This window comes from Umezawaea sp. NPDC059074, from assembly GCF_042738955.1.
Taxonomy (GTDB): Bacteria; Actinomycetota; Actinomycetes; order Mycobacteriales; family Pseudonocardiaceae; genus Umezawaea.
The window spans coordinates 1-54,789 of sequence record NZ_JBHYHC010000057.1 but is presented as its reverse complement, the minus strand read 5'-3'; the positions used below and the strand labels follow the sequence as shown (position 1 = coordinate 54,789).

The following is a 54,789-nucleotide window of genomic DNA, read 5'->3' as shown; positions in this document are numbered from 1 at the left end:
GTGGGCGGCCCCTTGTGGTCTCGGCACGCCGAGGCTAGGCGGTGCGGGTACGCCGTCCGCGCAGCTCCTCGAGGCGCTCGTCGAGCAGCTCCTCGAGCTCGGGGATGGTCCGACGCTCCAGGAGCATGTCCCAGTGCGTGCGCGGGGGCTTGATCTTCTTGGCTTCCGGCTCGACGCCGTCGATGATCTTCGACTCGGTGCCGTGGAGGCGGCATTCCCAGGTCGGAGGCAGTTCGGCGTCGTCGGAGAACGGAACCTCGAAGTCATGCCCCTTGGGGCAGGCGAACCGCGCGACACGGCGCGGGGCTAGGTCGTGGTTGCGGTCCGTCTCGTAGCTGACTGCTCCGAGCCGGCTGCCACGTAGAACGCGGTCGGCCATGGCGCTGTCCTTTCGCTCGGCTCAGGGCCGGGGCCCAGGCTTCTTGCTCACCGAGTGCAACGTACGGATTGGTCCGTTCGTTCCCCGGTATACGGTCATGGTCGCCCACAGTGACGTCTTTCACCCGTCAACGAAGGCTTCCTTCTAAGGGATGCAATCGCGCCAGGATCGTGACGCGTTATCAAGCTACCGTGCGAGTTCGTCACACGAATGGAGCAGTACCCCTCGTCAGCGTGCGCCTACGCCAGCCTAAGCTGACCACTTTGGGCTACGTCCGGCCCTAGGTCGCCTAGTCGGAAGTGACGTCGGCACAGCACCTGATAGCGGACAGTAGTTTCAGTGTGTTCCGGCACACTGCCACGCTCCGTGTCAGGTCGCATCTGCTCCGTGTCCGCCACCAGGACCGTGTCGCCCGCGCGAATCACTCGTCCGGCCCGCACCCGAGCGTTGAACCGGCCGGGCAACCCGCACCAGCACAGGACTTCCACCTGGATGGCGTGCAGGTCGTCCGCCAGTTCGAACAGCCGCCGCGAGCCGGGGAACATCTCGCCGCGGAAGTCCGTGGCGAGTCCGAAGCAGTACACGTCGACCTGGACGTCGTCGGCCAACTCCGCCAACTGTTCCACCTGAACGGGTGACAGGAACTGCGCCTCGTCCACGATGAGGTAATCCACCCTCTGCCCCAGCGCCCACTGCGCCCGCACCAGCAGCCTCAGGTCGTCGTCGGAGACCTCGACGGCCTCGTGGGCGATCCCGATGCGGCTGGAGATCTGCGGTTTGCCCGACCGGTCGTGCCGCACGAGCAGCAGCCCGCGGCGGCCCTGCCGGGAGTTGTTGTGGTCGATCTGCAGCGCCAGTGTCGACTTCCCGCAGTCCATCGGCCCGAAGTAGAACTTCAGGTGCCCGACCACGGGCGCGGACCGGCGTGAACCGGCTACCGGTACCGCGGACAGGGCATCGGTGGGGTCTTGGGATGACGGGGGCGCTTCCACGGCGGGTCACCCTAGTGGTTCGGGTCCTCATGCTCCGTTCGGCGGGGGAGTCGAAGCCTCGACCTGGGTGCTCTCCGCCGTGGTGGTGGGTACGTCCGTGGTGGTGGTAGGCGCCACCGTCGTGGTGGTCGGCTCGGGCGCCTCGGTGGTGGTCACCGGGGGCTCGCTCGGCGCTTCGGCGCTGGTCTGACCGCTGGGCTGGCCGCTGAAGGCCTCGGGTGCTCGTGCAGGTGCTTGTGCAGGTGCCTGTGCTCCCGGCGCGGCAGCGGGCTTCGCAGAGGGCTGCACGGCCACGGCTTCGGGGTTCGCCGCCGGTGCTTCGGACGACTCGGCCGCCGGGGTGGACGGCCGGGTCGGAGCGGGGGTGTGGCCGCCGAACCAGAACAGGCCCGCCGCGATGCCCGCCGTGAGGCCGAGCATGACCAGCGGGGTGCGGTGCAGCAGCGGAGGGCGGGGGAGCCGGATGGCCGTGGTGGCGTGGCGCTGCGCGGGGATGCGGACGGACGCGACCGGGTCGGGGAACTCGGTGCTCAGATCCCCTTTGGGTGGTTCGGGCCCGTCGTCGGCCGGGGGCGGGGTGAAGCCGGTGGCGGTGCCGACCGCTCGGTGCCGGGGCAGCGACAGTTCGGCACTCCGAAGCGGCGGAACGGGGGAGAGGTGCTTCGGGAGCGGCCGGGAGATCGTGATCGAGGCCGTGCCGTCGGCGACGCGGCGGAGCATCCGGTCCAGTTCGGCCACGTCGGGGCGGTCGGCGGGGTCGGGCGACAGGAGACCGTCGATCACCGGGCGGAGGCCCGCGGCGTGCGCCGGGGGTTCCGGGCGTTCGGTGACGATGGCGGTCACCGTGGCCAGCGGGTCGCCGCGGTCCAGCGGGGGATGGCCCTCGACGGCGGCGTAGAGCGTCGCGCCCAGGGACCAGAGGTCGCTCGCCGGGCCCATCGGGAGGCCGCGGGCGCGTTCCGGGGCGATGTAGGACGGGGCACCGAAGAGGGTGCCGACCATGCGGCTGCCGGTGTCGGCGGCGATACCGAAGTCGGTGAGGTGGGCGTCGTCGCGCTCGTCGAGGAGGACGTTGCCCGGTTTGACGTCGCAGTGGACGACACCCTGGGCGTGGACGGCCATCAAGCCTGCGAGAACCTGCCTGCCCATCGCCGCCGCCTGACTCGGCCGCAGCGGACCGTCGTCGGCCAGCACCGCGGCGAGGGAACGGGACGGCACCAGGCGCATGACCAGCCACGGCTTGCCGTCCTCGTAGACGAGGTCGTAGACGGTGACGACGTTCGGGTGGCTGACCTTCGCCCCGACCTGCGCCTCGTGCCGCATGCGGCCCTCGTGGTCGGGGTGCACCTCCTTGATGGCCACCTGTCTGCGGAGCAGGCAGTCGTCCGCCGACCACACGACACCCATGCCGCCCGACCCGATGCGGTCGAGGAGCTTGTACCTGCCTGCCAGCAGATCCGCCTGATCAAGGATCACCGGTCAGAAGTCCCCTGTGGGGGCGAATCGTAAACCTGTTGGGGTCTGTGGCTTCAGTGTTGGTTGAAGTGACGCCTCGTGGAATCAGTCGGGTGGGGAAGGGAGGACCACGCTTTGGAGAAGGGGGTGATGGCCTGTGACGTGGGCTGATCTTGGGCGTTCGCTCGGCCGTCGGTGCTCGCTCTCGGCGGATCGGCTCGGGGCGGGAAGTGGCTGGTTCGTCAAATCTATAGCTTCAGTGTTGACTAAAGCTAGCCTTCGAGCGTGAAGGAAGACGAAGACAGCCACGGGCGAACCGGGCGCGGTTCGGGCAGCGAATGTGGTGGGGGGTGGTTGTAACGCTGACGGTGTTCCGGTCGAATCCGAGTCGATCGAGTCTTTTCGCTGGTGGTCGCTGGTGTGCTGATCTTGCAGGGAGCCGCGCGTGCAGTCGATGTCCGTGAGTGTCGAAGCGGCGTCGGTCGTCAGCTACGCGATGGCGCACAACGGGGTCTCGGTGATCGGTCGGGTGACCGTGTCCGGGGTCGCGCGGGATGTCGTGGGGGCTGTCGTCCGGTTCGGTGTGTGGGACGCGCACGGGGCGTTGTCGGAGACGCACAGCCGGACCGTCGACCTCGTGGGTGGGCGGGACACGGTGCTGACCGATCTTCGGTTGGTGTTGGAGCCCGCGGCGATGGTGCTGGTGGAGGAGCAGCGGCCTGGGGTCGTGCGGGTGTGGGTCGAGGCAGGCGGGGTTCGGCTGGCCGAGGACTCCGTGCGGGTTAGGGTGCTGGCGGCCCAGCAGTGGGTGGCCCGGCCGTTGGCCCTGGGGCTGGAGATGGTGGCGGCGTACGTGATGCCGAACCACCCCGCCGTCGTCGACCTGATGGGGCACGTCGCCGACCGGTTGCTGGCGAGCACCGGCAGTCCGTCGTTGCAGGGCTACCAGGGCGGGGCCGAGCGGGTCGACGAGATCGTCGGCGCCGTCTACGACGTGTTCCGCGCTCGGGGGATCCGGTACAGCGAGCCGCCCGCGAGTTGGGCCGACGACGGGCAGAAGGTGCGGACGCCCGCCGAGGTGCTGCTGGACCGGGTCGCCACCTGCCTCGACCTGGTGGTGGTCATGGCCGCGGTGCTGGAGCAGGCGGGGGTCAACTCGCTGCTGTGGCTGGTCGAGGGGCACGCGTTCCTGGGGTACTGGCGGGAAGAGGCGTCGTTGGACGGGGCCGCGCAGACCGATGTCGTCGAGGTGGTGAACCAGGTCGACCTGGGGCGGATCCGGTTGGTCGAGACGACGTCGGTGGTGGCCGGGCGGCCGTTCTCGGAGAGCCACCGGGCCGCGTACGACGCCCATCTCGCTGGTGGGCTGGAGCGGGTGCTCGGGGTGGTGGACGTCCGGCAGGCGCGGCGGGACCGGATCGTGCCGTTGCCCGCGCGGACCCGTGACATCGGCGGGAACGTCGTGGTGAGCCTGTACACGCCCACGGTGCGGTTCTGGCCGGAGGTGGCGGTCGTCGCGCGGCCCGAGGTCGGTCCGCGGCACGCGGTGGCGGTGCCCGCGCGGGTGACGCGGTGGAAGAACTCGCTGCTGGACCTGAGCCTGCGCAACCGGCTGGTGAACTTCCCGGCGCGGTCGGGGTTGTCGTTGGCGGTGCCGGGGGACCGGCTCGGGGTGTTGGAGGACGTGCTGCACCGGGGTGGTGTGGTGGCGTTGCGGGCGTCGGACGAGCTGGCGGCGGTCGAGCGGGAACGCGGTGTGCGTTCGGGGCGGGACCTGCCGTCGTCGCAGCTGGAAGAGCTGCTGGTCACGCGGCGGACGGTGTTCGCGGACGTGACGGAGGCGGCGTACACGACGCGGTTGCGCGGGTTGGCGCACAAGGCGCGGACGATCCAGGAGGAGACGGGCGCGAACAACCTGTACCTGGCGCTGGGGTCGCTGGTGTGGGAGTTGGACGGGCGGCCGCTGCGGTCGCCGCTGGTGCTGGTGCCGGTGGTAGTGAAGCCGTCCGGGCGAGGGGGGCGGTACCGGCTGTCGCTGGACGACGCGGGGTCGTCCACGCCGAACTACTGCCTGGTGGAGAAGCTGCGGCAGGTGCACGGGCTGAACGTCCCCGGCCTGGCCGAGCCGGTGGAGGACGGCGCGGGGATCGACTTGGACGCGGCGTTCGAGGCGACGCGGGCGGCCATCGCGGAGCGGGGACTGCCGTACCGGGTGGAGCCGACGGCGGACCTGGCGGTGCTCCAGTTCGCGAAGTTCCGGCTGTGGAAGGACCTGGACGAGAACTGGGCGACGTTCGCGGAGAACCCGCTGGTGGCGCACCTGGTGCACCGGCCCGCCGAGGCGTTCGTCGACCCGGTGGCCACGACCGCCGTGCACGACCTGGAGGAGCTGGCCGAGCGGTGTCCGGTGCCCGCGGACGCCTCGCAGCTCAAGGCGGTCGCGGAGGCGGTGGCGGGGCGGACGTTCGTGCTGGAGGGGCCACCGGGCACGGGCAAGTCGCAGACGATCACGAACCTGCTGGTCCGGGCGGTGGCCGAGGGGAAGCGGGTGCTGTTCGTCGCGGAGAAGCGGGCGGCGCTGGACGTCGTGCGGCGGCGGCTCGACGAGGTCGGCATGGGGCCGTTGACGCTGGACCTGCACGACAAGGGCAGCGGTCCGGTGGCCGTGCGGGCGCAGATCAAGCGGGCGCTGGAGCACGAGGTGGCGACCGACGCGCAGGGGTTGGCGGCGCGGCTGGACGAGCTGCGGTCGGCGCGGCGGGTGCTGACCCGGTACGCCTACCAGCTGCACGACCGCAACCCGGTGGGGCTGTCGCTCTACTCGGCGCGGGACGCGGCGCTGGCGATCGGTGACGGCGTGGTGGCGATGCCGGTGTCGGCGGCGTTCCTCGGCACGGCCTCGGCGGACACGGCGACCCGGTTGCGGAAGCTGTTCGGGGAGCTGCCGGACGTGGCCTACCCGGCGCGGCCCCGGCCGGGGCACGCGTGGGCGTTCGTCGACGACCGGGCGGTGTCCGTGCCGGAGGTGCTGCACGCGGCGCGGCGGTTGGACGTGGCGCTGCGGGCGTTGCCGAGGCACGAGGTGCTGGCGGCGGTGCGGCTGCCGGAGGACCTGCGGGTGGTGGCGGCGCTGCTCGCGGAGCGCACGCCGTTGAGCGTGCTGGACGAGACGCGGACCGAGCGGTGGGCGTTGGCGGTGGACGGGGTGCGGCGGCAGGTCGCGGAGTTCGCGGTGCTGGACCACCCCGGTCTGGACCTGGTGACGCCCGCCGCGCTGGACCTGCCGCTCGCGGACCTGCACGCGGCGGCTCGGACGGCCGCGGAGTCCGGGTTCTGGGGGCGGCGGGGGCGGTTGACGGCCGTGCGGGACCGGCTGGCGGGGGTGCTGCGGCCGGGGGCGCGGGTCAAGCCGAAGCAGGTGGTCGAGCTGACCGGTGAGCTGGTGGCGCTGCGCGAGGAGGTCGGCAGGCTGGCGTCGGTCGTGCGGCAGGTGCCGGGGCTGGTGCTGCCGTCGGGGTGGAGCCCGTTCGCGCCGGAGGGGCGCGAGTTCCTGGTGCGGCGGGTGGAGTGGCTGCGCTGGGCCGGGTCCGTCGTCGATCCGGCCGAACCCGCGCGAGCCCGGTTCGCGGGACCGCTGCGGGCGTTCCTGGCGGCGCCGGTGCCGTTGGACGGGGTGCCGGTGGGGGTCGCGGCCACGGTGCTGGAGGACTTCGCGAAGGCGTGCCGCACGGGGGTCGCGGCGGTGTCGGAGTGGGCGGGGGAGCAGGGGTTGATGGCCGCCTGGGCGGCGAGCGCGGGGGAGCGGCAGCTCGGGGACGACCAGTTGGGGTCGTTGCGGCGGTGGGTGGCGCTGGTGGCGCACGTGGAGCTGCTGCGCGACGAGCACCTGGACGACGCGCGGGCGTTGTTGCTGCGCGGGGAGTTGGACCCGGACGACGCGCTGCGGGCGTTCGAGCTGGGGCTGGCGGAGGCGTCGGTGGGGGAGCGCGGGCGGGCGACGGGGCTGTCGTCGTTCGACGCGGCGGCGCAGGACCGGGCGATCGGCCGGTTCGTGTCGGTGTCGGGGATGGTGCGGGAGCACCTGCGCACGGCGGTGCCGTCGCAGGTGGTGCGGGCGCGGTCGTTCGACCCGGCGGCGACCGGCGGCCAGGTGGGGCTGCTGCAACGGCAGGTGGGCAGGCAGCGCGGCGGGCTCGCCGTGCGGGAGCTGATGACCCAGTTCGGCGACCTGGTCACGGCGGCGCTGCCGTGCGTGCTGGTCAGCCCGGACTCGGTGGCGCGGTTCTTCCCGCCCACGGCCGGGCTGTTCGACGTCGTGGTGTTCGACGAGGCCTCGCAGGTGCGGGTCGCCGACGCCGTCGGCGCGATGGGGCGTGCCCGGTCGGTGGTCGTGGTGGGGGACAGCAAGCAGATGCCGCCGACGTCGTTCGCCGAGAGCGCGTTCGACCCGGACGAACTCGGCGACGCCGTGGAGGACGAGGAGTCCATCCTCGGCGAGTGCGTGCAGGCCCGCGTGGAGCGGCAACGGCTGACGTGGCACTACCGCAGCCAGGACGAGTCGCTGATCGCGTTCAGCAACCACCACTACTACGACGGCACGCTGTCCTCGTTCCCGGCGCCCGCCCGCTCGGGGCCGGACCGAGGGGTGTCGCTCGTGCGGGTGGACGGCACGTTCCACCGCTCCGGCGACGCCGGTGTGCTGCGCACCAACCCGATCGAGGCACAGGCGGTGGTCGACGAGATCCGGCGCAGGTTCGACGCCTCCCCCGACGTGCTGCCGTCGATCGGCGTGGTGACGTTCAACCAGCAGCAACGGGCGTGCGTGGAAGGGCTGCTGCGGGACTCCGGCGACCCGCGGATCGTGGAGGCGCTCGACGACGCGGCCGAGGGGCTGTTCGTGAAGAACCTGGAGAACGTCCAGGGCGACGAACGCGACGTGATCCTGTTCTCCACGGCGTTCAGCGTGACCAAGCGCGGCGTGCTCCCGCTGAACTTCGGGCCGCTCAACCGCACCGGCGGCGAGCGACGGCTCAACGTGGCGGTGACCCGCGCACGGCGTCAGGTGGTGGTGTTCTCCAGCTTCGACCCGGCCCAGCTGCGCGCGGAGGAGACGTCGTCGGTCGGTGTGCGGCACCTGCGGACCTACCTGGACATGGCCGCGGGCGGCGCGCTGCCCGCGGGGTCGCGGTGGCGTGCGGTGGTCGACCGGCACCGCGACGAGGTCGCCACCGCCCTGCGCGCGGCCGGGGTGGCCGTGGCGACGGACGTCGGGATGTCGGAGTTCAAGGTCGACCTCGTGCTCGCGGACCCGGCGGCTCCGGACGTGCCGGTCGTCGCGGTGCTGCTGGACGGGCCGGGGTGGGCGTCGCGGCTGACCGTGCGCGACCGCGACGGCCTGCCGGTGGAGGTCCTGGAGGGCTTGCTGGGGTGGCCCGCCGTGCGCCGGGTGTGGCTGCCGGACTGGTTGGCCGACCCGGAGGGCGTGGTGGAGCGGTTGGCGGCCGTCGTGCGGGCGGGCGGCAACGTGCCCGCGCCACGGCCGGTGGAGCCGCCGGTCCCGGCGACTGTGCCGGTGTCCGTGGGGGTCGCGGTGCCCCTGCTCGCCGACGTGGCGGCGTTCGTGCCGTGGACACCGCGCACCGCGGGGACGGTCGAGGTCCTGACCGGCCTGCCCCGCACGGGTGGCCAGGTCGCCGCGGTGGTGGCGGAGGTGGTCGCCGCGGAGGGACCGGTGCACGTGGACCGGCTGGTCAGGCTGGTGGCGGGCGCATTCGGGCTGACCAGGGTGGTGGAGGCCCGGCGGGCGTCGATCCTGGCGCAGGTGGGCGGCCCGATGGTGGTGGAGGACGACGTCGTGTGGCCGGTGGGGATGCGGCCGGGGGAGTGGAGCGGCTACCGGCGGACGCCGGAGGGCGTGGAACGGCCGTTCGAGCACGTGCCGCTGCGGGAGGTCGCGAACGCGATGGTGTCGGTGGCCAGGGGAGCGGCGGGCATGGACGTGAGCGAGTTGCGGCGCGAGGTGCTGGGGGTGTTCGGCGGGCGTCGGGTCACGGCGAGCGCGGCGGAGCGGTTGGCGGCGGCGTTGGAGCTGGGCGTGCGCGCGGGTCGGTTGCGGGTGGACGCCCAGGGCGGCGTGACGGCTGCATAGTTGTCTCTATTGCTTCAGTGTTGACCGAAACCAGTGATTCGGCACTGGTTTCGGTCCCAGCGGTCAAGGGAAGGACAAACGGCCTTCGGACTGCCCCTGGCTCCGGTCGAGGAGGGGGAGCAGTCGGTCCCAGTGGTGGCGTGCCGCGGTGGGGCTGAAGGCCGAGGTGTCGGCCATGGTGAAGCCGTGAACGGTGTCGGGGTAGATCTCCGACGTGTAGTCGACGCCCGCGGTGTCGAGGGCCTGGTTCAGTTCGGCGAGGGCCTCGGGCGTGATGTCGGTCGCGGCGTGGCCGAAGTGGGCCCTGGCGGTGAGCGTCGCGAGGGCGTCGAGGCCGACAGCGCCCACGGGGCTGTGGAACCCGGCGACGGCGGCCACCCGGTCGGGGCGGGCCAGGGCGGTGCGCACGGCCAGGAGGCCGCCGATGCAGTAGCCGGTCACGGCGACCGGGCCATCGCCGACCTGGGGCTGGGTGGCGAGGAAGTCGAGGTAGGCGTCGGCGTCGCTCAGGACGCGGTCGGTGGTGTGGGCGTGGATCAGGGGCATGACCTGGGCGACGAGCGCGTCTCGGGCCTCGTCGTCGATGTGCTCCGGGATATCCAGCAGCGGCGCGGGGCCGTGGCGGTAGAAGAAGTTGGGCACGAGCACGTAGTAGCCGTGCCCCGCCAGTTCGAGGGCCATGTCCCGCAGTACGGGCCGGATGCCGAAGGCGTCCCCGTACATCAGCACCGCGGGGTGCTCGCCCTGATCGGGGTAGGCGGCGAACGCGTCGGCCTGACCGTCGGCGGTGGGGATCCGGAGGGTTGTGCTGGGCATGGGCCCCATCCTGTCGTAGGGCTTACTTGGGGCGCTGCTTGGTTCCGGCGGCGAGCAGGGTGACGACTTCGGCGATGCGGGCGGCGCGGAGGTCGGGTTTGCGGGTGGTCGCGTCGATCCAGCGCAGGTAGGCCTTGCGGTAGAACTGGGCCAGCGTGTCGAAGAACGCGGCCGCGTCGGGGTTCGCCGCGAGGGCGGTGGCGATGTCGTCGGCGAGGTCGGCGCGTTGGGGGCCTTCGGGGGCGAGTTCGACGGTGACGTGGTCGCCGGGGGAGACCCCGGTGTCGCGCAGCCACAACGGGGTGAGGGTGAGCGCCCAGCCGTCGCCGGTGGGGTAGAGCCTGCCGCGGACGCGCTTGCCGTTGACCGTGCCGCCGACGGGGTGGTCGGTCTTGGCTCCCCAGAGCCGGTCGGGGCTGAACGGGACGTCGATGGTCGCGCGCCCGCACGGGACGGTGATGACGGCGCGGAAGCGCTGCGGTGCCATGCGTCGATTGTGGACCCGCCGGCATCGGGTAGTCGATTCTATTACTTCAGTGTCGACCAAAGTCGATGCTCGACTTCACCGTCACCGCTCAGCGCTCAAGGGAAAGACAAACGGCCTTCGGACTGACCAATGCGAAGCGAGATCTGGTGACCGGGTGGTCACGGCAGGATCGTCAGGGTGGTGTTGTCGGCGTCGAGTTCGGCGTGGACGCCGAGGGGGATGGTGAGTTGGCCGCCGGTGTGGCCGAAGCCGAGGTCGGCTACCAGGGGGATGCCGAGTGGGGTGAGGCGGTCGTGGACGAGGTCGGCGGTGGGGCCGCAGGCGGTCCAGGAGCCGAGGGCGATGGCGGCTGTGGTGTCGAACCAGCCGGTGCGCAGGAGGCGGGTGAGGAGTCGGTCGAGGGCGTAGGTGTCCTCGGCGATGTCCTCGAGGAGGGCGATGGCGCCGGGTGGGGGGGGGGTGTCGAGGAGGGTGAGGCAGCCGCCGGTGGTGGTGCCTTGGGCTTTGCCGCCGACGAGGGTGGTGGCGCGGGGTGAGGTGTGGGTGTCGTGGGGGTGGAAGAGGGCGCGGCGGAGGTGTTCCTGGGCTTGGGGGTCGTGGACGAAGGCGCTGGTGCCGATCATGGGGGCGAAGAGGGTGGGGATGCCGCGTCGGGTGAATTCGGTGTGGAGTGCGGTGGTGTCGCTGGAGCCGGTGAAGTGCTTGGTGGGGGCGGTGGCGAGGGTGTGCCAGTCGAGGTGGTCGAGGAGGCGTTGGCTGCCGTAGCCGCCGCGTGCGGTGATGACGGCCTTCACGTCCGGGTCGTGCCACGCCTTGGCCAGGTCGGCGGCGCGGTCCACGTCGTGCCCGGCGAGGTAGGGCAGGGTCGGGTGGACGTCGTGGGCGTGGTCGGCGGTGTGGACGTCGAGGCCCCAGGTGCGCAGGATCGCGATGCCGGCGGTGAGGAGTCCGGGGTGGACGGGTCCGGCGGGGGCGATGACGGTGACCCGGTCGCCCTGACGTAGGGGTGCCGGGCGGTGGGTCACGTGCGGAGTTCCAGGTGGGGGACGTCGGGGGGTGTGAAGCCGAAGACCTGGCCGTAGAAGGAGAGTTCGGCCTCGATGGCGGCGGTGATGGTCTCGGCTTTGCGGAAGCCGTGCTGTTCGCCTTCGAAGGTGAGGTAGGCGTGGGGGATGCCGGTGCCGTCGAGGGCGGCGACGAAGCGGTCGGCCTGGTCGGGTGGGCAGATCTCGTCCTCGAGTCCTTGGAGGAGGAGGACGGGTCCGGCGAGGTGGTCGACGCGGTGGCTGGGTGAGCGGTCGGTGTAGCGCTGGGCGGCGTCGGGGAGTGCGCCGACGAGGCCTTCGACGTAGCGGGATTCGAAGTCGTGGGTCTCGCCGCCGTCGCCGGTCCAGCCGCCGAGGTCGAGGATGGGGAAGGCGATCATGGCGCACCGGTAGGTCTTGACGGTGGTCATGGAGGCGGCGGCGGTCCAGCCTCCGGCGCTGCCGCCGCGGATGGCGAGGCGGGTGGGGTCGGCGGTGCCTTCGTCGGCGAGTGCTTGGGCGACGGTGGCGCAGTCGTTGACGTCGACGACGCCCCATTGTTCGCGGAGGCGTTCGCGGAAGGCGCGGCCGTAGCCGGTGGAGCCGCCGTAGTTGACGGAGACGACGCCGATGCCGCGGCTGGTGAAGTAGGCGAAGTCGGTGTCGAGGACGGGGACGGCTCGGCTGGTGGGGCCGCCGTGGACGTGGACGAGGTAGGGGGGCTTCTCCCCTTCGGGCACGGCGTACTCGGGGTTGCGGGGGGCGTAGACGTAGGCGGGGATGTCCTGGCCGTCGGGTCCGGTGAAGACGCGTTCCTCGGGGATGGGGAGGTAGGCCTCGTGGGGTGGGGTGTCGCCGCCGGTGAGGTGGGTGAGTTCGCCGTTGGAGAGGTCGAGGGTGACGAGGGCGGTCTCGTCGTGTGGTCCGGCTGCTCCGTCGACGACGACGCCGTCGTGGACGGTGAGCTGGGAGGACCAGACGGGGAGGTCGGTGTCGACGTCGGTGACGGTGCCGGTGCGTTCGTCGAGGACGGCGAGGTGGGTGCCGCGGAGGACGGCGTAGCGGCCGGGGTTGATGGTGGCGAAGTAGCGGTGGCCGAGGCGCCACATGGGGCCGCCGAGTTCTTCGGTGACGGGGGCGAGGTTCTTGCGGCTGCCGTCGATGCCGATGCGGTGGAGGTTCCACCAGCCGTCGGGGTCGGTGAGGGCGAGCAGGGAGTTGTCGGTGTCCCACTCGAACTGGCAGATGGCTTCGTCGGGTCCGCCCGCGAGGACGACGTGGTCGCTGGTGCCGATGGGTGCGAGGCAGAGTTCGGTGCCGTCCCAGGGCATGGCGGGGTGGTTCCAGCCGACCCAGGCGACGTGGCGGCCGTCGGGGCTCAGGCGGGGGCCGGTCATGAAGTGGTGGCTGGCGGCTATGACCCGGACGGGTGATCCGTCGAGGGGGATGGCGACGAGGTCGCGGTGGACGTCGGTGCGGGCGTCGCCGGTGACGGTCTCGCGGACGCACCAGACCTCGGTGTCGTGGGGTCCGGCGGTGAGGTCGGAGTAGCGGAGGCCGTGGTGGCGTTCGGGTTCGGGGGTGAGCGGGGTGGGCTCGGGGTTGTCGGGGTCGAAGAGGTAGACGCGCTGGTCGGCCCAGTGGGTGAAGGCGACGCGGTCGCCGTCGGGGGTGGTGAGGACGACGAAGGGGCGGCCGCCGTACTCGTGGACGCGGTTGCGGACGTTCCACGGGGCGGGCAGGAGGTCGACGCCGTCGCGGAGCAGCCCGACGCGGCCGCCTTCGTCGGGGCGGCTGGTGGCCCACCAGACCTGGTCGCGGTGGGTGTCGACCCATTGCAGGCCGCCCCCGGCCTCGGCGACGTCGGCCGACCCGATGGGGGATGTCCAGGTTCCGCACGCTGCGATCTTCACCACGGCTGGGACCCTATACGCGCAGGGCCGTTCGCAGCGATAACGACATCGGCGGGGCAGCCGCGCCCGAGGTGGCGGTGTGGCTTAGGGTTGGGAAGTCATGGCACGCGTCATTCACGTATTCCGTCAGCCCGACCGGTTCGTCGCCGGCACAGTCGGGCAACCAGGCGACCGCATGTTCTACCTGCAGGCTTCCGAGGACGCCCGCATGGTCAGCGTCGCGCTGGAGAAGCAACAGGTCTCGGTCCTCGCCGAGCGCATCTCGTCGTTGCTGGAGGAGGTGCACCGCCGGTTCGGCGCGGAGGTCCCCGAGGACACTCCCCCGGATCTTCGGGACACCGAACCGCTGACGGCGCCGGTGGAGGAGGAGTTCAAGGTCGGCACGATGGGGCTGGGCTGGGACTCGGAGTCCAGCGCGGTGGTCATCGAGCTGCTCGCGATCACCGAGGACGAGGTCGACGAGGCGGTGGTGCTCGACGACACGGAGGAGGGTCCGGACGCGGTCCGGGTGTTCCTGTCGCCGTCGGAGGCCCGCGCGTTCGCCGAGCGCGCCGATCGGGTGGTGAACGCGGGTCGCAAGCCGTGTCCGCTGTGTTCGGAGCCGTTGGACCCGGATGGTCACGTGTGTCCGCGGCAGAACGGCTACCGGCGTACCGAGGAGAGCTGAGCGCGGTCGTGCTGCCTGGTGACGACGGTGTGCTCGACCTGTTGGCCCGTGGTCGGATCGAGGTCGAGGGTCGGTTGGTGGACGCGTCGAACGCGACGTTGTTCTGCGCGATCTCGTTGGACGGCGTGTCGGCTCAGTGCGTGTACAAGCCGGTGCGGGGTGAGCGGCCGTTGTGGGACTTCCCGAACGGGACGCTCGCGGGTCGTGAGGTGTCGACGTACTTGATCTCGCAGGCGTCGGGGTTGGGTGTGGTGCCGCCGACGGTGTTGCGGGCGGGTCCGTTCGGCAGCGGGATGGTGCAGCTGTGGGTGGACACGGTGGAGCAGGACCTGGTGGGCATCGTCGCCGAGGCGGAGGTGCCGTCGGGGTGGCGTGCGGTGTTGCACGCGCACGACCGCTACGGGGATCCGGCGGTGCTGGTGCACGCCGATCACGAGCGGATGCGGGTGATGGCGGCGTTGGACGTGGTGGTGAACAACGCCGACCGCAAGGGCGGGCACGTGCTGCACGCGGTGGACGGGTCGGTGTACGGGGTGGACCACGGGATCTGCCTGCACACGGAGGACAAGTTGCGGACGGTGTTGTGGGGGTGGCTCGGTGAGGAGCTGCCGCCGGAGGCCGTGGAGGGGTTGGGGCGGTTGCGGTCGGCGTTGGACGGGCCGTTGAACGAGGAGCTGCACGAGCACCTGACGCGCGGTGAGGTGCGGGCTCTGGTGGAGCGGGTGGAGAAGTTGTCGGTGGCGGGGGTGTTCCCGGCGCCGTCGTCGGAATGGCCGTCGATTCCGTGGCCCGCGTTCTGAGTGGTTCCGGTCCGGTGCGGCCGGTGGTGGGGTGGATCTTCGGGGGCTCGGGCAAGGTCCACTTCCGGGTGATGTGCGACCTGGGGTGTTGTGCGGTCGCGGGGCGGGGACCTGCGGTGACGGCGCGTAGGACGATCGGTGCGCGGAACGGGGCTTACGTGGCGTTTACGCGGAAGTGTCGCTTCTCTGGTGGCTTTGACGGCCCTTTTCGCGGTCTACTTGCGCCGTGAACGACGTCGTCGAGCTGCGCGGGGTGACCGAGTCGGATGTCCTCGCGTTCTTCGAGCACCAACGTGATCCCGAGTCGACCTGGATGGCCGCGTTCACGGCCGAGGACCCCACTGATCGGGTGGCGTTCCTGCTGAAGTGGACGAAGATCCTGACCGACGACACGAGCGTGACGCGGACCGTGCTGTTCAACGGGTACGTGGTGGGGCACGTGTTGGCGTTCGTGGAGTTCGGGGCGCCGGAGGTGTCGTACTGGATCGACCCGCGCTACTGGGGCATGGGGTTGGCGAGCGCGGCGCTGCGGTTGTTCCTGGACGAGGTGGTGACGCGGCCGTTGTACGCGCGTGCGGCGAAGGACAACTACGGGTCGTTGCGGGTGTTGGAGAAGTGCGGGTTCCTGGTGGTGGGCGAGGACCAGGGGTTCGCCGAAGGTCGTGGCGAAGAGGTGGAGGAGTACATCCTCCGGTTGGAGTGATCCGGTGTCATCCTGGGCGGCATGAGGATCGCGATCCTGGGGACGGGCGCCGTGGGGCGCGCGGTGGCCGGGCGGCTGGTGGAGCTGGGGCACGACGTGACCGTGGGGACGCGGGACGTGGACGACACGCGGGCGCGGCCGGAGTGGGGCGCGGGGTCGGTGGCGGGGTTGGCGACGTTCGCGGTCGCGGCGGCGCGCTCGGAGCTGGTGGTGCACGCCTCGGGTGGGTCGGCGGCGTTGGACGTGCTGGTCGCGGCGGGTGAGCACAACCTGGCGGGGAAGGTGCTGCTGGACGTGGCGAACCCGTTGGACTTCTCCGGTGGGTTCCCGCCGTCGTTGTTCGTGAAGGACACCGACTCGTTGGCGGAGCGGATCCAGCGGACGTTCCCGTTCGCGCGGGTGGTGAAGTCGCTCAACACGGTGACGGCGGAGCTGATGGTGGATCCGGGGGCGGTGGGCGGGGAGCACACGATGTTCGTCGCGGGGGACGACGCGGAGGCGAAGGCGGTGGTGTCGGGGCTGCTGGCGGAGTTCGGGTGGCGCGACGTGATCGACCTGGGGGACCTGACGGGGGCGCGGGGCATGGAGATGCTGATGCCGTTGTGGTTGCGGCTGTTCGGGACGTTGGGGACGGCGGCGTTCGGCGTGAAGGTGGTCCGCTGAGCACCGAGCGCCTGGTCTCGCGGTTCGGCCCCGGCGTGGGGTCGTGGGTCGACGGGCTCCCGGAGCGGGTGGAGCGGTTGGCGCGGCGGTGGGACCTGAGCGTGGTGCGGCCGTTGTCGGGGGGCACGTCGCACACGGTGTGGTGCTTGCGCGACGGGGTGCCGGTGGTGTTGAAGGTGACGCCCGATCCGGTGCTGGCGGCGGGGGAGCTGGCGGCGTTGAGGGCGTGGGCCCCGTCGCGGGCGGTGGTGGCGGTGCTGGAGGCCGACACCGGTGAGGGGGCGTTGCTGCTGGAGGGGTTGGAGCCGGCGGAGCCCGCGCACGCGGTGTCGGCGGAGCGGGTGGTGGCGTTGCTGGGCGAGTTGCACCGGCCCGCGCCGGAGGGGTTCCCGCCGCTGGTGGATCGGGTGGACGGGTTGTTCGCGCTGCTGCGCCGCCGTCGTCCCGGCTACTACGACCGGGCGCACGCCGCGGCGTTGGCGTTGGCGGAGGACCCGGTGGAGCCGGTGCTGCTGCACGGCGACCTGCACCCGGACAACGTCCTGGACGTCGGGTCGCGGGGGCTGGTGGTGATCGACCCGCGGCCGTGCGTCGGGGATCCGGCGTTCGACGCGGTGGACTTCGCGTTCGCGGGCGACGACCTGGAAGCGCGGGTGGAGGGGTTGGCGGGGGCGGTGGACCCGGAGCGGCTGCTGGCGTGGTGCCGGGCGTTGTCGGTGTTCTCCCCGGCGTGGCAGCGTGTCATCCATCCGGGTGGCGGCTAGCGTCGCTGGCCGTGCGATCCGAGGACTACGGCCGTGACGTGCTGGACGGCCGCAAGCGCAAGACCGTTCCCGAGCTGACCGCCGACCCCGGTCTGGTGGTGGAGGACCCCGTGACGGGGTTCTGCGGCGCGGTGGTGCGGTTCGAGTACGGCAACGTGGTGCTGGAGGACCGGCACGGGCGGGAGAAGCTGTTCGCGCTGCGCCCGGCGGGGTTCCTGGTGGACGGCAAACCCGTGACCCTCACCAAACCTCTCCCGGCGTTGGGCGGGAAGGCCCCGGTGCGGTCGGCGTCGGGGTCGGTGAAGGTGGCGGGGCTGCGGGCCCGGACCGCCCGCGACAGCCGCATCTGGGTCGAGGGCATCCACGACGCGGAGCTCGTGGAGCGGGTGTGGGGTCACGACCTGCGCGTCGAGGGCGTCGTGGTGGAGCCGCTGGACGGGGTGGACGTGCTGGCGGAGCGGGTCGCGGAGTTCGGCACCGCCCCCCACCGCAGGCTCGGGGTGCTGGTGGACCACCTGGTGCCCGGCAGCAAGGAGACCCGGCTGGTGTCGGCGGTGCGCGACGAGCACGTCCTGGTCACCGGTCACCCCTACGTGGACGTGTGGCAGGCGGTGAAACCCGCGTCGGTGGGGATCGCGGCGTGGCCGGTGGTGCCGCGCGGGGTGCCGTGGAAGGAGGGGGTGTGCGCGGCGCTGGGGTGGGGCGAGTCCTACGAGGGGTGGGCGCGGGTGCTGGCCGGGGTCCGCGGGTTCCGGGACCTGGAGACGCCGTTGCTGGGGGCGGTGGAGAGGTTGATCGACTTCGTGACCACCCCGGAGGAGTGAATCGGGCACGAGCGCCACGGGGTGAATCCGGCACGGGTTCCGCAGGGGTGCTCCGGGGGCGAATCGGCCACGGGGTCCGGTGGATCCGGCCTGGTGTCGAAGGACCGGATCGGGCCGGGGCGGCGGGGAGTGAGCGGTCTCGCTGGTGCGGGATGGTGAATCCGCCGCGACATCACCGTCGCCATTCCCCCTTTGGTGTAAGTATGGGGCCATGGCCGCCCTCATCTGGCTGATCATCGGTGTTCTGCTGGTCGGCGCGGAAATCATCTCCGGTGACTTCGTGCTGCTCATGCTGGGTCTCGCGGCCCTCGGCGGCGCCGGGGCCGCGGCGTTGGGCGCCGGTGCGGTGATCAGCGTCGTGGTGTTCACTGTCGCCTCGATCGGTTTGATCGTCGGCGCCCGGCCGATGCTCAAACGGCGGCTGGAGATCGGGCAAGGGCTCAAGAGCAACGTGGACGCGCTCATCGGCAACCGAGCGGTCGTGGTGTCCCGAGTGGACGGCCACGACGGGCGGGTGAAGCTCCACGGGGAGATCTGGTCCGCGCGGTCGCTGGACCACCGCGTGCTGGAACCGGGCACGGAAGTCACAGTTTTCGAGATCTCGGGCGCGACCGCAGTGGTACTCGCCGAGTCCTGAGTGGAGGCTGGAGAGTTGACCACGCTAATCGTCATCGCCGTCGTCGTCCTGTTCGTGCTGATCGTCGCCGCCAAGTCCGTCCTGGTGATTCCCCAGGCGACCGCGGCGGTCATCGAACGGCTCGGCCGCTACCGCAACACCGCCGCGCCCGGCCTGAACATCCTGGTGCCGTTCATCGACCGGGTGCGGGCGCGGATCGACCTGCGCGAGCAGGTCGTGTCGTTCCCGCCGCAGCCGGTGATCACCCAGGACAACCTGACGGTGTCGATCGACACTGTCGTGTACTTCCAGGTGACCGAGCCGCGCGCCGCGGTGTACGAGATCTCGAACTACATCGTCGGTGTGGAGCAGTTGGCGACGACGACGCTGCGCAACGTGGTGGGTGGGATGAGCCTGGAGGAGACGCTGACCTCCCGTGACTCGATCAACAACCAGTTGCGCGGGGTGCTGGACGAGGCGACCGGCCGGTGGGGGATCCGGGTGGCGCGGGTGGAGTTGAAGGCGATCGACCCGCCGCCCTCGATCCAGGACTCGATGGAGAAGCAGATGCGCGCGGACCGCGAGAAGCGCGCGATGATCCTGACCGCGGAGGGCCAGCGGGAGGCGGCGATCAAGTCCGCCGAGGGTCAGAAGCAGGCGGCGATCCTGTCGGCGGAGGGTGGCAAGCAGGCGGCGATCCTCAACGCCGAGGCCGAGCGGCAGTCCGCGATCCTGCGGGCGCAGGGTGAACGCGCCGCGCGGTACTTGCAGGCGCAGGGTCAGGCGAAGGCGATCGAGAAGGTGTTCGCGGCGATCAAGGCCGGGAAGCCGACGCCGGAGGTGCTGGCCTACCAGTACCTGCAGACGTTGCCGCAGATGGCGCAGGGTGACGCGAACAAGGTGTGGATGATCCCGTCGGACTTCGGCAAGGCCCTCGAGGGGTTCGCGCGGTCGTTGGGCAAGCAGGGCGACGACGGCGTGTTCCGCTACGAGCCCCCGGCCGACGAGCCCGCGGCGGCGAAGCCGGAGGAGAACGACGAGTCGATCGCCGCGTGGTTCGACACCGCGCCGGACCCGCACGTGCTGGAGGCGGTGCGGGCGGCGGAGGCCGTGGCGCGGCAGGAGGTGCCCGGTCCGTTGAGCACGAGCCGCGCGGCGTCGGAGGTGGCGGCGCCCGCGACGCGCCCGGAGCTGGGCGGTACGGCTCCGACGACACCGCGGTCGTTGCAGCAGCCGGAGGAGTAGCGGGCCCGGTAGTGCCCCGCGACACGGGCCCCGTGTGGTCGACCACACGGGGCCTTCGCGCGTCCGGGTGCGGGAGGATGATCGGATGGACACCCTCCCGGCCGCGGTCGTCGCCGCGTTGCGCACCCCCGACCGGCGGGACGACCTGGTCGTCGCGCTGACCGCGTTCGACACCGAGGTCCGGACGGTGCCACGGCCCGAGGACGTGGCGGTGTGCGCGCGGCTGGTGGAGGTGTTGTCCGTCCCGGCGCACGCCGATCTGGCGGATCGGGCGTTGGGGACGCACGCCGCGGTGTGCACCGCGACCGCCGCGGACCCGGACGAGGTCGTGGCGTGGCTGTTACGCCTGCAACTGGAGTTCCCCGAAGCGCCGGAGGTGCGGCTGGCGGACTACGCCGCCGCCCTGGGCGAGGACGGCCTGGCGCTGTACCGGGTGGTGGCGGTGGAGCGGTTCTCGGCGCTGCCGGTGATCGGGTTCGGCGAGACGGGCCGCTACGACCGGGTGCGGTGGGCGTTGCTGCGGATCATGGAGGAGCTGGCCGAGTACACCGACGACGTGGACCTGCAGGTGTTGGTGCTGGCGAAGGACCTGTCGTCGGGCTGGCACTACCTGCAGGTCGCGACCGTGCTGCAGGAAGCGGGCCGGTCGTGGGAGGCCGTCGAGTGGGTGCACCGCGGTCTGGCGGCCACCGGGGGTCGGGGCGCGGCGGGCAGGCTCGTCGACCTCGGCGTCACGGAGTACACGCGGCTGGGCAGGCTGGACGAGGCCGCCGCGCTGCGAAGACCCGCCCCTCGCGGCACGGGAGGGGACTCCTCCCGTGCCGACCGGACTACTGGGTGACGCCGACCGGGCCGACCGACAGCAGGCTCTGGCCCTTGTCGTCGCTGCACGCCGTGGTCGCGCCCTCGAGGAACAGGGCGTTGGTCTCGCCCGGCGGGTAGACGCGCTGGCCGCGGACGTCGACCGGCTTGCAGTCGGCGGCGTCGAACGCGGCGGTGTTGGTGGCCAGCAGCAGCGTGACCGCCCCCGCGCCGGGCGCGAGGGTGACGACGTGGGGTTGCATCGCGTTGCGGCGCGCGGGCGTGCCGACCTGGGTGCCGTTGTCGCCGGTCACGAACGACACGCCGGGGAACCCGTCGAGCGTGCACGACCGGCTGCCCTTGTTGGTCAGGGTGAAGCTCGAGTCGGCCTTCTGCATGCCGCTCTGCCCCTGGTCCGGGCCTCGCGACACGGCGAGTTCCGCGGACGTGCACTGGGTCGCGGCGGGTTCGGCCCCGGCGACCTGGTTGGGTGAGCTGGACGCCGCGGGCGTGCTCGGCGCGGGCGCGGGGCTGCTCGCGCGCGACGACGGGGTGATGGCGGCGTTGGACGGGGCGGAGCCCGCCGACGAGTCCGGCGTGGAGCCGCACGCGGCGAGCAGCGCGACCCCCGCGCAGGCCGTGGCGGCGGTGGTGATCAGTGTGCGCATCCTGGACCCTCCCTCGGTTCTTCCCTCCTACTACCCAGGACGCGTCGCGCGATCACCCGTTGCCCGTTAACGACACCCGGACGTGATGTGGTCGATGGTCACCTGCTCGATCACGTGCCGCGAACTGGCGGCGAGCGCGGGGTTGGTGTCGCGGTAGTAGGGCAGGGCGATGAGGGCCACGGTCAACGCCCACCCCCGCCCGCGGGCCCACTGGGCGTCGTCGACGTCCAGCGCGTCCCGCAGCCGCGCGCGGCCGTCGGCGGTGAGGAGGTTCCAGGCGACCAGCAGGTCGCAGGCGGGGTCGCCGACGCCCGTCGCGCCGAAGTCGATCACCCCGGACAGGGCGCCGTCGGTGGTGAGCAGGTTGCCGGGGGTGAGGTCGCCGTGCACCCACACCGGCGGCCCGGTCCACGCGAGGGCGGTCAGGGCGTGCTCCCAGGCGGCGGTGACGACCGGGGTGTGGACCTGCCCGGCCAGGGACGCGATGGCGGCGCGGGTGGCGGTGTCGCGGCCGGCCAGCGGCCTGCCGCGTCCGGCGGGTGGCGCGTCGGTGGTGTCGACGGCGCGCAGGGCGGTGACGAACTCCGCGAGCGCGGGCACGAGCCCGTCGGCGGCCCCCGCGGTCGGGTGCTCGCCGGGCAGCCACCGGTAGACCGACCACGCCCACGGGTAGCCGAGGTCGGGTTCGCCCAGGCCGACGGGCTCGGGGATCGCGACCGGCAGGTGCGGGGCCAGCACGGGCAGCCACCGCTGGTCGAGCGCCATGTTCTTGTGCGCGCCGCGGATGCGCGGGAGGCGTGCCACCAGGTGGTCGCCGAGGCGGAACACGGCGTTGTCGGTGCCGGTGGAGGCCACCGGTCGCACGTCGAGGCCTGCCCAGCGGGGGAAGCGGCGGGCGATCAGGTCGCGGACGAGGTCGGGGCCGACGTCGACCTCGTCGACGTGCATCCGGGTGGTCATCGGGCCAGGGTCGTGCACCGCGCCGCACCCCGGCAACCGGGTTTCAGCCGAAGGCGGGTGGCCGCCGGTCGGCCCACGGGCGGGCGCGTTCGAGTTGGCCCGCGACCGACAGGACGGTGCACTCGTCGTGCGGGGCCCCGACCAGCTGCACCGCCAGCGGCAGGCCGGTGCGGGTGTGGCCCGCGGGGACGGAGGCGGCGGGGTTGCCCGCGATGTTCCACAGCGGCAGGAACGTCGTCATCCGGGCGGCCGCGAGCAGTGCCCGGACCGTGGACCAGCGCGACCACTCGCCGATCCGCAGCGGCGGGCGGGTCAGCACGGGGGTGAGGAGCAGGTCGCAGCCGGTGAAGATCCGGTTGGCGTGGGTGGTGAGCCGGTCGCCCTGCTCGATCACCTTGCGCACCAGCCCGGCCGGGAGCCGTCGGCCGAGTGCGGCGACCTGCCGGGTGCGGTGGTCCAGCCTGCTCGGGTGTTCCAGGTCGGCCTGGCCGGTGGCGGCGCAGTGCAGGTAGCGGGCGGCGAACGCGGTCGACCCGGCGACGTCCAGGAACTCCGGGTCCAGCCGCACGACGTCGTGGCCGAGATCGCCGAGCAGGCTCGCGGTGTCCAGGACGACGTCGCGGACCTCCTGCGAGATGCCGATACCGGGTCCCCAGGGGCGCAGGGACACCGCGATCCGCAGGCGGCCCGGATCGGCCGCCGCGGCGGCGGTGAAACTGGTGCGCGGGGGCCGGGCGGGCCCGTTGGCGTCGAGGATCTGGTCGGCGATCAGCGCCCAGTCGCGGACGTGGCGGGTCAGGGGCCCGGCGGCCACCAGTCCGGTCCACACCTGTTCGTCGGGGGCCAGCGACACCCGGCCGCGCTGCGGTTTGAGGCCGAACAGGCCGGTGCTCGCCGAGGGGATGCGGATGGACCCGGCGCCGTCGGTGCCGATCGCGCCGCCGACGAACCCGGCCGCGACCGCCGCGGCCGACCCGCCGCTGGACCCGCCGGGCGAGTGGTCGCGCGACCACGGGTTGCGCGTCACCCCCGCCCACGAGCTCTCGGTGTAGGGCCACAGCCCGAGTTCGGGCATCCGGGTGCGGCCCACGATCACCGCGCCCGCGGCGCGCAGCCGGGCCACGACCTCGGAGTCGGCGGTCGCGGGGGTGCTGACGGCGTCGGTGCCGCGGGTGGTGGGCAGACCGGCGATCGCGAGGTCCTCCTTGACCGCGATCGGCACGCCCAGCAGCGGCGCGTCCCCACCGGCCGCGCGGGTCGCGTCCGCGGCGTCGGCCTCGGCGAGGGCGGCGGTGTCGAACACGACCCGGAACGCGTTGAGGTCGCGGTCGTGGGCGTGGATGCGGCGCAGGCACTCGGTGACGAGCGCGCGGGAGGTCAGCTCGCCCGAACGCAGCAGTTCGGCTTGGCGCGCTGCTCCGGCGAAGCACACCTCGGTCAGGTCCATCCCCGCACCCTAGGTGCCGGTGCGCCATCTCCGGTGTCGGCTCGCTGCGGACACCCGCAGGGCGATGAACGTCAGCGGGATCACCGGCCAGAAGAACGGGGCGGGAGAGAGGATCCACAGCACGATCAGCAGCGCCACGGCGGCGGGCACGAACGCCCGCACCGGCGGCCCGCGACGCACCGGAACAGCGGGTGGGGGTGGGGCGGGGAGGTCGGCGGTCAGGACGGCCAGCTCGTGGCGGAACCGGGCGGCGTAGGCGGCGGTCTGCCGCTCCTCCACCTCGGCCAGCGTGAGGGTCCCGGCGCCGACCGCGGCGGTGAGGACGGCGACCACCCGCTCGCGGTCGTCGTCCGACGCGCGCACCGGGCTCGGTTCGACGCTCATGGCTTCCTCCCAAGGGGATTCAGGGGCTCGCGACCCATCCTCCGCCGCTGCGGCCGGTCGCCGCGTCGTCCGGGAAGCGGGCATCCCGTGTACGCCTGTCGACGTACACCCACCCCTCGGTCTGCTGCGGTCGCGGCACCCGTTTCGCGGACCGGGCCGGAAGGATCACCTGGTCGAAGCCCCGCATACCGGACATCCTCGGGTGGCTTTCCCCGCGGGCGCGGGAATCGTGGATGATGCGAGGCATGTCCTCGACCTGGCTCACGGCGCTGTTCTTCGGCGTGGTGGCGCTCGTGATCGCCGTCCGCCACTACCGCCAGGGCAAGGCCGACACCCTGCTCGACGACCACGCCCGCAGGCGCACCAGCGGCGAGGCCGACCGGCACCTCTCGGCGTGGCGCGAAGCCCACCGCAAGCTGCGGGACGGGGACGTGGAGGGGCTGCGGACCCTGGAGCGGATCGGGCAGGAGAAGTCGCGGCTGCGGCAGGACATCGTGACCTCCATCTGCGCGGGCCTGCGCGGCGGCGTGGACCTGGGCGTGGACGAGGAGTGGCGGCACACCCTGCAGGACGCGCTCGTGCGGCACCTGCGGCCCGGACCGGAGTTCTGGGCCGGGATGAGCCTGGTGTTCGAGTCCGCCACCCTCATCGACCTCGACCTGCGCGGCTGCCGCGTCCGGGCGGCGAAGTTCGCCCACGCGGAACTGCTCGGCACGACCCGGTTCGACGCCGTCACGGTCACCGGTGACGCGGAGTTCGACGGGGCCCGCTTCGGCCGCCTGGTCCGCTTCGACGACGCGCTGTTCGCGCGCTCGGCGTCCTTCCGCGGCACCCGCTTCACCGGCAACGCCGTCTTCGACGGGATGCGCGTCACCGCCGAGGCGACGTTCAGCCACTCCCGGTTCTCCGGGCGCGCGGTGTTCTCGCGCGCGGAGTTCACCGACACCGCGCACTTCCGCCGCGTCCGCTTCGGCGGTCGCGCGTACTTCACCGGCACGGTGTTCGGGAAGGACGCGCACTTCGACCACACGTGGTTCCGGGGTCGCACCGACGTCAACGACGCCCTGTTCGGCGACGACGCCAGCTTCGAGGGGACCCTGTTCGGCCGCCGCGTGCCTCCGGTGACGGTCGAACCCACCTGAGGGGGTGTGGACAGTCCGTCCAGACTGGACGTAAAGTCCGACCATGGTGAGTGAGCAGGACCCGCGCGTGCGTCGGTGGGGGGCGGTGTGCGAGGCGGTGGCGCTGCTGCTGGGCCCGTACGCGGAGGTCGTGCTGCACGACCCGGACACCGACCGGGTGCTGGCGATCTGGAACCCGTTGACCGCCCGCGCCCCCGGCGACCCGTCCGCGCTGGGCGACCTCGACCGGCTCGACCCGTCCGGGCGTGACGTGTACGGCCCGTACGAGAAGCTGCTCGCCGACGGCCGACGCCTGTCGTCGGTGAGCGCGGTGCTGCGGGAGGACGACGAGCGGCCGTCGGCGGTGCTGTGCGTGAACCTCGACCGCACCCCTCTGGAACGCGCTGCGGCGGTGCTGTCGGCGTTCGGCGCCCCCACCACACCCCGGCCCGAGCCGCTGTTCGAACAGGACTGGTCGCAGCGGATCGCCCACGCGATCGGCGCGCACGTCCGCGCCAGCGGCCGTCCGGTCGAGCGCTTCACCCGCGCCGACCGGCTCACGGTGCTGCGGGAGCTGGAGCAGGCGCGGGTGTTCACCGTCCGCCGCGCCGCCCCCGTGGTCGCCGAGGCACTGCGGGTGTCGCGCTCGACGGTGTACGGGCTGCTCACGGAGCTGCGCCGGTGATCGTGGTCGACCGGGACGCGATCGCCCGCGCCGCGACCCCGGCGCTGGTGTTCGCCACCGTCCGGGCGACGCTGACCGCCCACGCGCACGGCCGCACCAGCGTCCCGCCGCCGCTGCACCTGGAGTTCCCCGACGCGGGCGGCGACTGCCACGTCAAAGCCGGGTGGGTCACCGGGGCCGACGACTTCGCCGTGAAGATCGCCACCGGCTTCTACGGCAACCCCGGCCGCGGCCTGCCCACCAACCACGGCCTGGTGGCGGTGGTGAGCGCCCGCACCGGGGCCGTGCGGGCGGTGCTCGACGACGGGGGCCTGCTCACCGCGTGGCGCACGGCGGCCGCGGGCGCGCTCGTCACCCACGCCCTGGCCCGCCCCGACGCCACCACGTTGGGGGTGTTCGGCACGGGGGAGCAGGCCCGCCTCCAAGTCGAGTGGCTGACCCGACTGCGCCCGTTGCGCGAGGTCTTGGTCCACGGCCGCGATCCCCGGAAAGCCGAAGCCCTGTGCGCCGTTCTCGGCCCGGTGGCCCGTCCCGCGTCCGCCGCCGAGACCACGGCCGCCGACCTGGTCGTCACCACCACCCCGTCGACCACCCCCGTGCTCGACGCGACCCTGATCCGCCCCGGCACGCACGTGACCGGCATCGGCGCGGACATGCCCCACAAGAACGAACTGCCCGCCGTCCTGTTCGCCCGCGCCGAGACGATCGCCACCGACGACCACGCCCAGTGCCTGCACCACGGCGACTTCGGCCACGCCGTGCGCGCCGGCACCGTCCCCGACCACGCCGACACCCCCATCGGCCTGCTCCTGGACGGCACCCTCACCCGCTCGGAGTCCGCGATCACCGTCGCCGACCTCACTGGCGTCGGAGCCCTCGACGCCGCCCTCGCCTCCGCCGTGCTCGACGCCGTCCTGACCGGAGGACACCCATGACCGCCCACGACCTGCTGCGCGCCCTCGCCGAGCGCGCCACCCACCTGCCCGCCCCTCCCGGCGAGGGCGTCTGCCACCACGTGCACACCCGCGGCCGGTACAAGCACACGGCCTTCCACGTCGACGGCCGCAAGCTCGGGTCGAGCGTGCAGGAACGGGAACGCCGTCAGTGGATCGCCCCGGACGGGTCGGGCAGGCTGCTGGTCACCCGCGGCGACGAGGAGTTCCCGCCCACCGGCGACTACCCGCCGGGCGGCCTGTCCGCGGAGTTCCTCACCGCCACCGACCCCGCCGTGCTGGCCGCCGCGATCCGGGACCGCAACCCGAACGGCACCACCGCCGGGGCGATCAGGGCGTTCGTCCGCACCTGGAACAACCAGGTCGTCACGGCCGCGGTGCAGCGCGCGCTGCTGCTGGACCTCGCCGGGCACCCCGACCTGACCTTCGACGGCCCCGTCACCGACCACGCGGGCCGTCCCGGTGTCGCCGTGAGCCACGCCGAGGGCGGCCGTCTGGTGTTCGACGAGGACACCGGCGCGCTGCTCGGCGCGCACCGGGGGAGCAGCGTCACCGTGTGGCTGTCCTCCGGGTACGCCGCTAGCCCAACGGCGTGACCAGCAGCGGGATCCGGCGCAGGTCGTCGAGCGTGCACGCGAGACCGGCCAGGGCGCAGGCGGCGCGCATCGCGATCGCGTAGTCCGGGTCGCCCGGCTCCAGGTAGTCGAACTCCACGACCCCGGCCGCGGTGAACGCCGCCCGCAGTTCCGCGGGCATGCCGGGCAGGTCCTCGGCGAGGTCCAGGTCGTCGACGTTGATCCACGCGAGCTGCTTGCCGTCGACGGCGTAGGTGAGGCTCGCGTCGGCGTTGATGGAGAACATGCTCGTGGCCGCCGCGCGCCCGTCGGCCGACAGCGCCTCGGTGCTGTCGTGGTCGGTGGCGCCGAAGTCGTCGTAGACGAACGTCCACTCACCCACGCGGCCCGCGAGCAGCGTGGCCGAGGAGCCCGGTTCGGCGCCGAGCGCCGCGCCGGGCAGGGACGTCCACTCGTCGGGGCGGGCGTCGGGCAGCTCACAGGCCTGGAACCACTGCGGTTTCGCGCCCAGCACCTCCAGCGCGGCGGCCGGGTCGAGGCCGCGCACGACGTGCAGGGTGTGGTTCGGGTCCTCGGCGGCCAGCTCGTCGAGCCAGATCGGCGACCCCTCGTCGTCGAGGGTGTGCGGCGGGAAACCCGGCGTCGGCATCGGTGGGCTCATTTCGGCCAAAGGGAAGCGAGAGCGGCTCACGATAGCGAGTGGGTCAGCTCGCGCGGCGGTCGCGGTGCTCGGCGACGTGCACGCGGTTGGAGCAGCGCGTGGAGCAGAAGCGGCGGCGCCCGTTGCGGGAGGTGTCGACGTAGACCACGCCGCAGCCCTCCCGGTCGCAGCGGCCGATCCGGTCGGGGTCCTGGCAGAACGCGTGCGCGAGCCCGGAGGCGGTGTAGGCCTTGAGCCGCTCCACCATGGGGCCGTCCTCGCGGGCGTAGTGCAGGTGCGGCGCGCGCCCGTGGTGGGTGGAGATGTAGGGCTGCGACGCCGATTCCGCCAGCAGCGCGTTGAGCGCGGCCGCCCGGTCCACCGTGCCCGCGAACACCTCCTCCAAGCGGCGCGCCCACGCCGTCAGCTCGGCCGCCTCCTCGGGCGTGCAGGTTCCTTCGGGGCGGTAGTCGTGGGCGCGCAGCAGCGCGAGCAGCGCGTCGGGGGCCAGGTCGTGGGGCGCGTTGACGAGTTCCACGGCCAACTCGGCCGCCACCCCGCCGTAAGGGTTGAAATGCACTGAACCATGACACCACGCTGGGGGAGTGACCACCAGATGCCCGTCCTGCGGCTGGCCCGCCGACGACCCCGCCACCCCCGCCTCCGTCCACCGCAGCGGCACGGGCGAGGTCCGCTACCAGCGGTGCGTGTGCGGCGGCTGGCTCGTGCTGCGCGACGGGCGACTCCTCGCTGCGGCGGGCGCGTCCCGCTCCACCCCGACACTGCGCTCACCCGAAGGAACCAGTATCGTCCGAAATTGTGACGCTCCGTCGTGAACTGCTGTGCGATACGGCCATCTCGGTGTTGGCCACCGAAGGCGGCCGAGGGCTCACCCACCGCGCGATCGACCGGCAGGCCCGCGTGCCGCTGGGCACCACCAAGAACTACTTCCCCACCAGGGAGGCGCTCCTGCAGGCCGCGGCGGACCGGATGACGCAGCTGCACGTCGCCGCCGTGCGCAGGCTCCGCGACACCACCCCCGCGAACGTCACGCCCACGGACGTGGCCGAGCTGTACCCGGCGTTGCTGCGGCGCGCGGTCGCCGACGACCCCACCCAGATCCTCGCCATGGTCGAGCTGTACCTGGAGGCCGTGCGCAGGCCCGGTGTGCGGGCCGCGCTGAGCCGGATGGCCGTCGCCAACGCCCAAGCCGGCGCGGAGTTGCACCGGGCGGCGGGGTTGCCCGGCACCACCGGGGACGCGGGCCTGCTCGACGCCTACTTCCTGGGCGTCGCGATCTCCCTGCTGGCCCTGCCGGAGGACACCCTGCGCACCGTCGGCCTCGCCGACCCCTACGCGCTGGGGCTCGGCCTGTTCTCCGCCGCCGTGCCCCGCCCCGCACCGGCCCCGGACGTTCAGGCCACCGGCACCAGCTGATCCACGCTCGTCACGACCAGCGCCGTCGGGATCGCGGGCTCCTTGCCGCAACTGGTCGGCCGCGCGGGCGGCAACCGCCGCTCGGCCACCACCACCCGCCACCGCCGCCCGTCGTCGTGGCACACCCCCACCGTCCACGTCGACTCGTCGCGCCGCACCTCCGGCTCCACCGCCAGCACGTCCCCGCGCTCGCCGAGCCGGGCCCGCACCGCCACCTCCGCGGCCTGCCCCGCCTTCGACCAGAACGACCGGCCCCGACACCGCCGCACGACCACGTCGCGCGCCGCCAACAGCTCGTCGCCGAAACCGGCGTCCAACCGGCCGTAGAGGTAGCCCGACGGCAGCAGCACACCGGTGGGGGAGAAGCGGTGCCCCCCGGTGTGGGTGCACTCCCACACCGCGTCCCCGTGCCGCTCGGCGAGCTCCGCCGCGATCGGGCGGCCGTAGAGCGCGCAGCACACGTCCCGGCGGCCGTTGGTGCACACCAGCAGCAACGGCCCCGTCTCCGGTTCGCCGAACCCGGTCGACTCGCCCCGCCCGAGCGCGGCGAAGTCCAGCTCCAGCAGCTCCTCCGGGGACGCCAGATCGGCCCGTTCCAGCCAGGACGCCCCCGGCGCGCAGCTCGCCAGGTAGACGCGGCGGCGCTGCGGGACGTGCCGGTCGGCGTGCATCCCCGGACGGCGGATCAACAGGATCCGCACCCCCGTCCCGGTCGAGCGCCGGATCAGCTCCGCGCCCAGCTCGGCGTCCAGGTGGCTCTCCAGCAGCGCGTCGCCACCCCACGGCCCCGGTTGCTCCAGGCACACCCACGCCCTCGCGGTGGCGGCGGTCCCGGACTGGGGCTCGGCGAGAACCGCGGAGAACGCGGAGCAGCGCGGCACGATCACGCCCATAGAGTGCACGAATAGGGCTGAACGGGTGAAGCCGGGGCTAGCTCTCGGGTCGGGTGGCGCACCCCAGCCGAGTACCCAGCTCCGCCAACCCCACGCGCATCCCGGCCCGCAGCTTCTCGTGGTAGCCGAGGAACAACCTGTTCGCCAGCGGCACGCCCCACCGCCACCACTGGGCCACGTTGTAGACGCGGTGCACGTACCGGGTGCCCTCGGGGTGGGGGAGCGCCAGGTGCTCGCCCCGGTACCACCAGCCGCCCTGGACGGTCGGCGGCAGCAGCGGCGCCACCGCCTCCGGGGGCGCCGCGACGATCCCGGACACCTCGTACAGCAGCTTCGGCGGCTTCTCAGCCATCGACGTCCTCCTCCTTCGTGGTGCGCACGTTCCCGGCGCGGTCGCCGGTGTGCAGGTCCCGCCAGAACTCCTGGCCGCCCAGCTCGCCGCGGCGGGCGGTGTCGGCGAACCACCGCACCCAGTCCCGCTCGGCGCGCGTCATCGCGACCCGGTACTCCAGCTCGATCCACGCCAGCTGCGGCAACCCCTGCCCGGCCAGCGCGGTCCGCACCTGCGCCAGTGCCAGCAGTTGCCCGTCGAGCGCCACCGCGCGGCGCTCGCACAGCTCGATCGCCTCCTCCGGCGGCAGCAGCCCGATCAGCGCCACCCCGGCCTCGAACCGCGGGTACTCCTTCGCGGGCTCGGCGATCAGCTCCCGCAGCCAGTCGTGCAGCTCCGCACGCCCGGCGTCGGTGAGGCCGTACACGGTGCGCGCGGGCCGGTTGCCGTCGCGCACCGTGCCCACCGCCCGCACCAGACCGTGCTTGAGCAGCGCCTCCACCACGGTGTACAGCGACCCGTAGTTGAGCTTGACGCTGCTCTCCTGATGGCGTTCCCGCAGCGTGGACGCCATCTCGTAGGGGTGGGAGTCGCCCTCCCGCAGCAGCCCCAGCACGGCCAGTCCCAGGGTGTTGCTCCGCCGGTACATCGCATCACTCGCTTCCGAATACTCGGACACGAGTATTGCACTAGGATCGGATCATGAGCCCAGTAACCGTGGTCACCGGAGGCAGCCGCGGCATCGGCGCCGCCACCGTCCGAGCCCTGGCCGCGCTCGGCCACCACGTGGCCATCGGCTACCGCCAGTCCCTCGACACGGCCGACGCCCTCGCCCGCGACATCCGCGCCGGCGGCGGCCAGGCCGTCGCCGTGCGCTGCGACACCACCTCACCGCAGGACGTCGACACCCTGTTCGACACCGCCGCCGACGTCCTGGGCCCGATCACCGGCCTGGTCAACAACGCCGGGGTCACCAGCCCCGCCGGACCACTGGCCGACCTGCGCGTGGAGGACCTGCGCACCGTCGTCGACATCAACCTCGTCGGCGCGCTGCTGTGCGCCCGCCGCGCCGCCCGCGACCTCACCGACGGCGGCGCGATCGTCAACGTCTCCTCCGCCGCGGCGACCCTCGGCAGCCCCGGCGAGTACGTCCACTACGCCGCCGCCAAAGCCGGGGTCGACGCCCTCACCATCGGCCTGGCCAAGGAACTCGGCCCCCGCGGCATCCGGGTCAACTGCGTCGCGCCCGGCACCGTCCGCACCGACATCCACGCCGTCTCCGGCATCCCCGACCGACCCGACCGCATGGCCTCGGTGATCCCGCTGCGCCGCGCGGGGGAGCCCGACGACATCGCCGCCGCCATCGTCTGGCTCCTCGGCCCCGCCGCCGCGTTCACCACCGGAGCCGTGCTGCGGGTCGCCGGCGGCCTGTGACCCCTCAGGCGGCGGGCATCGGGTAGTCCGGCAGTTCGATCGCCTCGGCGGGCGGGGTCGTCCACCCCTGAGCCACCCCCGCCACCCGGTTCACCAGCGGGGCGCTCGCCACCCGCACCGCGGTCCGGAACAGCCCCTGCTGCACGCGGCCACGGGGGTGGGCGATCCGCGGCGCGCCCGGCGGCAGCTTCTGCGCCTTCGTCACCAGGGGGCGCAGCACCCGCTCGTAGGCGGCGAACGCCGCGCGCGGATCGTCGGCACGGGTCAGTTCCCCGGCCAGGACGTAGGCACCCGCCACGGCCAGCGTCGTGCCCATGCCGCTGACAGGGGAGGCGCAGTAGGCCGCGTCGCCCAGCAGCGCGACCCGACCGCGGCTCCACGACGGCAGCTTCGCCTGCCCGATCGCCTCGAAGTACAGCGAATCCGTGTCCAGGGCATCGAGCACGCGCGGGGCGACCCAGCCGACGTCGGCGAACGTCGCCCGCAACACCGCCACCACGTCGTCGTGCCCCAGCCGGTCCAACCCCCGCACGTCGGAGACGAAGCTCAACCCCGCCTGCGTCGTGCCCACGTTGTCCGGGCGCAGGTACAGCGCCCGCCCCCGCCCACAGGTCAACACCCGCCACCGCTCACCGTCACCCTCGACACGGGGGATGGCCAGATACGCCGTGTAGAGCCCCAACTCCTCCACCCGCGCGTCCGGGAACACCAGCGACCGGGTCCGCGACCGCAACCCCTCGGCCAGCACCACCACGTCGAACCGACGCGCGGGACCGTGCCGGAACTCCACGTCCACCCCCGCCCCGTCATCGCGCAGCGCGGCGACCTGATCCCCGAACACGTACTCCACCGACTCGCGGGAGTGCTCGTGCAGGATCGCCGCCAACTGGCCCCGCAGGATCTCCACCTCCGCCGTCCCCCCGGACGTGTCGTCCGCACCGCCCTCGAACGCCGCGATCACCCGCCCCCGCCCGTCCACGAAGTCCGTGCCCCGCTCGCCGGTGTGCGCCGCCAGCACCGCCTCCTCCAACCCCATCCGGCGCAACACCTGCCGCCCCACCCCGCGCACGTCGACGTTCTGGCCCTCCGTGCGCAGGTGGTCCACCCGCTCCACGACGGTCACGTCCCACCCCGACGCCGCCAACCACGACGCCAACGTCGGACCGGCGACGCTCGCGCCGGAGATCAGGATGCTGCTCACAGTGGGGTCCCCGCTCTCGAAGTCACCCCATGATCGACGACCCCGCCCGCCCCGGCATGACGGCGGGGGAGTCACCACCACCGAAACCGGCGGGAAAATCCCGGTACTACCATCACGACATGGTCCGCCAGCCGCTCACCCCGCCCGAGAACGACCGGGGCCGACGCCTCGGCGCGGCACCGCGCCCGGCCCCGCGCGCCCCGGTCCGACCCGACCGACACGCCACCGCCTAGGTGGACCACACCGCGTTCGTCCTCCACCACACCCGCCCCCACCCCGTCCCCCTCGTCCCCGAGGTCGTGCTGCGGGGAGCCGACGACGTCATCGCCCTCTGGGAAGCCACCGACGAACTCGCCCCGCCCTTCTGGGCCTTCCCCTGGGCCGGGGGACAAGCACTCGCCCGCCACGTCCTCGACCACCCCGACACCGTCACCGGCCGCCGCGTCCTCGACCTCGCCGCCGGATCCGGACTCGTCGCCATCGCCGCCCGCCTCGCCGGAGCCGCCCACGTGACCGCCAACGACATCGACACCCGCTCCGCCGCCGCCATCACCCTCAACGCCGCCCTCAACGACGTCACCCTCACCGTCACCACCGGAGACCTCCTCGGCAGCGCCCCCGACGACTACGACGTCGTCCTCGCCGGAGACGTCTTCTACGACCGCGACATGGCCGCCCGCGTCCTGCCGTTCCTGCGCGCGGCCGCCACCGGGGGAGCGACCGTCCTGGTCGGCGACCCCCAACGAGCCCACCTGCCCCACGCCGAGTTCACCGTCCTCGCCGCCTACGACGTGCCCGTGCACGACGCACTGGAGAGCGCGGAGGTCAAACGCACCACCGTCCTGAGCCCAAAGTGAGGCTGGTGTCGATCTTCCTCACCCGTTCGTGCCACACTTTCACCCAGGAGTGAAGGGAAGACGGTGCCGATCGGATCCATGCGGGCCACCGCCATCGTGGCCGCCGCTGTCGCGCTGCTGCTCGCCGTCATCAGCAACGCGCTGTGGCAGCCAGACGACCAGACAGCCGCCGCGGAAACCACCCCGCCCACGGCCACCACACCCAGCCAAGCCCAACGCGAGCAGAAGGCCAAAGACCCCCAGGCCGTCAAAGCCGAACTCCTGCGCGCCTGCGGCAACGCCGAACTCGACCCCGCCAACTTCACCCTCGGCGCCCTCATCGACGACGGCCAAGGCCACAAGCTCGTCGTCGCCAGCACCCCCCGCACCATCGCCATGTGCGGCGTCCACCCCCTCGGCAGCGGCTCCGGCGTCGGCCCCATGACCGAGGCCACCCTCCGCAACGCCAACAAGGTCCTCGCCAAAGCGGGCGGCATCGACGCCGACACCGGCTTCCTCGGCTACGGCCGCACCCTCCCGCAGGTCACCAAGGTCCAGATCTTCCTCCCCGGCGGCAAGGAGATCCTCGCCAACGCCGACTCCGAGACCTTCGCCTACTTCGTCCCGCTCCCACGCGACAAGATCACCGGCCTCACCGCCAAAGCCACCGACGCCGCCGGAACCGTCCTCTACAACGGGCCCCTCTAGCTCACCGACGCCCGAACCGGACGTCCTGCGACCCACCCGCCTGGAACACCTGACTCCCACCCGACGCGTGAGCCGTCTGCACCACCTGGTGACCCACCACCGGATCCACCCGCGGAGCCACGAACGCCCGCAACTCCGCACCCGCCCCCGGACGCCGCGCCACCACCTCGCCGAACCGCTGCCCCAGAAAACGCACAGCGGCCCGCCGCAACGCCTCCCGGTCCTCCGCGTCCGCCTCCACCACCAGCTCCCGACTGTGGTCCACCCTCACCAGGTCGGCCCCACCCGACTCGCCGAAGAACCCCACCAGGAACTCACGGGTAGCCGACCACCGCTCGGTGTCCATGTCGTGCGCCACCGCGCGCGCCGCCTGAGCCACATCCTCCGCGGACATGCCACCGCCTTCGGGTAACGGGACGGAAGAACAGGCCCCAGCAAAGCACAACCCGACCCCGCCCCGACCGCCGAACGCGGAACCCCGCCTACCGCTTCGCGAACGGCAACATCCCCGACGCCACCACCGCACGGCTCAACGGCCGCGCCAACTCCACGAACCGCTCCCGCTCACCCTCACCCAACCCCGCGTACGCCACCTCCGCCGCCGAGTCCGTCAACCCCTCCACCCGAGCCCGCACAGCCAACCCCGCCTCGCTCAACCCACCCTCGGCGTCCAGCACCCCACGCGACCGCAACCCCTCCACCGCGTCCGCCCACTCCGCCTCCGACCACCCACGCGACCGCCGCAACGCCTCCGCCGACACCTCACCGCTCGCCGCGTGCACCACCAACGCCTCGATCCCGCTCAACCCCTCCAGCAACAACGCCGCCACGTGCCCGTCACCCCGGAACTCCCGCAACAACGTCTGCCCGTGCCACAACACCAGCAACGGGTCCTCCGGCCACGCCAACGCCGCGTGCGCCGCGAACAACGGCCGACCCTGCGGCACCTCGCACGCCCGCTCGGCCGCGCCCCGCACCAACCCCGCCAGCTCCGACACGTCGTCGGCCAACTCGCCCAGGCCACGCCGCAACGCCGCCCCCACCGCCTCGTACCGCGCCTCCACCAACGCCGCGGGCGTCGTCACCGACCACGCGGCGGGCACCGCGGCGTGCACGATCACCGGGTTGAAGTTGTAGAACGTCGCCACGACCACCTCACCCGACACCGGCCCCAACGCGGCCGCGCGCGACGCGAAGTACCCCGCCATCCGGTCCAGACCGAGCGCCGCGAACCGCTCCTGGGCCTCGGGCACGAAGTAGATCATCCCGTGCACCGGCTCCAGGATCCGCCACAACTCCCGCGCGCTCAACGCCACGACACACTCCTCCACACTGAGGTACCGACCGGTCGGTACGGTCCGGCCAACGTACCGCCCACCACCCCCGTGCGACCATCCCGACATGACCACACGCCGCGCCCGCGACGCCGGGATCATCGTCGGCACCGGCACCCCCGGACCCCACAACGCCATCACCGACGTCACCGGCATCCGCGTCGGCCACACCACGCTCACCAGGGGAGAAGGACCACTACGCCCAGGGGAGGGGCCCGTCCGCACCGGCGTCACCGTGCTCCTCCCGCACGACGGCGACGTCTTCACCCAACCCCTGCACGCCGGCCACCACTGGCTCAACGGCAACGGCGAACTCACCGGAACCGCCTGGATCCGCGAGAACGGCCTCCTCATGAGCCCCGTCGCCCTCACCAACACCGGCAGCGTCGGCACCGTCCGCGACACCCTCACCGCCATCGAAGCCGCCACCCACGGCCCCCACCACCGCATCTGGACCCTGCCCGTCGTGGGGGAGACCTGGGACGGCGTCCTCAACGACATCAACGGCCAACACGTCCACCACGAACACGTCCACCACGCCTACGACACCGCCACCACCGCACCACCCGCCGAAGGCAACGTCGGCGGCGGCACCGGCATGACCTGCCACGGCTTCAAAGGCGGCACCGGCACCGCCTCACGCGTCACCGACCAGGGCTACACCGTCGGCGTCCTGCTCCAGGCCAACCACGGCGTCCGCGACCGCCTCACCGTCCTCGGAGCCCCCATCGGCCCCGACCTAGCCCACATCCCCACCCCACAACCACCCGAACCCACCTACAAACCCGGCAGCGGCTCCATCATCGTCATCGTCGCCACCGACGCACCCCTGCTCCCACACCAGTGCACACGGCTGGCCCAGCGCGCCACCCTCGGCATCGCCAGAACCGGGGGAGCAGGGGAGGACAGCAGCGGCGACGGCGTCCTCGCCTTCTCCACGGCCAACCGCGACGCCCTCAGGACCACCGCCCCCACCCGCACCCTCACCACGCTCAACGACACCCACATCGACCCGCTCTTCTACGCCGCCATCGAAGCCACCGAGGAAGCCATCCTCAACGCCCTCCTCGCCGCCGACACCATGACCGGCCGCGACGACATCACCGCCCACGGCCTCGACGCGGCCACCCTCGTCGACGCACTGGCCGTGTACGCCAGGGGACCGGGCTTCAGAACCGCGACTTAACATAATGTAGATTATCGGCGTTTCAGCGACCTGGGATTATCAAGATCACGAGAGGGCCTGGCGGACGCCCGAGAAGCAACCCGTCGCGTGTGTACGCACCGCACGACACTCGGCGAGCCGCAGCCACGCGCCGCCCGCGAGCGCACGCTGCCGAATCGACAACAGGCGGCTTGGGCGAGCCGGCGAGCGACCTGACGGGCCGGAGAACCCTTGATGGGTCGATGGCTGGCTGGTTCGCGAGCTGTCAAACGTCACAGTGACGTATGTAGGTGGAGTAACCGGATGTCGCCGAAACAACCTCGGGACAGCTCGGAGCCGCCCTTGGAGCCCTTCCTGGAGCCTCAGGCCCCGGCCGCCGTCTCGCGCTAGCCGATTCGAGTCCTCAGTGCGCGGCAGTGCGCGCCGCACATGGAGCGAGTGCGAAACAGCCCGAAATGGTGGTCCGAAGATCATCGGGAGGGTGCCGTCCCCCGGAGCAGCGGCCCCCCTTCTAGGTCGCCATTTCATGCATAATCGCCATTATCCAGCAAACCGGAGTAATGCCGAATACACGGCAAAACGGGCGGAAAGTTCGCAGGATCAAGATCGCCAAGACGAGCTGGCCAAACCCCCAGAACCCAGTTGGCAACGCGAACACCAGGCCACGACCACCGCTCCGACTCCAGCCACCACCACTACTTACGACCGCCACTACTGCCCCGACGCCGTCCCCCACCCTCTCCACCACTGCTGCTGCGGCCTTGTCACGGCCTCCTCCGCTGCCCTCTGTCCAGGTGGGTCGGCCAGGTGGGTCGGGTCGCCGCGGTAACCCGCGTTCGCGACCCTGTCGACACCGCCTTCCCGTCGGCCTCGCCGTCCCGCGTCGAGATCCACTCGTTCGGTGGGTCGTCTGCCTGATACAAGGCCTCTAGCTGCGACTTCGCTACTCCCCTCCCCCGCGCCTTGATCAAGTCCCCACCCCATCCGGTGATCAACTCGGCGGGCCAGTCCGCTGACTGTCGGTGGTGTGCGGTACAAGATCGGTATGCGAGTGCTCGCCGCCCAGGACTCGTTCTTCCTCGCCCGTCGGCCGAGGAAGGACTCCCCCCACACCACCGCCGCCTACCGTCGTGATCTCGCCGGGGTCACCGTGTTGCTCGCCGAGTCGCTTTCCACGTCTGTCGACGAGTTGGTGGTCGAGGATTTGACCAGTGGGAATCTGCGGGCGGCGTTCGGGGTGTTCGCGGATTCCCACGCGAAGAGTTCGGTGTTGCGGGCGTGGTCTACGTGGAACCAGTTCCTCACGTTTTGCGTGGCGGACGACTTGTTGCCGGGGAATCCGATGGGGGCGGTGGCGCGGCCGAAGACGCCTCCGTTGACGCCGAAGCCGTTGCGGGGTGAGGACACGCCGGAGCAGTTGCTGACGGCGGCGGCTGATGGGACGCACGGGGGGCGGGATCCGTGGCCGGAGCGGGACGTGTTGGTGATCGCGTTGGGGTTGGTGGCGGGGTTGCGGTCGGCGGAGATGCGGACGTTGACGTTGGCGTCGATCGTGGGGCGGGCCGGTGAGCGGCGGTTGCACGTGGTCGGGAAGGGGAATCGGGATCGGTCGGTGCCGATCGAGCCGTCGATGGAGCGGATCGTGGAGGCGTACCTGGTGTCGTGTCGTTCGCGGTTCCCGATGGCGGGGTTCGATCGGGGGTCTCCCCTGTTGCGGGATCGGCGGGGTGAGGCGATCGGGCGGGGTGGGTTGGAGTACCTGGTGAAGTCGTGCTTCCGGTGGGCGGGGTTGCACGACCGGGTGCCGACGGGGGCGAACCTGCACGCGTTGCGGCACACGTTCGCGACGCGGTTGGCGGAGGACGGGGCGTCGGCGTCGGAGATCATGGCGTTGTTGGGGCACGCGTCGTTGGCGACGAGTCAGAACTACATCGAGGCGACGGCGCGCGAACGGCGGTCGGCTGCGGCGAGCAATCGGACGTATCGGGCGTTGGGGAGGTTGGACGGGTCGGAGTAGTGGCTGGTGCGTGCGGGTGACTTGGGTTCGCACGGGCGTTCGGTGGGTGTTCCCTGGTGTTATGCGGGCGTTGTGGCGTGGGGCGATCTCGTTCGGGTTGGTGTCGATCCCGGTTCGGGTGTTCGGCGCTACGGAGGAGCACGGTTTTCGGTTCCACCAGGTGCATCGGGTCGATGGTGGGCAGGTTCGGCATCGGCGGGTGTGTTCGGTGTGCGGTGAGGAGGTTTCGGCGGAGGCGATGGCCAAGGGGTACCGGTTGGAGGATGGCCGGTTGGTGGTCGTGGAGCCGGAGGACTTCGAGGGGTTGCCGTCGTCGTCGGATCACGTGATCGACGTGGTGGAGTTCGTGTCGGCGGAGCAGATCGATCCGATCTACCTGCACCGGGCGTACTTCTTGCGGCCGGATGAGGTGGGTGTGCCGTCGTACGTGTTGTTGCGGGAGGCGTTGGAGCGGTCGTGGCGGATGGCGGTCGTGAAGATCACGTTGCGGCGGCGGGAGACGTTGGCGGTGGTGCGGCCGCGGGGTGATGTGTTGGTGTTGCACACGTTGTTGTGGCCGGATGAGGTGCGGGATCCGGGGTTCGTGGTGCCGCCGTCGCGGTCGGGTGCGCGGGAGGTGCGGATGGCGTTGTCGTTGGTGAACTCGATGACGGCGGAGTTCGACCATTCGGCGTTCACGGACGACTACCGGGAGGCGTTGGAGGCGGTGATCCTGGCGAAGAGCGCGGGGGCGGTGATCCCGGCGGCGCGGGCGCCGGAGGAGACGGGTGGGATGGATTTGATGACGGCGTTGCGGCGGAGTCTGGAGAAGGTGCAGGGCGAGAAGCCGCCGCCTGTCCGGTAGTCGTGGATTGGGTCACCGCAGGTCACGGGGTCGTTCGGTGGCGTGATGGAGCCACGGTGGCATTAGCCCATCTGGGTGACGCCGGGGTGCGGGATCCGCATTTCGGGGGTAGCAAGTTGCCATGAGGTCGATCTGGCGTGGTGCGATCTCCTTCGGCCTGGTCACCATCGGGGTGCGGCTGTTCTCGGCCACGGAGGAGCACGACTTTCGGTTCCACCAGATGCACCGCGAGGACGGCGGGCGCATCAAGTACCGGCGGGTGTGTTCGGTGTGCGGCGAGGAGGTCGCGTTCGCGGACATCGCCAAGGGCTACGAGCTGGACGACGGTCGGGTGGTGATGCTCGACTCGGAGGACTTGGAGTCGTTGCCGATCGAGACGGATCGGGCGATCCAGGTGTTGGAGTTCGTGCCGGTGGAGGAGATCGATCCGATCTACTTCCAGAAGTCGTACTACCTGGAGCCGGACAAGACCGCGGTGCGGCCCTACGTGCTGTTGCGGACGGCGTTGGAGGACGCGGAGCGGTTGGCGGTCGTGAAGATCACGATCCGTCAGCGGCAGACCCTGGCCACGTTGCGGGCGCGGGACGACGTGCTGGTGTTGCACACGATGTTGTGGCCGGATGAGATCCGGCGGCCGGAGTTCGACTTCCTGGGTAGTGACGTGGAGGTGCGGCCGCAGGAGTTGCGGATGGCGTCGTCGCTGGTGGAGAGCATGGCGGGGTCGTTCGAGGAGGAGGAGTTCACCGACGACTACCGGGACGCGATGGAGCGGCTGATCACGGCGAAGGCCGAGGGTGCGGTGCTGCCGGTCGCGGCGGAGTCGGAGGAGAAGGGTGAGGTCATCGACTTGATGACGGCGTTGGAGCGGAGTGTGGAGGCGGCGAAGTCGTCGCGGGCCACGTCGGCCAAGCCGGGGAAGCCGGTGAAGTCCGCGAAGGGGAAGTCGTCGGAGAAGAAGGCCAGTTCCGCCTGAGGGCGCGGTCATGGCGGACCTTGCGGAGTACCGGCGGAAGCGGGATCCGGGGCGCACTCCCGAACCGGTGCCGGACGAGGGGGTGCTCCCCCGCGGTGCTGATGACACGTTCGTGATCCAGGAGCACCACGCGTCGTCGTTGCACTGGGACGTGCGGTTGGAGCGCGGTGGGGTGCTGGTGTCGTTCGCGGTGCCCAAGGGGTTGCCGCCGGAGCCGGGGGTGATCCGGTTGGCGGTGCGCACGGAGGACCACCCGCTGGAGTACGCGGGGTTCTCGGGGGTGATCCCGAAGGGCGAGTACGGCGGCGGGGAGATGTTCCTGTGGGATCGCGGCCGGTACGAGACGGTGAAGTGGAGCGACCGCGAGGTGGACGTGGTGCTGCACGGGGATCGGGTGGACGGCGAGTTCGTGTTCTTCCGGCGCGATGGGCGGTCGGGGAAGGACTGGATGGTGCGTCGTCGTCACGTGGCGGCGCGGCCGGACTGGGAGTCGTTGCCGGAGGGTTTGCTGCCGATGTTGGCGACGGCGGGGTCGTTGCCGTCGGCGGAGCGCGATGGTGACTGGTCGTACGAGTTCAAGTGGGACGGGGTGCGGGCGGTGGTCCGGGTGGAGGGTGGTCGGGTGACGATCTCCAGTCGGGTGGGCAACGACGTGACGTCGACGTATCCGGAGTTGCAGGCGTTGGGTGCGCGGTTGGGCGTGACGCAGGTGGTGCTGGACGGGGAGATCGTGGCGTTCTCGGGTGGTCGGCCGAGTTTCGCGGCGTTGCAGCAGCGGATGCACGCGTCGTCGGCGGCGCAGGCGCGGCGGGCGGCGCGGTCGACGCCGGTGACGTTGCTGGTGTTCGACCTGCTGCACCTGGAGGGGCGGTCGACGGTGGGGTTGGCGCACGCGGATCGGCGGGCGTTGTTGGAGGAGTTGGGGTTGAGCGGTCCGTCGTGGCTGACTCCCCCGGCGTTTCGGGGTGATGGCGCGGCGGTGTTGGCGGCGAGTCGGGAGCAGGGGTTGGAAGGGGTGGTGGCAAAGCGGTCGGATTCGCTCTACTCCCCCGGTGCGCGGTCGCCGTTGTGGGTGAAGATCACCGATTGGCAGGCCCAGGAGGTGGTGGTGGGCGGCTGGCGGCCCGGTGAGGGCAAGCGCAAGGGCGTGATCGGCGCTCTGCTGCTGGGGATCCCCGAGGACGACGGCCTGGCGTTCGTGGGGTCGGTGGGGACGGGGTTCTCCGACGCCGAGTTGGCGGTGTTGACGACGCGGTTGAGGGGGTTGGGGCAGTCGGTGTCGCCGTTCACGACGGCGGTGCCGCGGGAGCGGGCGAAGGGGGCGTTGTGGGTGCGTCCGGAGCTGGTGGGTGAGGTGGTGCACCGGCAGTGGACGTCGGACGGGCGGATGCGGCACCCGGCGTGGCGGGGGTTGCGGCCGGACAAGGGGCCCGCGGAGGTGCGGCGTCTTGGGTGACACGACGACGGTGCGGGTGGAGGGGCGGCTGCTGCGGCTGTCGAACCTGGACAAGGTGCTGTACCGGGGTGCGGGCTTCACCAAGGCGGAGGTGATCGACTACTACTCGCGGGTGGCTCCGGTGTTGTTGCCGCACCTGGCGGGGCGTCCGGCGACGTTGCGGCGGTACCCGGACGGGGTGGACGGGCCGTCGTTCTACGAGAAGAACGTGCCGAGGCACGCGCCGGAGTGGGTGCGGACGGTGCGGATCGAGACGCCGGGGAGTGCGCGGGGCAACGAGTACGCGGATTTCGTGGTGGTGGAGGACTTGGCGACGTTGGTGTGGGTGGCGAACCTGGCGGCGTTGGAGTTGCACGTGCCGCAGTGGACGGTGGGGCCGCGTGGTGGTCGGCACTCCCCCGACCTGTTGGTGTTCGACCTGGATCCGGGGTTGCCCGCGACGATCGTGGAGTGCTGCCGGGTGGCGGAGTTGTTGCGGGCGGAGTTGGAGAACGACGGGGTTCCGGTGTTCGCGAAGACGAGCGGGTCGAAGGGGATGCAGTTGTACGCGGCGGTGGAGGTGTCGTCGCCGGAGCGGACGTCGGTGTACGCGAAGGAGTTGGCGCAGCGGTTGGCGCGGGAGTTCCCGGAGTTGGTGGTGTCGACGATGGCGAAGGCGGCGCGGCCGGGGAAGGTGTTGATCGACTGGTCGCAGAACAACCCGTCGAAGACGACGATCGCGCCGTACTCGTTGCGGGCGCGGGCGACTCCGACGGCGTCGACGCCGGTGTCGTGGGACGAGGTGGAGGCGTGCGAGCGGCCGGAGGACCTGTCGTTCGTGGCGGAGGAGGTGGTGGTGCGGGTGACGCACGGCGGTGATCTGTTCACGGGGTTGCACGACGAGCCCGCGCGGTTGCCCGCGTGAGGAGCCCGCCCCGGTGTGGGGGCGGGCTCCGGTGGGGTCAGCCGAGTCGGCAGCCGGAGAGGATGATCTCCTGGCCGAGGAGGGTCTTGACGCGGATGGCGTTCTGGACGAGCTGTCCGGCGGGTGTGGTGGTGGTCTCGTTGTAGAAGACCGTGGCGACGCCGGGGATGCCGAGTGAGCCGGTGCCGGTGCCGATGGGGGTGCCGTTGATGGTGCCGACCTTGGAGCTGCCCACGATGCCGCCGGCGCTGGAGGTGCAGTGGCTTTCGATCATGGTGATGGTGATGGCCCCGGCGAGGAGGGTGGCGCCGTCGACCGTGGCGTTGGCGGTGGTGGTGCCGGTGGCCGGGTCGAGGGTGCAGTCGGCGTGCAGTGCCTGGACGGTGGCGAGGCCGAGGACGGTGAGGGTGGCGGTGGTCTTGTCCTCGTTGGGCGGGCAGGTGGCGTGGGGGGTCTTGGCGACGGTGATGAGTCCGGTGGCGGCGAGGGCGAAGGCCTCGCCGCGCAGGTAGGTGACGATCTTGACGGTGGCGGTGGCCTGTCCGCCGTCGTCGTCGGTGATGGTCACGAGGACGTTGTGGGCGCCGAGTGCGGTGAAGGGGTGGGTGGCGGTGCAGGTGCCGGAGCCGGGGGCCTGGGTGACGGTTCCGGTGGCGACGGGGGTGCCGTCGGCGTAGTCGACGGTGCAGGTGTGGGTGTCGTTGGTGGCGATGTCGGTGAAGGGCGCGGTGATGGTGACGGGGGTGCCGCGGGTGAAGGTGGAGCCGCCGGTGGGGGTGGTGATGGTGACGGCGGGGGCGACGTTGGTGAGGGTGAGGGTGGTGGACCGGGCGACGGGGGTGTTGAGGCCGTCGTTCGCGGTGAGGGTGAGGGTGTAGACGCCGTCGTCGGTGCAGGTGACGGTGGTGGTCTGCTGGGCTGGGTTGCCGAGGGTGCAGGTGGCTCCGGGGTCGACGCCGGTGGCGGGGGTGGTGGTCCAGGTGGTGGTGAGGGCGGGGCCGTCGGGGTCGGTCACGGTCCCGGCCAGCGACACGGGGGTGCCTTCCTGTCCGGCGTAGGGGCCGCCGGTGGTGACGACGGGTGGGGCGTTGATGGTGATGGTGTGGCAGTCGGTGACGGTGCCGTCTCCCCCGCCGTCGGTGCCCGCGGCGGTGGTGCACAGCTGGTGGGTGCCGGGGGTGAGGGCGGCGGTGTCGACGGTGTAGGTGAGGTTGGCGGGCCCGTTCTGGGGCAGGCCGGGGGTGGTGGCGGTGATGGGGGTGGGTGCGCCGCCGTCGACGCGCAGGGTGAGTCCGGTCAGGGTGGAGGCGATGATGCCGGGCAGGATCGCGGGCAGTTGGGCGACGTCGGGGACGTTGGTGCAGGTGCCGCCGGTGGCGTTGGCGATCCGCTGGAGCGTGTCGCCGGTGGTGTTGCCGCAGGCGGAGCCGGTGCCGACGGCGAAGGTGTAGTAGTCGACGTTCGTGGGGACGGCGGCGAGCGGTCCGGTGATGGAGGGGCCGTTGTTCATGCCGTCGGAGAGGAACACGACGAGCTTGCGGGGCGTGGTGGAGGCGGTGGCGACGGTGGTGGAGTTGGTGATGCCGTCGGCGAAGTTGGTGTTGCCGCCGGTGCTGCGGGCGGTGAAGCGGGTGAGTCCGCCGGGGTTGTTGGTGGCGGAGGTGAGGACTTCCTCGATGTCGCGGGTGCCGTTGGCGTTGTCGTCGGCTCCGGGGGTGGTGATGAGTTGCTCGCCTGCCGCGGGGCGGGCGTCGGCGGTGGCTCCGGTGGAGCCGAAGACGGCGGCTCCGACCTGGGCGACGGTGCCGAGTCCGACGGCTTGGGCGTTGAGGGCTCGTCCGGCGGCGACCTCGCAGTCGAGGATCTGGTTGGCGGCTCCGTCGCCGTTCTGGTCTCCCCCGCACCCGGCGCCGACGGCGGTGGTGGTGCTGCCGGAGACGTCCAGGACGTAGGTGAGGGAGGTGTTGGCGACGGGCTGGCCCTGGCCGATGGAGGCGGTTCCGGTGACGGTGACCGGGCCGGGCGGTAGGACGGCGCCGTCGGCGGGGCCGGTGATCGCGACGGAGATGCCGGTGCCGCCTGGGAGGTTCGCGTCGACGGCGCGGGCGGGGGCGGTCGTGGTGACCACGAGGGTGAGCGCGACCAGTGCGGGGATCGCGGAGTGCCGGGGTTTCATGGACAGTCCTCACTTCCGGTGATCGTGACCACCCGAAGGGTGACCACGATGGGAGGAGGAGCGCCGTGGTGGGTGAATACGGAGTGATGCTCACATCGGTCGGGGCCAGGCGTGGGGTCCGGGCCGGAACCACCCGATCAGCCCAGGAACCCCACGAGGGTCGCGACCAGGTGGTCGGGGTCGTCGAGCCACGGGAAGTGCCCGCCGCGCTGCACGGTGAGCGTGGCGGTCGGCATCAGCTCGACGAGGTCGGCGCACCGGTGCGGCGGTGAGATCGGGTCGGCGTCGGCGGCGTGCACCAGCACGGGGATGTCGACCTCCCGCAGCGCGCGGCGGGTGACACCGGGGGTGAACGCGCCCTCGGCCCAGTAGCCCGCCAACGCCTCCGGGGACCGCTGGGTCTTCTCCGCGTCGGCGTGCGCGCGGGCGGTGTCGTCCCAGCGGCCGTAGAACAGCGGTGCGGCGGCCAGCCGGTCGTCGTGGTCTCCCCCGGTGGCGTTGAGCCGCTCCAGCGCGGCCGCCGCGTCGGCGAACCACGGCTCCCGTGAACGCGACTCGAGGTGGCGGGCCCAGTCCTGGGAGGTGGGCGTGAGGTCCACGGCGCGCAGCGCGGGGGTGAGCAGGACAAGGTGGTCCAGCCGGTCGGGGTGGTCGGTGGCGTAGGTGAACGCGATCCCCGCCCCGGCGGAGTGCCCGAGCAGGTCGATCCGGTCCAGGCCGAGGTGGCGGCGCAGCGCGTCGACGTCGTGGGAGAGCCGGTCGCGGCGGTAGGTCGCCGGGTCGGCGGGCGCGTCGGAGTCGCCGGTCCCCCGGTTGTCCAGCACCACCAGCCGCCGGTGCCGCGACAGCCCGCCCAGGTCGCCGAGGTAGGCCGACGCGCGGCCCGCGCCCCCCGCCAGGCACAGCAGCGGCCGCCCGTGGCCGAGGACGCGGTAGGCGAGGGTGGTGCCGTCGTAGGAGGTGAACCGGGGCATGCCCCCATCCTCGCGCAGTCGGGGCGCCCCTACCGGCCCCAGTCTTGCGGCCCCGACGGGCGGGGTCTCCTAGGCTGGTGGCATGCCGAAGATCGCCACCGCTGATGTCGTGGAGCGGGACAGCCTGCTCGAGTTCCTCCGTCCGCGTCACCGCGGGCTGCTCATCACCCAGCGCTCCGACGGACGCCCCCAGGTGTCGCCGGTGGCGTGCGGGGTCGACCCGCAGGGGCGGATCGTCGTGTCGACCTACCCCCAGCGGGCCAAGTCCCGCAACGCGCGCCGCGACGACCGGGTGAGCGTGTGCGTGCTGTCCGACGACTGGGACGGCCCCTACGTGCAGGTGGACGGGCGGGCCGAGGTCCTGGACCTGCCGGACTCGGTGGAGCCCCTGGTGGAGTACTTCCGCTGCATCGCGGGCGAGCACCCCGACTGGGACGAGTACCGGGCGGCGATGGTCCGGCAGGGCAAGAGCCTCATCCGGGTCGCGATCGAACGGTGGGGTCCGATCGCGACCGGAGGTTTCCCGCCCGAGCTGGGCTGAGCGCGGGGGTCAGGGCGTCCCGGAGTCGGTGGGTTCCGGGACGTGCGCCCACGCCCCGCCCCACCCGGCGGGCGCTTGCAGCAGCGTGAGGACCGCCCCGGCGGGGGTGGCGACGGACGTGACGTACCCGGTCGGGACCTCGTGGGGTTCCACGACCACGGAGCCGCCGAGGTCGGTGGCGGACTTGGCGGCGGTGTCGACGTCGGGGGTGGCGAAGTGGACCATCCAGCCGGGCGCGGCGCCGGTGTCGGTGGTGTCGCGGCCCGCGACGGGGCGGGCGTCGCCGTCGAACTCGGCGTCGTAGAGCGAGAACGGCTCCTCGGGGTCGCGGACCTTCCACCCCAGTTCGTCGGGGTAGGCGGCGTCGGTGATCCCGCGCGCCTCCACCCAGCACGGTTCACCCGGTCGCGGTTCGGGGGCCCACGGGCCGTGCAGGACGCGGCCGCGGTCGACGGCGGTGTCGTGGGCCAGGTCGCGGGGTGTGGTGCCTGCGAAGACGAGTCGCCACGTGGTGGTGTCGCCGGGGCTGACGCGCACGGCGAGGCGGTCGCCCACCCAGCCCCCGAACACGTCGTCGGGTTCGGGCAGGACGGCCCAGCCGAGGAGGTGGGCGAGGAAGTCGGCGGTCGCCTCGGGCGCGGCGGTGGACAACTCGATCCGGCGCAGCCCGCGGGCCGGGTACAACTGGGGCACGTGGTGGGTCCGTTCACTTGGTCTGAATCCCCGAACGGGCCCAATCATGTGCGTCCTACCGAGACGACTTCAATGCTCCATTCGGCCCCACCGCGCGCTCCGCGAGCACCTCGGCCAACGGTCGGGGCTTGCCCAGGTGGAACCCTTGGCCCACCCGCACACCCAGCCTGATCAGGGCTTCCACCTGTGTCGGGCGCTCCACCCACTCGGCAACGGCGGACAACCCGAGGCCCTGGGCGATTTGCACTATTCCCGCGACGAGGACCGCGTCGGTGCTGTGCTCGTCGATCCCGCGCACGAACTCGCCGTCGATCTTGATGCCGGTGATGGGCAGGTGCTTGAGGTGGACGAACGAGCCGAACCCCGAGCCGAAGTCGTCCAGGGTGATCCGGCAGCCGAACCCGCGCAGCTTCACCGCCAGCGACTTGGCCGCGTCGAGGTTCGTGACGGCGGCGGTCTCGGTGATCTCCAGCCCCAACCGGCCCGGCGCCACCCCGGCCCCGGCGAGCCGGTCCAGGACGAACCCGGCGAAGTCCTCGTCCTCCAGCGTGCGGCCCGACACGTTGACGTTGAACCGCAGCTCGGGGTCCGGGTGCTCGATGAGGGTGTCGATGGCGCGGCTCATGACCCACCGGTCGATGTCGTGCACCAGGTTGGACCGCTCGGCCTCCGGGAGGAACTCCGCGGGCCCCAGGTAGGGCTCCTGGCCGTCCTCCAGGCGCAGCAGGATCTCGTGGCCCAGGACCTTGCCGGAGATGAGCTGCACCATCGGCATCGCGTGCAGCGCCAGCCCACCGGTCTCCAGGGCGGTGCGCAGCCGGTCCATCACCGACACCCGCTTCACCGTGTCCGCGTAGTGGCCCGGCTCGTAGACGGTGACGCGGTTGCGGCCCGCGGCCTTGGACGCGTACAGCGCGAGGTCGGCGTTGGCGAGCACCAGCTCCCACGCGTCCCCGCACGTGTAGGCCGCCACGCCGGTGCTGACCGTGACCCGCGAGTTCGGCGCGACACCGACCAGGGGTAACGCCGACACCGCGTCCCGCAGCCGGTTCGCCACGACCTCCGCCTCGACGGGCTTGAGACCGGGCAGCACGACCGCGAACTCGTCCCCGCCCAGGCGGCCGATGAGCTGCGGCTCCTCCAACCGCGACCGCAGCGCCACCGCCAGCGACCGCATCAGCCGGTCGCCCACGGCGTGCCCGCGCAGGTCGTTGACGTCCTTGAAGTTGTCCAGGTCCAGCAGCAGCAACGCCCCGTCGCCACCGGTCGCCAACTGGCGCTCCAGCTCACGGGTGATCGCCCGGCGGTTGGACAACCCGGTGAGCGGGTCCTGCTCGGCCATCAGCAGCAGCTCGTCGTGCACCCGCCGCGCGGTGGTGATGTCGTGCGCGGTGCCCAGCGCCCGCACCGGGGACCCGTGCTCGTCGTGCACGACCTCGCCGAAGCACTCGAACACCCGCTCCACGGTCGTGCCGGTGTCCGGGTCGGGCCGCACCATGCGGTGGGTGAAGCTGAAGCCCGCGCCGGTGCGCATCGCCTCCTCCAGGACCGCCTGGATCATCGGCAGGTCCTCGGGGTGCACCAGGTCCACGTAGCCCTGGAAGTCCAGCTGCGTGTCCTTGGGCATGTGCCACATCTCGAGCAGCGTGTCCGACCAGACGATCCGGTCCTCGGGGATGTGCCACTCCCACGTGCCCATGCGGCCCAGTACCTGGGCGCGGCGCAGCGCGTCGGCTTCGTGCGTGGCCTCCAGCTCGCGATCACGCCACGCGCTGACGTCCACCATCTGGTAGAGCAGCTCGTCGGGCGAGATCCGGCGGCAGGACACCTCCAGCCACCGGTGGCCCTGGTCGCACGTGCTCGGCGTGAGCAGCGTCAGACCGGAGCGGGGGCGTTCGGGGGTGCCGGGCAGCAGCGCGGGCAGCGAGCGGCCCACGACGTGCTCCACCGCCACGCCGAGCAGTCCCGCCAGGGCCGGGTTGGCCCAGCGCAGCGTGCCCCGCGGGTCGGTGACGCCGTAGCCGACGTTCGCCCGGTCGAGCACCTCGCGGTACAAGGCGCTGTTGCCGCTCACGCAATCCTCCTCGCCACCTGCGCGACATGATGGTCGAGATCACGGTCGGTGGGCAAGCCGCTACCGTTCAGCGCAACCGCTCCAACCCTCGCGCGGCGTCCACCATGCCCGCGGCCAGGCCGCGCAGCTCCTCGCCGCCCGCCCCGTCCTCCGCCGCCGTCATGATGTCCTCCGCGGCGCACCTGAGCTGGAACAACCTGTCCTGCAGATCGGCCAGCTCGGTGCTGGAGAGCACCACGGCGTCTTCCGGGAGCCCGCCCCGCTGCACCGCGGCGCGCCGTTCGTAGGCGCGCTGCCTGCACGGTTGGGCGCAGTAGCGGCGAGGACGGCCGATCCGGCCGTGGTCGGGCAGTCGCCGACCGCACCAGGCGCAATGCCGGGCGACCTCGCGGCGTTGGCCGAGCACGCCCACGGCGCCTTCGGCCTCGGTCACCAGTTCCATGGCGCGCGACGGTATCCCTCCACCTGCCGTTCGCTCCAGCGCCACGCCGCCAAGGCACACTGCTTGCCGTGAGCGACACGCATCCGTATCTGGACGGGCCGCACCCGAGGGCGTACGCCCACCGGGGGTGGCACCTCGACGACCTGGCCGGCATGGAGAACTCCCTGTCGGGTTTCCGGCGCGCGACCGCAGAGGGCTACCGCTACCTGGAGACCGACGTGCACGCCACGTCCGACGGCGTGGTGGTGGTGCACCACGACGCGACGCTGGACCGCACGACCGACCGGACGGGTCGGGTGGCGGCGCAGCCGTGGTCGGAGGTGGGGCGGGCGCTGGTCGGCGGCCGGGAGAAGATCACCCGGTTGGCGGATCTGCTCGAGGAGCTGCCCGACGCGATGGTCAACATCGACGTGAAGGCCGACTCCGCGGTGGAGCCGGTGCTGGCGGTGCTGCGGCGGGCCGGGGCGATGGGCCGGGTGTGCCTGGCGTCGTTCTCCGACACCCGACTCGCGCGGCTGCGGCGGTTGGGCGGGCCGAGGCTGCTCACGTCGATGGGGCCGCGGTCGGTCGGCGCGCTGTGGATGGCCGGACGGGTCCCGGTCGCCGGGGTCGCGGTGCGCGGGGCGCTGGCGCAGGTGCCCGCCTCCAGCGGACGGCTGCGGGTCGTGGACGAGCGGTTCGTGCGCGTGGCGCACCGGCGCGGCCACGAGGTGCACGTGTGGACCGTCGACGACGCCGCGGAGATGACCCGCCTGCTGGACCTGGGCGTGGACGGGCTGGTCACCGACCGTCCCGACGTGTTGCGCACCGTGCTGCGGGAGCGGTCGGCGTGGGCCGCGGGCTGACATCCGGGTGGCGGGTTGACAACAGCTTGGGGTGACCGTCGATCATCCGGTCGGGTGACCAGTACAGTCCGCCGTCATGAGCGTGGTCGACAGCAGCCCAGATCGAGGAGACTCGGACAGCGCGGGCACCGCCCCCCAACGGGTCCGCGAGCAGCGGGGCTGGTGCTGGTACGACTGGGCGAACTCGGTGTTCCCCACCTCGGTGGGGACGGTGTTCCTGTCGCTGTACCTCACCTCCATCGCCGAGAACGACGCCAAGGCCGACGTCGCGCGCAACGGCCCGAACGCGTGCGCCGACAGCTCGTTGCAGCAGTGCGACATCTCCGCGTTCGGCGCGCACTTCCCGGCCGGGTCCCTGTGGGGCTACCTGCTGTCGATCGCGACGGTCGTGCAGGTGCTGGTGCTGCCGGTGATGGGCGCCATCGCCGACCGCACCCAGAACAAGAAGAAGATGCTCGGCACGTTCGCGTTCGCCGGGTCGATCGCCACGGCGGCGCTGGGGTTCGTCAGCGGCTCGAACTGGACGCTGGGGGTGTTGCTGTTCATCGCGGCCAACATCTGCTGGGGCTCGTCGGTGGTCGTCTACTACGCGTTCCTGCCGGAGATCGCGACCCCCGACGAACGCGACGCGGTGTCGGCGCGCGGGTGGGCGTTCGGCTACCTCGGCGGCGGGGTCGCGCTGGCGATCCAGTTGGCGCTGTTCATCGGCCACGACGCCGTGGGCATCAGCGAGGCCATGTCGGTGCGGCTCGCGTTCGTGCTGTCGGGGCTGTGGTGGGCCGGGTTCACCCTCATCCCGCTGGCGCGGCTGCGCCAGCACCAGGCCCCGCACGGCGGCGAGCACGGCGCGGGCCTGATCGTCGCGGGCTTCAAGGAACTCGGCCAGACCCTCAAGTCCGCGCGGATGTTCCCGCTGACGCTGGCGTTCCTGGGCACCTACCTGATCTACACCGACGGCATCTCCACCGTCGCGGGCGTCTCCGCCCAGTACGGCAGCGCGGAGCTCAAGCTCGACCAGACGGTGCTGATCTCCACGATCCTGATCGTGCAGTTCGTCGCGTTCTTCGGCGGCGTGCTGCACGGGTGGGGCGCGAAGCGGTGGGGCGCCAAGCGCACCATCCAGATCAGCCTGGTGATGTGGATCGTCGTGGTCAGCGCCGCCTACTTCGTGCAGGCGGGCCAGCAGTTGCAGTTCTACGGGCTCGCGGTGGGCATCGGTCTCGTGCTGGGCGGCACCAACGCCCTGTCGCGGTCGCTGTTCAGCCAGATGGTGCCGCCCGGCCGCGAGGCCCAGTACTTCTCCCTCTACGAGGTCGGCGAGCGCTCCACGTCGTGGCTGGGCCCGCTGGTGTTCGCCGGTGTCGGCCAGGCCACCGGGTCGTTCCGGTTGGCGATCATCTCGCTGGTGATCTTCTTCGTGGCCGGGTTCGTGCTGATGATCTTCGTGCCGGTGCGGCGCGCGATCGAGGCCTCGGGCAACCCGGTCCCGGTCAAGGTGTGATCGCCGCTGCCGGTCGTCGGAGTCCGCGCAGGCCGACGACCAGCAGCGCCACCCCGACCACGGCCATCGCCGCCACCAGTTCCGCGACCGGCGGGACCGAGTAGGCGGCGTACACCACCTCGACCGGCAGCAGCACCACCAGCCACCACCCGAGCCCCAGCGCCCCGACCGGGCCACCGCGCCGCGCCAGGTGCGCGACCCCGGCGACGAGGACCGCGACGGGCACCAGCACCATCGAGGTCAGCGCGAAGACCACGTGCGGATAGGCGAGCAGGTTGCCCGCCGTCAGCGCGCCCGCGCCCAGCACCGCGCCCGCCAACGCCCACCGCCACCGGCCCGGCGCGGGCGTGGGGGCGTCGCGGTGGAACCCCGCGAGCAGCGCGGCGGTGGTCACCCACACCGGCAACTGCCACAGCAGGCCCAACACCACCTCGGGCCCGGCGTCGCGGCCCACGCCCACCAGGAACAGCGCCGACAGCAGCCCGAACAGCACCTTGGCGGTCGTGCGGAACCCGGTGACCATCGCGACCGCGCCCACCAGCATCGCCAGGTCGCTCACCAGCGCCACCACGGTGAACGGGTCGACCTCGGCCACCAGCCGGTCGCCCTCGGCGAGGGGGACCGGCAGCATCGACAGCAACCCCTGCGTCCCGTAGGCGCCCTGCACCAGCACGCCGATCAGCGCGACCAGCCGCACCACGTCGCCGAGCGCGACCGTCCGCGCCGGAGCGCCCGACGCGGCGAACCGCGTCCGCACCCCGAGCGCCACCGTCGCCCCGGCCTCGCCCCACCCCGGCCACCCGTGCTCCAGGTCCAACTCGTCGGTGCGGTCGGCCAGGAACAGCCCGACCATCTCCTCCTCGCGCTCCGCCCGGTACCAGCCGGGCAGCGCGACCCGCAGCAGCGCGCGGTACCGGTTCTCCAGGTTGCTCCTCACAACGCCCCCCTCGCCTTGAGCACGAACGACGCCGCCCGCACGTTCGCCGACAACCGCGCGACCTCCGCCGACAGCGCGCGCACGCCGCTGTCGGTCAACCGGTAGTAGCGCCGCAACCGGCCCTGGTGGACCTCCTCGCGGTCGCGCTCGGCGAACCCGTCGGCCACCAGCCGGTCCAGCACCCCGTACAGCGTGCCCACCCTCAGCTTCATCCGCCCCTCGGACAGGGCGTCGACGGCCTGGACGATCGCGTACCCGTGCAGCGGTTCCTCCGCCAGCGCCGTCAGCACCAGGAAGGTCTGCTCCGTCATCACCCGAGCACTCATGACCCGAGTTATATCGGAAAGCGGTATATGCCGGCAAGCGGATCGTCCGGATCAGGCCAGGTCGTAGAGCAGCCGGTAGTAGGCGGTGCGGCGCTGATCGGGGTCGATCCCGTACGCGTCGAGCAGCACGTCGTCGAGGCCCGGACCGAAGTTCCAGCCCAGGCTCCACGTCGCCACCGCCAGATCGGCCCACCGGTCGGCCACCCCGAGCGACCCCAGGTCGACGTGCGCGGCGAACGACCCGTCGTCGCCCAGCAGCGTGTTCGGGGCGCACGCGTCGCCGTGGCACACCACGAGCCGGTCGACCTCCGGCGGGGCGTCCAGCAGCGCCCTGGCCTCGACGACCCCGAGCCGCCGGTGCTCCGGCGACCACTCCGCCGTCCCATCGCCCTCGGCGATCCGCTCGTCGACCCGCCCCAACCGTCGCGGCACGTCCCAGTCGAACGGGCACCGGTCCACGGGCAGGGCGTCGTGCAGCAGGCGCAGCCCCCGACCGATCGCGGCCGCCGCCACGGCGGGCTCGGCCTTCCAGCGGGCCTCCACCGCCGAGCGGCCGTCGACCGCCGCGGTGACCAGCCACGACCCCTCGGCATCCGAGCCGTGGCCGAGCACCGGCGGCACGCGCGCCCACGGCCAGGCCCACGCCAGGCGCTCGGCCTCGCCGGGCAGGTCGATCTCGGGTGTCCCGGCCGCGACCCACTTCACGTACCGGACGCCGTCGCCCCCGTCCAGCCGGAAGGTCAGGCCGCCCAGCGCGTTGCGCCACACCGGGGTGACGGCGTCGTCGCCCGCGAGCGCGGTGACGACGGCGGGCACCGGCACCGGCCCGGTCGGAGTTCCGGACAGCTCGGGTCGAAGGCTCACGAGATCCGGACTGTACGAGACGGTGGCGCCCGACCCGCGGGGGATCGGGCGCCACCGCCGTGTCACAGCCCGAACGCCAGCAGCACGTGTCCGCCGTCGGGGTTGGGGTAGGCGGGCCCGAATCCCCCCTGGACCTGTCTCATATAAACATA

The 54,789-nt window shown here is 72.2% G+C and carries 54 protein-coding genes; 27 read left to right on the top strand and 27 right to left on the bottom strand.

What is annotated here, in order from left to right; translation table 11 throughout:
• Positions 1 to 34 precede the first annotated feature (34 nt).
• The 3 genes from ACFWW9_RS25035 to ACFWW9_RS25025 all read right to left on the bottom strand — a co-directional run bounded on the left by ACFWW9_RS25035 (position 35) and on the right by ACFWW9_RS25025 (position 2,847).
• Positions 35 to 379 (bottom strand): RNA polymerase-binding protein RbpA, encoded by a 345-nt coding sequence (locus ACFWW9_RS25035; RefSeq protein WP_106194336.1) that lies wholly within the window; start codon positions 377 to 379, stop codon positions 35 to 37.
• 239 nt (positions 380 to 618) lie between these two features.
• Positions 619 to 1,371, bottom strand: a complete 753-nt coding sequence (locus tag ACFWW9_RS25030) for a thymidine kinase (RefSeq protein ID WP_390382535.1) — start codon at positions 1,369 to 1,371, stop codon at positions 619 to 621.
• 27 nt (positions 1,372 to 1,398) lie between these two features.
• The gene (locus ACFWW9_RS25025; protein WP_390382532.1) at positions 1,399 to 2,847 is read right to left on the bottom strand and encodes a serine/threonine-protein kinase; all 1,449 of its coding nucleotides are present in this window, start codon (positions 2,845 to 2,847) and stop codon (positions 1,399 to 1,401) included.
• 439 nt (positions 2,848 to 3,286) lie between these two features.
• Here ACFWW9_RS25025 and ACFWW9_RS25020 point away from each other — a divergent pair, with 439 nt between their 5' ends.
• Complete coding sequence (locus ACFWW9_RS25020) at positions 3,287 to 8,974, top strand: DUF3320 domain-containing protein (protein ID WP_390382529.1); 5,688 nt, start codon at positions 3,287 to 3,289, stop codon at positions 8,972 to 8,974.
• Between the two features lie 63 nt (positions 8,975 to 9,037).
• Here the strand turns inward: ACFWW9_RS25020 and ACFWW9_RS25015 are convergent, their stop codons facing one another.
• The 4 genes from ACFWW9_RS25015 to ACFWW9_RS25000 all read right to left on the bottom strand — a co-directional run bounded on the left by ACFWW9_RS25015 (position 9,038) and on the right by ACFWW9_RS25000 (position 13,218).
• Positions 9,038 to 9,790, bottom strand: a complete 753-nt coding sequence (locus ACFWW9_RS25015) for a dienelactone hydrolase family protein (RefSeq protein ID WP_390382526.1) — start codon at positions 9,788 to 9,790, stop codon at positions 9,038 to 9,040.
• Positions 9,791 to 9,812: 22 nt separating this feature from the next.
• Entirely contained in the window at positions 9,813 to 10,277 is a 465-nt protein-coding gene (locus ACFWW9_RS25010) for a YdeI/OmpD-associated family protein (RefSeq protein WP_390382523.1), read from the bottom strand.
• Positions 10,278 to 10,435: 158 nt separating this feature from the next.
• Entirely contained in the window at positions 10,436 to 11,302 is an 867-nt protein-coding gene (locus ACFWW9_RS25005; protein ID WP_390382520.1) for an LD-carboxypeptidase, read from the bottom strand.
• On the bottom strand, positions 11,299 to 13,218 hold the full coding sequence (locus tag ACFWW9_RS25000) for a prolyl oligopeptidase family serine peptidase (RefSeq protein WP_390382517.1): 1,920 nt from the start codon (positions 13,216 to 13,218) through the stop codon (positions 11,299 to 11,301). Before ACFWW9_RS25000 ends, ACFWW9_RS25005 begins: the two co-directional genes overlap by 4 nt.
• 97 nt (positions 13,219 to 13,315) lie before the next feature.
• On the opposite strand from ACFWW9_RS25000, the gene ACFWW9_RS24995 reads away from it, so the two are divergent.
• The 9 genes from ACFWW9_RS24995 to ACFWW9_RS24955 all read left to right on the top strand — a co-directional run bounded on the left by ACFWW9_RS24995 (position 13,316) and on the right by ACFWW9_RS24955 (position 20,338).
• Positions 13,316 to 13,882 carry a DUF3090 domain-containing protein gene (locus ACFWW9_RS24995; protein ID WP_390382514.1) on the top strand — a complete coding sequence of 189 codons (567 nt, stop codon included), beginning with the start codon at positions 13,316 to 13,318 and terminating at the stop codon, positions 13,880 to 13,882.
• An 8-nt stretch (positions 13,883 to 13,890) separates the two neighbouring features.
• Positions 13,891 to 14,682, top strand: coding sequence for an SCO1664 family protein (locus ACFWW9_RS24990; RefSeq protein WP_390382511.1), 792 nt, complete (start codon positions 13,891 to 13,893; stop codon positions 14,680 to 14,682).
• Between the two features lie 226 nt (positions 14,683 to 14,908).
• Positions 14,909 to 15,385, top strand: coding sequence for a GNAT family N-acetyltransferase (locus tag ACFWW9_RS24985; protein ID WP_390382508.1), 477 nt, complete (start codon positions 14,909 to 14,911; stop codon positions 15,383 to 15,385).
• A 21-nt stretch (positions 15,386 to 15,406) separates the two neighbouring features.
• Complete coding sequence (locus ACFWW9_RS24980) at positions 15,407 to 16,048, top strand: NADPH-dependent F420 reductase (RefSeq protein WP_390382505.1); 642 nt, start codon at positions 15,407 to 15,409, stop codon at positions 16,046 to 16,048.
• Between the two features lie 35 nt (positions 16,049 to 16,083).
• Positions 16,084 to 16,812, top strand: a complete 729-nt coding sequence (locus tag ACFWW9_RS24975) for an aminoglycoside phosphotransferase family protein (protein ID WP_390382502.1) — start codon at positions 16,084 to 16,086, stop codon at positions 16,810 to 16,812.
• 11 nt (positions 16,813 to 16,823) lie between these two features.
• Positions 16,824 to 17,636 (top strand): DUF3097 domain-containing protein, encoded by an 813-nt coding sequence (locus ACFWW9_RS24970; protein WP_390382499.1) that lies wholly within the window; start codon positions 16,824 to 16,826, stop codon positions 17,634 to 17,636.
• 211 nt (positions 17,637 to 17,847) lie between these two features.
• Positions 17,848 to 18,273: an NfeD family protein gene (locus ACFWW9_RS24965; protein ID WP_390382496.1), complete on the top strand. Its 426-nt coding sequence runs from the start codon at positions 17,848 to 17,850 to the stop codon at positions 18,271 to 18,273.
• 15 nt (positions 18,274 to 18,288) lie between these two features.
• Entirely contained in the window at positions 18,289 to 19,497 is a 1,209-nt protein-coding gene (locus ACFWW9_RS24960) for an SPFH domain-containing protein (protein WP_390382493.1), read from the top strand.
• 85 nt (positions 19,498 to 19,582) lie between these two features.
• Positions 19,583 to 20,338 (top strand): hypothetical protein, encoded by a 756-nt coding sequence (locus tag ACFWW9_RS24955; protein ID WP_390382490.1) that lies wholly within the window; start codon positions 19,583 to 19,585, stop codon positions 20,336 to 20,338.
• Here ACFWW9_RS24955 and ACFWW9_RS24950 read toward each other — a convergent pair.
• The 4 genes from ACFWW9_RS24950 to ACFWW9_RS24935 form a co-directional block, all read right to left on the bottom strand.
• Positions 20,328 to 20,966, bottom strand: a complete 639-nt coding sequence (locus ACFWW9_RS24950) for a DUF4232 domain-containing protein (protein ID WP_390382487.1) — start codon at positions 20,964 to 20,966, stop codon at positions 20,328 to 20,330. The genes ACFWW9_RS24955 and ACFWW9_RS24950 overlap by 11 nt on opposite strands.
• A gap of 66 nt (positions 20,967 to 21,032) precedes the next feature.
• Positions 21,033 to 21,926: an aminoglycoside phosphotransferase family protein gene (locus ACFWW9_RS24945; protein ID WP_390382484.1), complete on the bottom strand. Its 894-nt coding sequence runs from the start codon at positions 21,924 to 21,926 to the stop codon at positions 21,033 to 21,035.
• A gap of 43 nt (positions 21,927 to 21,969) precedes the next feature.
• Positions 21,970 to 23,373, bottom strand: coding sequence for an amidase (locus ACFWW9_RS24940; protein WP_390382482.1), 1,404 nt, complete (start codon positions 23,371 to 23,373; stop codon positions 21,970 to 21,972).
• A gap of 9 nt (positions 23,374 to 23,382) precedes the next feature.
• A complete protein-coding gene (locus tag ACFWW9_RS24935; protein ID WP_390382480.1) occupies positions 23,383 to 23,757 on the bottom strand; it encodes a DUF1707 domain-containing protein in 375 nt (124 codons plus the stop codon).
• Between the two features lie 245 nt (positions 23,758 to 24,002).
• Here ACFWW9_RS24935 and ACFWW9_RS24930 point away from each other — a divergent pair, with 245 nt between their 5' ends.
• From ACFWW9_RS24930 to ACFWW9_RS24915, 4 genes are read left to right on the top strand one after another with little or no spacing between them, the layout of a single operon-like run.
• Positions 24,003 to 24,899, top strand: coding sequence for a pentapeptide repeat-containing protein (locus ACFWW9_RS24930; protein ID WP_390382477.1), 897 nt, complete (start codon positions 24,003 to 24,005; stop codon positions 24,897 to 24,899).
• A gap of 43 nt (positions 24,900 to 24,942) precedes the next feature.
• Positions 24,943 to 25,563, top strand: coding sequence for a transcriptional regulator (locus tag ACFWW9_RS24925; protein ID WP_390382474.1), 621 nt, complete (start codon positions 24,943 to 24,945; stop codon positions 25,561 to 25,563).
• Positions 25,560 to 26,498 (top strand): ornithine cyclodeaminase family protein, encoded by a 939-nt coding sequence (locus ACFWW9_RS24920; protein WP_390382472.1) that lies wholly within the window; start codon positions 25,560 to 25,562, stop codon positions 26,496 to 26,498. The genes ACFWW9_RS24925 and ACFWW9_RS24920 overlap by 4 nt, the downstream gene beginning before the upstream one ends.
• Entirely contained in the window at positions 26,495 to 27,112 is a 618-nt protein-coding gene (locus ACFWW9_RS24915; RefSeq protein WP_390382469.1) for a hypothetical protein, read from the top strand. Before ACFWW9_RS24920 ends, ACFWW9_RS24915 begins: the two co-directional genes overlap by 4 nt.
• Here ACFWW9_RS24915 and ACFWW9_RS24910 read toward each other — a convergent pair.
• Positions 27,096 to 27,740: a DUF6461 domain-containing protein gene (locus ACFWW9_RS24910; protein ID WP_390382466.1), complete on the bottom strand. Its 645-nt coding sequence runs from the start codon at positions 27,738 to 27,740 to the stop codon at positions 27,096 to 27,098. The two genes, ACFWW9_RS24915 and ACFWW9_RS24910, sit on opposite strands and share 17 nt — an antisense overlap.
• Before the next feature lie 55 nt (positions 27,741 to 27,795).
• Complete coding sequence (locus ACFWW9_RS24905) at positions 27,796 to 28,311, bottom strand: CGNR zinc finger domain-containing protein (RefSeq protein WP_390382462.1); 516 nt, start codon at positions 28,309 to 28,311, stop codon at positions 27,796 to 27,798.
• A gap of 239 nt (positions 28,312 to 28,550) precedes the next feature.
• Between ACFWW9_RS24905 and ACFWW9_RS24900 the strand changes: the two genes are divergently transcribed.
• Positions 28,551 to 29,168, top strand: coding sequence for a TetR/AcrR family transcriptional regulator (locus ACFWW9_RS24900; protein ID WP_390382459.1), 618 nt, complete (start codon positions 28,551 to 28,553; stop codon positions 29,166 to 29,168).
• Here ACFWW9_RS24900 and ACFWW9_RS24895 read toward each other — a convergent pair.
• Genes ACFWW9_RS24895 through ACFWW9_RS24885 form a run of 3 tightly spaced genes read right to left on the bottom strand, consistent with a single transcriptional unit; the run spans position 29,147 to position 31,041 of the window.
• Positions 29,147 to 30,055 carry a sucrase ferredoxin gene (locus ACFWW9_RS24895; RefSeq protein ID WP_390382456.1) on the bottom strand — a complete coding sequence of 303 codons (909 nt, stop codon included), beginning with the start codon at positions 30,053 to 30,055 and terminating at the stop codon, positions 29,147 to 29,149. The two genes, ACFWW9_RS24900 and ACFWW9_RS24895, sit on opposite strands and share 22 nt — an antisense overlap.
• A gap of 43 nt (positions 30,056 to 30,098) precedes the next feature.
• Entirely contained in the window at positions 30,099 to 30,413 is a 315-nt protein-coding gene (locus ACFWW9_RS24890) for a hypothetical protein (RefSeq protein WP_390382453.1), read from the bottom strand.
• Positions 30,406 to 31,041: a PadR family transcriptional regulator gene (locus tag ACFWW9_RS24885; protein WP_390382450.1), complete on the bottom strand. Its 636-nt coding sequence runs from the start codon at positions 31,039 to 31,041 to the stop codon at positions 30,406 to 30,408. The genes ACFWW9_RS24890 and ACFWW9_RS24885 overlap by 8 nt, the downstream gene beginning before the upstream one ends.
• A gap of 53 nt (positions 31,042 to 31,094) precedes the next feature.
• On the opposite strand from ACFWW9_RS24885, the gene ACFWW9_RS24880 reads away from it, so the two are divergent.
• Positions 31,095 to 31,826, top strand: a complete 732-nt coding sequence (locus ACFWW9_RS24880; protein ID WP_390382447.1) for an SDR family NAD(P)-dependent oxidoreductase — start codon at positions 31,095 to 31,097, stop codon at positions 31,824 to 31,826.
• Positions 31,827 to 31,830: 4 nt separating this feature from the next.
• Here ACFWW9_RS24880 and ACFWW9_RS24875 read toward each other — a convergent pair whose 3' ends face one another.
• Positions 31,831 to 33,027, bottom strand: coding sequence for an FAD-dependent monooxygenase (locus ACFWW9_RS24875; RefSeq protein WP_390382444.1), 1,197 nt, complete (start codon positions 33,025 to 33,027; stop codon positions 31,831 to 31,833).
• 233 nt (positions 33,028 to 33,260) lie between these two features.
• On the opposite strand from ACFWW9_RS24875, the gene ACFWW9_RS24870 reads away from it, so the two are divergent.
• Both ACFWW9_RS24870 and ACFWW9_RS24865 read left to right on the top strand, forming a co-directional pair.
• Positions 33,261 to 33,884, top strand: coding sequence for a class I SAM-dependent methyltransferase (locus ACFWW9_RS24870; RefSeq protein WP_390382442.1), 624 nt, complete (start codon positions 33,261 to 33,263; stop codon positions 33,882 to 33,884).
• Positions 33,885 to 33,947: 63 nt separating this feature from the next.
• A complete protein-coding gene (locus tag ACFWW9_RS24865; RefSeq protein ID WP_390382439.1) occupies positions 33,948 to 34,571 on the top strand; it encodes a hypothetical protein in 624 nt (207 codons plus the stop codon).
• Position 34,572: 1 nt separating this feature from the next.
• On the opposite strand, the gene ACFWW9_RS24860 is transcribed toward ACFWW9_RS24865, so the two are convergent.
• Together ACFWW9_RS24860 and ACFWW9_RS24855 are read right to left on the bottom strand one after the other, a co-directional pair.
• The gene (locus ACFWW9_RS24860) at positions 34,573 to 34,965 is read right to left on the bottom strand and encodes a hypothetical protein (RefSeq protein ID WP_390382436.1); all 393 of its coding nucleotides are present in this window, start codon (positions 34,963 to 34,965) and stop codon (positions 34,573 to 34,575) included.
• 88 nt (positions 34,966 to 35,053) lie between these two features.
• Entirely contained in the window at positions 35,054 to 35,887 is an 834-nt protein-coding gene (locus ACFWW9_RS24855) for a hypothetical protein (protein WP_390382433.1), read from the bottom strand.
• Positions 35,888 to 35,972: 85 nt separating this feature from the next.
• On the opposite strand from ACFWW9_RS24855, the gene ACFWW9_RS24850 reads away from it, so the two are divergent.
• The 6 genes from ACFWW9_RS24850 to ligD (ACFWW9_RS24825) all read left to right on the top strand — a co-directional run bounded on the left by ACFWW9_RS24850 (position 35,973) and on the right by ligD (ACFWW9_RS24825) (position 43,264).
• A complete protein-coding gene (locus tag ACFWW9_RS24850; RefSeq protein WP_390382430.1) occupies positions 35,973 to 37,091 on the top strand; it encodes a P1 family peptidase in 1,119 nt (372 codons plus the stop codon).
• Between the two features lie 1,006 nt (positions 37,092 to 38,097).
• Positions 38,098 to 39,087: a tyrosine-type recombinase/integrase gene (locus ACFWW9_RS24845; RefSeq protein WP_390382427.1), complete on the top strand. Its 990-nt coding sequence runs from the start codon at positions 38,098 to 38,100 to the stop codon at positions 39,085 to 39,087.
• Positions 39,088 to 39,148: 61 nt separating this feature from the next.
• On the top strand, positions 39,149 to 39,931 hold the full coding sequence (locus ACFWW9_RS24840) for a Ku protein (protein ID WP_390382424.1): 783 nt from the start codon (positions 39,149 to 39,151) through the stop codon (positions 39,929 to 39,931).
• A 121-nt stretch (positions 39,932 to 40,052) separates the two neighbouring features.
• Positions 40,053 to 40,904: a Ku protein gene (locus ACFWW9_RS24835; protein WP_390382421.1), complete on the top strand. Its 852-nt coding sequence runs from the start codon at positions 40,053 to 40,055 to the stop codon at positions 40,902 to 40,904.
• A 10-nt stretch (positions 40,905 to 40,914) separates the two neighbouring features.
• The gene (gene ligD, locus ACFWW9_RS24830) at positions 40,915 to 42,360 is read left to right on the top strand and encodes a non-homologous end-joining DNA ligase (protein ID WP_390382418.1); all 1,446 of its coding nucleotides are present in this window, start codon (positions 40,915 to 40,917) and stop codon (positions 42,358 to 42,360) included.
• A complete protein-coding gene (ligD, locus tag ACFWW9_RS24825; protein WP_390382415.1) occupies positions 42,353 to 43,264 on the top strand; it encodes a non-homologous end-joining DNA ligase in 912 nt (303 codons plus the stop codon). The genes ligD (ACFWW9_RS24830) and ligD (ACFWW9_RS24825) overlap by 8 nt, the downstream gene beginning before the upstream one ends.
• A gap of 37 nt (positions 43,265 to 43,301) precedes the next feature.
• Here ligD (ACFWW9_RS24825) and ACFWW9_RS24820 read toward each other — a convergent pair whose 3' ends face one another.
• Together ACFWW9_RS24820 and ACFWW9_RS24815 are read right to left on the bottom strand one after the other, a co-directional pair.
• Positions 43,302 to 45,440: a choice-of-anchor P family protein gene (locus ACFWW9_RS24820; protein WP_390382412.1), complete on the bottom strand. Its 2,139-nt coding sequence runs from the start codon at positions 45,438 to 45,440 to the stop codon at positions 43,302 to 43,304.
• A 137-nt stretch (positions 45,441 to 45,577) separates the two neighbouring features.
• Positions 45,578 to 46,414, bottom strand: a complete 837-nt coding sequence (locus ACFWW9_RS24815) for an alpha/beta fold hydrolase (protein WP_390382410.1) — start codon at positions 46,412 to 46,414, stop codon at positions 45,578 to 45,580.
• A gap of 82 nt (positions 46,415 to 46,496) precedes the next feature.
• On the opposite strand from ACFWW9_RS24815, the gene ACFWW9_RS24810 reads away from it, so the two are divergent.
• Positions 46,497 to 46,955 (top strand): PPOX class F420-dependent oxidoreductase, encoded by a 459-nt coding sequence (locus ACFWW9_RS24810; RefSeq protein WP_390382408.1) that lies wholly within the window; start codon positions 46,497 to 46,499, stop codon positions 46,953 to 46,955.
• 9 nt (positions 46,956 to 46,964) lie between these two features.
• Here the strand turns inward: ACFWW9_RS24810 and ACFWW9_RS24805 are convergent, their stop codons facing one another.
• From ACFWW9_RS24805 to ACFWW9_RS24795, 3 genes are all read right to left on the bottom strand, one after another.
• Positions 46,965 to 47,648 carry a hypothetical protein gene (locus ACFWW9_RS24805; protein WP_390382406.1) on the bottom strand — a complete coding sequence of 228 codons (684 nt, stop codon included), beginning with the start codon at positions 47,646 to 47,648 and terminating at the stop codon, positions 46,965 to 46,967.
• Positions 47,649 to 47,703: 55 nt separating this feature from the next.
• A complete protein-coding gene (locus ACFWW9_RS24800; protein ID WP_390382404.1) occupies positions 47,704 to 49,722 on the bottom strand; it encodes a putative bifunctional diguanylate cyclase/phosphodiesterase in 2,019 nt (672 codons plus the stop codon).
• Positions 49,723 to 49,789: 67 nt separating this feature from the next.
• Positions 49,790 to 50,164, bottom strand: a complete 375-nt coding sequence (locus ACFWW9_RS24795; RefSeq protein WP_390382403.1) for a hypothetical protein — start codon at positions 50,162 to 50,164, stop codon at positions 49,790 to 49,792.
• 68 nt (positions 50,165 to 50,232) lie between these two features.
• On the opposite strand from ACFWW9_RS24795, the gene ACFWW9_RS24790 reads away from it, so the two are divergent.
• A complete protein-coding gene (locus ACFWW9_RS24790; protein WP_390382400.1) occupies positions 50,233 to 51,009 on the top strand; it encodes a glycerophosphodiester phosphodiesterase in 777 nt (258 codons plus the stop codon).
• 76 nt (positions 51,010 to 51,085) lie between these two features.
• Complete coding sequence (locus ACFWW9_RS24785) at positions 51,086 to 52,510, top strand: MFS transporter (RefSeq protein WP_390382397.1); 1,425 nt, start codon at positions 51,086 to 51,088, stop codon at positions 52,508 to 52,510.
• Here the strand turns inward: ACFWW9_RS24785 and ACFWW9_RS24780 are convergent.
• From ACFWW9_RS24780 to ACFWW9_RS24770, 3 genes are read right to left on the bottom strand one after another with little or no spacing between them, the layout of a single operon-like run.
• Positions 52,500 to 53,447 carry a hypothetical protein gene (locus ACFWW9_RS24780; protein ID WP_390382394.1) on the bottom strand — a complete coding sequence of 316 codons (948 nt, stop codon included), beginning with the start codon at positions 53,445 to 53,447 and terminating at the stop codon, positions 52,500 to 52,502. The genes ACFWW9_RS24785 and ACFWW9_RS24780 overlap by 11 nt on opposite strands.
• Complete coding sequence (locus ACFWW9_RS24775) at positions 53,444 to 53,773, bottom strand: PadR family transcriptional regulator (protein WP_390382391.1); 330 nt, start codon at positions 53,771 to 53,773, stop codon at positions 53,444 to 53,446. The genes ACFWW9_RS24780 and ACFWW9_RS24775 overlap by 4 nt, the downstream gene beginning before the upstream one ends.
• Positions 53,774 to 53,824: 51 nt before the next feature.
• The gene (locus ACFWW9_RS24770; RefSeq protein WP_390382387.1) at positions 53,825 to 54,637 is read right to left on the bottom strand and encodes a phosphotransferase; all 813 of its coding nucleotides are present in this window, start codon (positions 54,635 to 54,637) and stop codon (positions 53,825 to 53,827) included.
• Positions 54,638 to 54,789: the final 152 nt, after the last annotated feature.

Excerpts from the sequence above, each read along its gene's own strand:
- ACFWW9_RS25035 (WP_106194336.1), bottom strand. The coding sequence starts at position 379 with ATGGCCGACCGCGTTCTACGTGGCAGCCGGCTCGGAGCAGTCAGCTAC.
- ACFWW9_RS25015 (WP_390382526.1), bottom strand. The coding sequence starts at position 9,790 with ATGCCCAGCACAACCCTCCGGATCCCCACCGCCGACGGTCAGGCCGAC.
- ACFWW9_RS25010 (WP_390382523.1), bottom strand. The coding sequence starts at position 10,277 with ATGGCACCGCAGCGCTTCCGCGCCGTCATCACCGTCCCGTGCGGGCGC.
- ACFWW9_RS24995 (WP_390382514.1), top strand. The coding sequence starts at position 13,316 with ATGGCACGCGTCATTCACGTATTCCGTCAGCCCGACCGGTTCGTCGCC.
- ACFWW9_RS24980 (WP_390382505.1), top strand. The coding sequence starts at position 15,407 with ATGAGGATCGCGATCCTGGGGACGGGCGCCGTGGGGCGCGCGGTGGCC.
- ACFWW9_RS24965 (WP_390382496.1), top strand. The coding sequence starts at position 17,848 with ATGGCCGCCCTCATCTGGCTGATCATCGGTGTTCTGCTGGTCGGCGCG.
- ACFWW9_RS24955 (WP_390382490.1), top strand. The coding sequence starts at position 19,583 with ATGGACACCCTCCCGGCCGCGGTCGTCGCCGCGTTGCGCACCCCCGAC.
- ACFWW9_RS24950 (WP_390382487.1), bottom strand. The coding sequence starts at position 20,966 with ATGCGCACACTGATCACCACCGCCGCCACGGCCTGCGCGGGGGTCGCG.
- ACFWW9_RS24945 (WP_390382484.1), bottom strand. The coding sequence starts at position 21,926 with ATGACCACCCGGATGCACGTCGACGAGGTCGACGTCGGCCCCGACCTC.
- ACFWW9_RS24940 (WP_390382482.1), bottom strand. The coding sequence starts at position 23,373 with ATGGACCTGACCGAGGTGTGCTTCGCCGGAGCAGCGCGCCAAGCCGAA.
- ACFWW9_RS24935 (WP_390382480.1), bottom strand. The coding sequence starts at position 23,757 with ATGAGCGTCGAACCGAGCCCGGTGCGCGCGTCGGACGACGACCGCGAG.
- ACFWW9_RS24930 (WP_390382477.1), top strand. The coding sequence starts at position 24,003 with ATGTCCTCGACCTGGCTCACGGCGCTGTTCTTCGGCGTGGTGGCGCTC.
- ACFWW9_RS24925 (WP_390382474.1), top strand. The coding sequence starts at position 24,943 with ATGGTGAGTGAGCAGGACCCGCGCGTGCGTCGGTGGGGGGCGGTGTGC.
- ACFWW9_RS24915 (WP_390382469.1), top strand. The coding sequence starts at position 26,495 with ATGACCGCCCACGACCTGCTGCGCGCCCTCGCCGAGCGCGCCACCCAC.
- ACFWW9_RS24910 (WP_390382466.1), bottom strand. The coding sequence starts at position 27,740 with ATGCCGACGCCGGGTTTCCCGCCGCACACCCTCGACGACGAGGGGTCG.
- ACFWW9_RS24890 (WP_390382453.1), bottom strand. The coding sequence starts at position 30,413 with ATGGCTGAGAAGCCGCCGAAGCTGCTGTACGAGGTGTCCGGGATCGTC.
- ACFWW9_RS24885 (WP_390382450.1), bottom strand. The coding sequence starts at position 31,041 with ATGTACCGGCGGAGCAACACCCTGGGACTGGCCGTGCTGGGGCTGCTG.
- ACFWW9_RS24880 (WP_390382447.1), top strand. The coding sequence starts at position 31,095 with ATGAGCCCAGTAACCGTGGTCACCGGAGGCAGCCGCGGCATCGGCGCC.
- ACFWW9_RS24860 (WP_390382436.1), bottom strand. The coding sequence starts at position 34,965 with ATGTCCGCGGAGGATGTGGCTCAGGCGGCGCGCGCGGTGGCGCACGAC.
- ACFWW9_RS24850 (WP_390382430.1), top strand. The coding sequence starts at position 35,973 with ATGACCACACGCCGCGCCCGCGACGCCGGGATCATCGTCGGCACCGGC.
- ACFWW9_RS24840 (WP_390382424.1), top strand. The coding sequence starts at position 39,149 with ATGCGGGCGTTGTGGCGTGGGGCGATCTCGTTCGGGTTGGTGTCGATC.
- ACFWW9_RS24835 (WP_390382421.1), top strand. The coding sequence starts at position 40,053 with ATGAGGTCGATCTGGCGTGGTGCGATCTCCTTCGGCCTGGTCACCATC.
- ligD (WP_390382418.1), top strand. The coding sequence starts at position 40,915 with ATGGCGGACCTTGCGGAGTACCGGCGGAAGCGGGATCCGGGGCGCACT.
- ACFWW9_RS24820 (WP_390382412.1), bottom strand. The coding sequence starts at position 45,440 with ATGAAACCCCGGCACTCCGCGATCCCCGCACTGGTCGCGCTCACCCTC.
- ACFWW9_RS24815 (WP_390382410.1), bottom strand. The coding sequence starts at position 46,414 with ATGCCCCGGTTCACCTCCTACGACGGCACCACCCTCGCCTACCGCGTC.
- ACFWW9_RS24810 (WP_390382408.1), top strand. The coding sequence starts at position 46,497 with ATGCCGAAGATCGCCACCGCTGATGTCGTGGAGCGGGACAGCCTGCTC.
- ACFWW9_RS24795 (WP_390382403.1), bottom strand. The coding sequence starts at position 50,164 with ATGGAACTGGTGACCGAGGCCGAAGGCGCCGTGGGCGTGCTCGGCCAA.
- ACFWW9_RS24785 (WP_390382397.1), top strand. The coding sequence starts at position 51,086 with ATGAGCGTGGTCGACAGCAGCCCAGATCGAGGAGACTCGGACAGCGCG.
- ACFWW9_RS24775 (WP_390382391.1), bottom strand. The coding sequence starts at position 53,773 with ATGAGTGCTCGGGTGATGACGGAGCAGACCTTCCTGGTGCTGACGGCG.